The following is a 57,671-nucleotide window of genomic DNA, read 5'->3' as shown; positions in this document are numbered from 1 at the left end:
CGGCACGCGCACCGGTCCGCGCGCCCGACCCGGTCCACTGGCCGACCACCGACCCCGACCAGCCGCACCGACCGAACCCCGCGGGCACCGCCGGCCAGCTACGCCACGCCCTCGCCCACGGCCCCAGCCTCGCCGAACAAGACCTCGCCGCCCTGCTCGGCATCGACGCCCACCCCGACAGCTACGCCCCGGAGCCCGGATACATCGGCCGCCACCGCCTGAACAGCGCGTCGGGTCAGTTTGCTTGAGCGCCGAAAAGCGGCTCCGCCGCTTGGGACACCCCTTCCTGGCGGTACCGACCACTCAGGCGGTAGTTCCAGCGGCACCGATGGCCACACGCACCCGGCGCGGCCCGCGGGAACCGCGCCGGACACCACCTCACCGCGTGCCCGGCTGCTCACCCGTCGCGATGGGCGCGGTCAACCACTGGCGCGGAACGCCGAACGCCTCGACCAGCTCGACCGCGTGCGGGCGCAGCCGCGCGCACAGCGCGTTGACCGCCTCGGTCACCGACTTCGCCCTGCTCGCGCTGATCCGCTCGTGCTCCAGGAACCAGGCCCGGTCGTCCTCGATGTTGGACAGCACGTACAGATCGCACAGCCGCTCCAGCACCCCGGCCGAAGCCGGATCCGCGCAACGGTCGATCCCCGCGACGAAGGCCTCCAGCACCACCCGGTCGATGTGCACCCGCGCGGCACGCAGCACGTGGTCCTGCGCGTCGTTGAACACCTCGAACGGGTCGGCATCGCCCGAACCGGCCCTGCGCATCCTGCGGGTCAGCCCGTCGAGCACGTGCCGCTCGCGCTCCTCGAACATCCGCAGCTGCCAGCCCCGGTCGAACAGCACGTCCTCCTCGTCCCGGTTGGGAGCCGCGTCCACCAGCCGCTGGATCAGCGACCGCGCCGCGGTGCGCTCCACGACCGTGCCCACGAACTGGTCCGCCACGTAGCGGGCCATCCCGAGCGTGCCCAGCTCGTCGAACCGGTCGCGGTAGTTCGTCAGCAACCCCTTGGCCACCAGCTGGAGCAGCACCGTGTTGTCCCCCTCGAAAGTGGTGAACACGTCGGTGTCCGCCTTCAGAGTGGAGAGCTGGTTCTCCTCCAGGTAACCGGCCCCGCCGCAGGCCTCGCGGCACGCCTGAACGGTGCGGGTGGCGTGCCAGGTGGTCACCGCCTTCAACCCGGCCGCGCGGGACTCCAGCTCGCGCTGCGCCCGCCCGTCCGGATCGCTGTCCGGGTTCGTGTGCAGCTCGTGCAGCGTGCTCACCAGCTCCTCCTGCGCGAAGTGCAACGCGCAGGAGGTGGCCAGCGCGGGAAGCAGCTTGCGCTGGTGCCCGCGGTAGTCCAGCACCGGGGTCTCCACTCCGGTGCTCGGGTTCTCGAACTGGCGGCGCACGTCGCCGTAGCGCAGCGCGATCTCCAGAGCCAGCTTGGTGGCCACACCGGCCGTTCCCGCCACCGACACCCGGCCGGTGATCAGCGTGCCGAGCATGGTGAAGAAGCGCTTGTTCACCCCGTCGATCGGGCTGGTGTAGGTGCCGTCGGCGGAAACGTCGCCGTAGCGGTTCAACAGCGCCTCACGCGGAACCCGCACCCGGTCGAAGACGATCCGCCCGTTGTCCACCCCGTTGAGCCCGGCCTTGCGGCCGCAGTCCGAGATGTCCACCCCCGGCACGGGCGCGCCGTCCTCGTCGCGGATCGGAACCAGCAGCGCGTGCACCCCGTGGCCCTCCGCGGACCCCTCCGCGTCCGGAGTGCGCAGCTGGGCGAACACCACGGCCATGCGCCCGTCCCTGGCCGCGTTGCCGATGTAGTCCTTGCGCGCGGACTCGTCCGGGGTGTGCACCACGAACTCGCCCGTCTCCGGGTCGTAGGTCGCCGTGGTCCCCAGCCGCTGCACGTCCGAACCGTGGCCGGTCTCGGTCATCGCGAAGCATCCGGGCAGCGACAGGTCCATGATGGACCGCAGGTAGCGGTCGTGGTGCCGCTCGGTGCCGAGCGCGGTGACCGCACCACCGAACAGCCCCCACTGAACACCGGCCTTGACCATCAGCGAGAGGTTGCCCGCCAGCATCTCCATCGACACCACGGAACCGCCGCGATCACCCCCGCCGCCGTGCGAAGCGGGAAAACCGAGCGCGGTGATCTCGCTGCCCGCCAGCTTGCCCAGCTGCTCGAAAGTGCGGGCGCGGTGGGACTCGGTGTCCAGCCCGTCACCGGGCGGCAGCTGCTCGGCGTCCAACACCTCCCGAACCCGTTGCCGAACCTCGCCCCAGCGGCCGTCCAACAAGCCGCGCAACTCGATCGTGTCGAAATCACCGGGGACCTTCGGAACCCGCATACGTCCTCCATCGAAGTTTTCCGTCCGCCCTTGTCACAGGCGGTCACTCGGCGGAACCCCTCCCGGGCTCTCGCTGCGGGCGTCCCGACGTCGGGTAGCGGTTCCACACAACGCCGGGACCGTCCTCGCGAGAGCACCACGAGAGACCCCGCGGCGGCGCGAGTTGCTCGGCTGGTTGTCCCGGCGCTGCCGCGCCGCGAGCACCACGCCAGTCGTCAACACAGCAGGAAAGCATCAGTCCGGGCCACTCGACCGGCATCCGGCCGGCCCCCCGGACACCTCCACGGGGACCAGTCTGCCGCTCGAGCACGCTTCCCGCCGTCACGGGCGGCCGCCGGAGGGTCGCCACACCACTCCGGGACGGATCCCCCGAGACGAGGGTCACTTCCACTCGGCTCACGTACTCTCGGCCTAGATCTCCCCACACGAGCAGGAGCGGGAAACATGCGTTTCGGAGTGAACATCCTCAACTTCGGGGCGGAGACCGACCCCGGCTCCCTGCTGCGCTGGGCCCGGTTCGCCGAGGAGCGCGGACTGCACTCCGCGATGATCTCCGACCACCTGGCCGTGACCCCCGATGTGGCCGAGCACTACCCGGCGCCCTTCTACGACCCGTTCACCACCCTGGCCTGGCTGGCGGGACGCACCGAGCGGATCGAACTCGGCACCACCGTCGCGGTCCTGCCGTACCGGCACCCGCTGCACACCGCCCGAATCGCGGCCAACATCGACCGCTTCAGCGGCGGAAGGCTCGTGCTCGGCGTCGGAATCAGCTGGCCCCGCGCGGAGTTCGCCGCCCTCGGAGTGCCCTTCCACCGGCGCGGGGCGATGGCCGACGAATACCTGGAGGTCGTCCGGAGAGCCTGGGCCGAGGAGAAGTTCTCCTTCGAGGGCGAGTTCGTCTCCTTCACCGACGTGGCCACCGGCCCGCTGCCGACACGCCGCCCGCCGATCTGGGTGGGCGGGCTCAGCCAGGCCGCGTTGCGCCGCGCCGTGCGGGCCGGGGACGCGTGGCACCCCGTCAACCAGCGGATGGCGTGGCTGCGCGGGGAAGGAGTCCCCGCGCTGCACCGGATCGCCGCCGAGCAGCACCGCCCGGTCCCGGAGTTCGCCCCGCGCATCCAGCTGCGCACCAGCGAGACCCCGCTCGACGAGGAGAGCAGGCTCGCCGGACAGGGCACCCTCGACCAGATCCGGCGCGACCTCGACGGGCTGGCCGAGCTCGGCGCCACGCACGTGCTGCTCGACACCTACGGTGGCGCGCCGAGCGAGCACCGTCCGGTGGCGGAGGACCTGCGCATGCTCGACACGGTCGTCGAGAAGGCGCTGCCGGAACACCTCGAGCAGTGCTGGCGCCGCGTCCCACGATCCCCGGAGGAGCACACACCTTCGGGGAATCGACCCCGGACAGCGGACCGCGCCGATTGACCGGCGCACGCGGCGCGGACACGCTGGAAGGGCGGTTCCGCTGTTCCGGACCGCCCGCACGATCCGAAACCCGCCGAGCGCGACGGAAGGGAAGACCCCGTGGACCTCCAGCACGCCGCCGAAGCGCTGCGCCGGGCAGCCGAGGCCAGCCGCGAGGCGGGGGAGCGCTCGAAGAGCGAGCCCGAGCACGGGGGACTGGAACCGCTGCACGCCGCGGCGGGGGAACTGGCGGATCCGGTGGGCGCGGCGCTGGGGGAACTGCTGTCCAGAACCGAACGAACCCTCGGCGAGGAGCTCCACGACGATCCCGAGACCGCCGCGAACCTCTCGTGCCGCCTCGAAGCCGCCCGCGAGCGGGTCGACGAACTGACCGAGTGGATGCGGCAGGCGGGAAGGAGCGGGCGAGCCGAGAGCTGAGGCATGGGAACGCCGCATCGCTCGCCTGAGGGAGCGTAGGAGCTTTCCCGCACCGAAGTCGACGCGAGAAAGCTCCGGGTGCCTGAGTGCAGCTGGTGGGACCGTTCCGCGCGAGACGGTCACTCCGGACTCGTTCCGGAAAGCCCGTCTCACACGAAACATCAGCAATTCCCGGCCCAGTACCTCGGTTCGATGGGCCCCACACCGACCGGACTCACCGAACCATCAAGATCATTCGCCCTTGACGTCCTTCAGGTAGAGGTACTTCCCGGAGAGCTCGTCCAACCAGAGTCCCTCCCCCTCGACGTTGGGGTTGGCGAACTTCCTGCGCTCCCCGAAGCGGGACTCGACGGTCACCACGAAGCTCTCGACCAGCCACCCGTCGTCGCCCTCCAGCCGGACGTAGCTCGGGAAAACGTCCAGATCGGTCATCGCCAGCCGCGGCCTGCGCGGATCGTTCCACTTCGCGGAGTCGGTGTTGCCGGTCGGCCCGAAGACCACGTGCGCCGTGTCGTTGTTGCCGAAGACGTGCTGCTCGTCCATGCGGAACTCACGCCCGGCCATGCCGAGGAACAGCCTGTCCACGGTGACCGCCTCGTCCTCGCTGCCCGTCTTCGCCGCGACCTCGATGCTGTCGATCCAAGTCATTCTCGTTACCTCCGTTCTCGGAAACCCTCGAAAACCTCTCCGCGCGCCCCGCCGTCGAGCACCGGCGAGACGTAGCGGGTCCGGGCACCGCCGAACCCGTAGCCGGGGCACTGCTCGATCCGGAACCGGAATCCGTCCGGTGCCCCGATGTGCTCGGTCTCGGCGATCCTCCTGCGCACCCGGTCCGCCAGCAGCCGGAAAACCGGCGTCTCGGTCAACCGCTCGTCCCGGCCGTGTTCGACCGCCCCGAGCAGCTCCGAGCAGACGTCGAACAGCGCCTTGTCCTCCCGACGCCGCGGGAACCACACCGCGTGCCCCGCACTCCGTGCCCTCGCCGCGGGCTCCGGCATCCACGCGGACCACGCGCCGTCCCGGCCCGCGAAGCGGTAAGCGAGGCGGAAGTCGTGCCGAGCGGGTTCCGGGGCGAAGAACCGCCAGTCCGGGATCAACAACCCGGAGCGGTCCAGCGCCCGCAACCGGTCGAAAGCCCGGTACGGCAGCTGGCACAGCAGTGTGAGCAGCAACCACACCGACAGCGCGATCCCGAGCGGCCCCGCTCTCCGCCGCACGGAGGCTCCGGAAGCCCCCGTGCCGAACGGCAGGCGCCACCCGTCGTCGGAACGCGCCACCCACCACACGGCCGGATACGTGCCGACGAAAGCCCAGAAGAACCGCCCCAGACCCATCACTCTGGCCGTGACCAGGTGAAAAACCGTTCCAGCCGCCAACAGGGCCCCGGCGTGACGCCCCCGCCCGGCGAAGACCGCGCAGAAACCGCACTCGAGAGCCACCACACCGAGCTCGACCAGCCGCGTCAGCGAAGGAAGCAGCGTGGACCACGCGTAGGCCGTGGAGTCGCCGTAGGTGCGGGTGCGCAGGACTCCCGGCAGCGCCCCGCCGTTCCTCCAGGCCGGTCCGGACAGTTTCACCACCCCGGAAACCAGGTAGGCCAGACTCACCTGCGCGGCCAGCGAACGCAGGCAGCTGCGCACCGCACGCGGGTCCCGCTGTCCCGCGCGGGCCAGTCCGCAGGTGGTCTGCACCAGGAAAGCCAACTGGTCCGAACCGTCGGAACCGTACTGGTGCCTCGGGTGCAGCAACCGCGAGGAACCCGCGGTGAGCGCGGTGGCCACCAGCCGCACCCGGCGCCCGCGAACCGGGGACAACAGCACACCCGCCGCGAGGACCCGCAGCGCGTGCAACGCCCGCGTTCCCCGCTCACCGCCCACCGCGTCGTAGAGCCGGCGCAGCGCCTCGTGGTCGCGCGGGTCCCGCTCGCGCAGCACCTCCCAGTTGTTCAGCCCGCCCCGGGCGCGGTCCCGGCCGTTGCTCAGGTACTCCAGGCTGGAAACCAGGTGGTTGACCGCGGAGAGACGTTCCGACCAGGCCAACGCGCGGTGCTCACCGGAGGTGCTCTCCCGCGCTGCCGGAGGGGTTCCGCCCGTGCGGCCGGACTTCCACCCCGGCCGGCTCAGCCCGGACAGCGCGGCCCGCACCAGGTCCGAAGCGCCGGGGATCACCGGCTCCCCTCACCGCTGGCCGCCTTCTCCTTCTCGTTCCCCTTGCCGGGGTCGTTCTTCCCGCCCTGCTGGTCGTCCCCCGCGCAGGAACCGCACGAGCCCTGCTCCTTCCGGTGGCACTCGCAGGGCCCCTGGCCGATCGTGGACAGGATGTTGGCCAGCGCCTCCAGGATCCGGGCCAGGATGTTGCCCAACCGGCAACCGCCGATGGCCATCAGCGCCTGAGTGACCGTTCCGAGCAGGGATTCCAGGATCTCGTTGAGGTTGTTGAACGGAGGCTTCGGAGGGGGACCGCCCCCGGTGGTGGTCACCGACTTGCCGCCGGTGGTGGCGGTGTTCTTGTTCGGACCGCCGCCCTCGTCCTTCCCGCTGTCGTGGTCCTTCCCGCTGTCGTGCTCCTCGCCGTTTTCCTTCCCGTTTCCGTCGTTCTTCCCGTTCCCCCCGCCGTTCCCGGATTCCGCGTCCTTCTCGAACATCCGCACATCGGTGATTCCGGCCTGACAACTGTATTCGTCGTTTCCGTGAAACTCGACCGTGGTCCTGTCCGACACCGCCGCGAACTCGAGTTCCGCGTCCCTGTTCCACGCGGGCGAGGCATCCTTGGGAGTCTTCCCGGCGTCGAACTCGCGGGAAGCTATCACCTCTCCGGAATTCTTGTCCCGTATTTTCACCGTGAAATTGTTGGGGTACCCCACGCAGTTTCCCCAGGCATTCGGCCCGTGGTCGAACACGAGCCTGTACTTCCTTCCCTTCCCGGTGTCGACGGTCTGCTTGATCCCGCCGTTCGACTGAAACTCCTGCCCCAGGTCGACCGCCGGGCACTTGTCGTCGTGTTTGGCGAAGGCCGGGCTGAGGTAGTCGAAACCACCCCATTTCGGGTTCCCGTTCTTGGTGGTGTATATGGGTTCCCACGGATCGGGCCAGTACTGGTCCTGGACACCCCCGGAATTCCACCACCCGTTCTGGGGTGGCGACTTTTTCTCGAAAGTACCGTTTTTGACGAGGTTCTTCTCCACCGAGTTCTCGTTTCTCCCGATATCGTTCGCGGACAATCGCGCCCACAGAAGCTCAACGAACGCACGGAGAACCTGCCACCGGAAAGTGTCCGACACAAGCGAGCTACTACGATCGAGCAGTCGTCCTGCCACGCGTCCGCGCGGCCGGTTTCCCGGATTCCGTCACGCGAGACCGTCCTCCACCTGCGAAGAAGATCAACAACGCTGATGCGGAGCGGGAAGAAACCGTCCCGAAAAGTTCACACTGCCCGGGGAATCGGTACGACCGTCCCGGGGGAGGGCGCCACGCACGAACGTCGAACAGCGGCCACCGCCCGAAACGAGTCGTGCCGCCCCGGCACCCCGGAGCGGCACGACGAACCAACGACCTGCGTCAGCCCCTGCCGTCGTAGGGGATCTCGCAGTTGACGACCTCGTCCTCTGGATCGGCGTTGTACCGGTCGACGCCCGGGCCGCAGTCGATCAAGTCCGCCTCGTCGTCGGGACCGACCTCGTCGGCCATCACGATGTCGTCACCGGGGCCGGCGTAGAGGTAGTCCTCGCCCGGACCACCGTGCAGGAAGTCGTCCCCGGAGTTGCCCCGGATGACATCGTTGCCGGAGTTGCCGAACAGGCTGTCGTCGTTGGCCTTGCCGAAGATGACGTCGTAGCCGCCACGGCCCTTGATCACGTCCTGATACGCGGTGCCGTGCAGCCCCTCCGGCTGGTCGGTGCCTTCCTGGTGTTTCTCCTCCTCCGACATCGGCGGGGGAGTAGGCTGGTCCTGGGAAGGCGCGGCCGCGGCCAACGGCGCGCCGACCACCAGGGCAGCCGCGGCGATTCCGGTTCCCACCAGTCCGGACAGGCCGGTTCTCGTACGCGTAGTACGCAAAGCGGTTCGCTCCTCTCGCCGTGCGATCGGCTCTCCTGTGACCCCGGAGCCGATCGCACGGTTCGTTCTTCCGTGTTCCACCCCGGTGACGCGCGAGATCCGCAGCGGGTTGAGCGAAGATCGAAACTAAATACACAGTGGACATCAAAGGCCGCGTCCAGGATGGACCTCACCGGTTCGCCGAACGAGACGGAAGCGCAGGTGGACTGACGGCCACGACCTCGGACGGATCCGGGCAGTCGGGCTTCCGCGCCCGCTCAGCCGGAGTGGAGGCCCGAAAGCGCTCGGGGCCGGTGTGACCGCGACTCCCTCGCCCGCGGTGACGGCCCCGCTCGTCGTGTTCCACTGCGGTCTTCCCATCCCAGCTTCACAGGGAATCGCTAACGACACGCAGTGTACCCCGCCCCGATCGTTCCCAGGGAACGTTTTCGGGGCTTCGGTTCCTGCCCGCGAAACCGAAGCCCCGAAAAAGATGTGTGGCTACCGGGGAAGCCACGACGCGGACGCGGTCAGCCGACCACGTTGACCAGACGGCCGGGAACCACGACCACCTTGCGCGGCTCGGAACCGTCCAGCAGCTCCTGGATCCTGGAGTCGGCCAGCGCAGTGGCGCGGAGCTCGTCCTGCTCGGCCGAGGCGGGCACCGTCATCCTGGACCGCACCTTGCCGTTGAACTGGATCGGGTACTCCAGCGTGTCCTCGACGAGGTAGTCCTCGTCGGCCACCGGGAACGGACCGTGCACCAGGCTCTCCTCGTTGCCGAGCCTGGACCACAGCTCCTCGGCCAGGTGCGGGGTCAGCGGGGCCACCAGCAGCACCATCGGCTCCATCACCGAACGCGGCGGACCCACCGAGCCCGAGTACTCCTTGGTGACCCTGTTGTTCAGCTCGATCAGCTTGGCCACGGCCGTGTTGAACTGCAGGCTGTCGTAGTCGGAGCGCACGCTGTCGATGGTCTTGTGCAGCGCGCGCAGCAGGTCCTCGTCGGGCTCTGCGTCGGTGACCCGCGGCTGCCCGGTCCGCTCGTCGACGACGTTGCGCCACAACCGCTGCAGGAACCGGTGCGAACCGATCACGTCCTTGGTCGCCCACGGACGGGAGGAGTCCAGCGGGCCCATGGACATCTCGTAGAGCCGCAGCGTGTCCACGCCGTAGGAATCGGCCATCTCCTCCGGGGAGACCGAGTTCTTGAGGCTCTTGCCCATCTTCCCGTACTCGCGGCTGACCTCCTCGCCCGCGTGGAAGTACCTGCCGTCCTGCTCGACGACCTCCTCGGCCGGGACGTAGACCCCGCGCGAGTCGGTGAACGCGTAGGCCTGGATGTAGCCCTGGTTGTACAGCCTGCGGTACGGCTCCTCGGCCGAGACGTGCCCGAGGTCGTAGAGCACCTTCTGCCAGAACCGCGCGTACAGCAGGTGCAGCACCGCGTGCTCCACGCCGCCGACGTAGAGGTCCAGCCCGCCCGGGTCGTTCGCGCCGTGCCGGTCGGGACGCGGACCCATCCAGTATCGCTCGTTCTCCGCGTCCACGAACCGCTCGTGGTTCTCCGGATCGATGTAGCGCAGCTGATACCAGCACGAGCCGGCCCACTGCGGCATCACGTTGGTGTCGCGCTGGTAGTGCTTGAGCCCGTCACCGAGATCCAGCTCCACCTCGGCCCACTGCTCGGCCTTGGACAGCGGCGGTTCCGGCCTGCTGTCCGCGTCGTCGGGGTCGTAGGTGCGCGGGGAGTACTCGGCCACCTCGGGCAGCTCCACCGGCAGCTGGTCCTCGGGCATCCCCAGCGGGATGCCGTCCTCGTCGTAGACGACCGGGAACGGCTCGCCCCAGTAGCGCTGCCGCGCGAACAGCCAGTCGCGCAGCTTGTACTGCACGCTGCCCTTGCCGTGGCCGTGCTCCTCCAGCCAGGAGGTGATCTTCTTCTTCGCCTCGTCCACGTCCAGCCCGTCGAGGCTGAGCCCGGTCGCCCCGGACGAGGAGTTGATCGCGGGCCCGTCCCCGGTGTAGGCGCCGCCCTCGAAGTCCGCGGGCGGCTGCACCGTGCGCACGATCGGCAGCCCGAACTTCTCGGCGAACTCCCAGTCGCGCTGGTCCTGCCCCGGGACGGCCATGATCGCGCCTGTTCCGTAGCTCAGCAGCACGTAGTCGGCCACGAACACGGGAACGCGCTCGCCGTTGACCGGGTTGACCGCGTGCATCCCGGTGAACACGCCGGTCTTGTCCTTGTTCTCCTGGCGGTCCAGTTCGGACTTCGTCTCGGCGGCGCGCCGGTACTCGGCCACGGCCGCGGCCGGGCCCGAGTAACCGCCGGTCCAGCGCTGATCGGTGCCCTCCGGCCAGGAGCCGAACCTCTCCGGGGCGGACAGGATCTCGTCGGCGAGGGGGTGCTCCGGGGCGAGCACCATGTACGTCGCGCCGAACAGGGTGTCCGGCCTGGTGGTGAACACCTCGATCCGCTCGGCGCGGTCGTCCAGCCCGAAGTACACCTCGGCGCCCTGCGAACGGCCGATCCAGTTGCGCTGCATGGTCTTGACCTTGTCCGGCCACTCCAGCCGGTCCAGGTCGTCGACGAGCCGGTCGGCGTAGGCGGTGATCCGCATCATCCACTGCTTGAGGTTGCGGCGGAACACCGGGAAGTCGCCGCGCTCGCTGAGCCCCTCGGCGGTGACCTCCTCGTTGGCGACCACGGTCCCCAGACCGGGGCACCAGTTCACCGGCGCCTCCGAGAGGTAGGCCAGCCGGTACGAGTCGACGATGCGGCGTTGCTGCTCGCGGTCCAGCTCTTCCCAGGGCGTGCCATCCGGGGTGGACCGCTTGCCCGCGGCGAACTCGGCCTCCAGCTCACTGATCGGGCGGGCCCGGCCGCGCCCCTGGTCGGCCTCGGTGTCGTACCAGGCGTGGAAGATCTGCAGGAAGATCCACTGGGTCCACTTGTAGAACTCGATGTCGGTGGTGGCGACCCTGCGCCGCTCGTCGTGCCCGAGACCGAGCCTGCGGATCTGCGTCAGGTAGCGCTCGATGTTGTTCTCGGTCGTGGTGCGCGGATGCGTGCCGGTCTGCATCGCGTACTGCTCGGCGGGCAGCCCGAAGGCGTCGAAGCCCATCGTGTGCAGCACGTTGCGCCCCAGCATCCGGTGATAGCGCGCGTAGACGTCGGTGCCGATGAACCCGAGCGGGTGACCGACGTGCAGCCCGGCTCCCGAGGGGTAGGGGAACATGTCCTGGACGAACAGCTTCTCCGCGGCCGCGTCCTCGCCGCTCAACGGACCCACCGGGTTCGCGGCGTGATAGCTGCCGAGTTCCTCCCAGCGCCGCTGCCAGTTCCGCTCGATCTCCCCCGCGATCCGCGCGGTGTACCGGAAGGGGGGTGTCTCGTCGCCCGCACCTTCCGTGCCCTGCGAGTTCCGTTCCGCGCCACTCATCGTGTGCGTTTCCTTCCCTAGTTCGTCGCCCGGGCTCACCGGCCGGCGCTCCGGACGACCCATCGGTGTGCCGCCCCTGGAAAACCTAAAGAGTCCGCGGGCTGACCTGCTTGGCGGGTCGGCTGGGGGAACCTCACTCGGGGCCTCGCTGCGGGAGCCGGCACATCGAGCAACCACCTACGCTCCGTGCCGGCCGTCCTCGCGAGACCCGCGACTGAGAACCCCGGCGGCGCCGACCGCGTAGGTGGCGGAAAGCGGCTGCGCCGCTTGCCCGACGATCGCCCCGTCCGCACTCCTCGGCCCCCTCGTCCCGAGTCGGGCACGAGGGGTCGCCGCGCCGAGGGACACGTCGTCTCAGCGCGGCACGACAAGAAGTCGGGCGATGGCCACGGCAACAGCATAACCGGTGGGTAAAGCAGGTACGCGGGCCGGGACGGGCACGGGAGCCGAAGTCGCGCGCGCCCCCGGAACAGCCGCGGTGGTCGCGGACGCGGAGATGCCCCGAGCGGCGTGCGGATCGCCGAAGGAGCGGTCGCGGAGGCGGGCCCGGGACCCGCGGGACGACCGCAGCGCACGCGGGACCGCCCCGGTGTGCTCCGGGGCACGCCCGCACTGCGGTGTGCCCCGTCACCGCACGGGGAGGTCGTAGGCTGTCGGGGTGGCGCTTGCATTGCTGATCATCGTGTGTGCCGCCGTGATCCTGCTCGGCGCGGCCGCCCTGCCCCTCGGGCTGCGCGGACTGCGCGGCACGTTGCCGCGCAACCGCTACGCCGGGGTGCGGACCCCGGCCGCGCTGCGCGACGAGCAGACCTTCCGGATCGCCAACCGGGTGGCCGCGCCGCCGATCCTCGCCGGGGGAGCGGTGGCCGTGATCGCCGGTGGCTGCGCGGTCGCGCTGGGGGGAGCGGCGACGAGCTGGCTGATCGTGGGAATCGGCACCGTCGGCGCGGTGGCACTGATCCTCGCCGGGGGAGCGCTCGGGGCGCGTGCCGCGGCGGCGGTTCCGGCCGAATCCGGGTGCTCCGTCTGCGCGGCCCCCTCGGGAGGCGCGGAAGCACGGGCCGCCCCCGATTCGACGGGCGGCGGCTGCGCCGCCGCCGGACTCTGCTCCTCCGGAGGAAACTGCGCGGCCGCGATGCTCGGCCAGCAGGAGCCTTCCTCCAGGTCACCCGAGTAACCGGCACCGCCGCGAACGAATCGAGCTACCGAGAACCCGGACAGGAACTCCCAACCGAGGGGATCCACGCCAACGCAGGCGCTTACGGGCCTGCGCAGTCGGCACCGCGCGGGTCCCGAAGCCGCCGGGATTCCGCCAGGAACTTTCAGCAGAAAGGCTCCGTCCGACGCAGGTGCTCTGAGCCCGAGCAACCCGCACCGCCGCGGGGTCTCAGTCGAGTGCCCGGTGAGGACGGCCCCGACGTTGTGTAGGTGGCTACCCGATGTCGGGGCACCCGCAGCCGGGCGCCGACTGAGGTTCCGCCACGCAACCGCCTACGCAGGCCGAGCCGCCCGAGGCAAAAACGTCAGTTCAGCTGGACGTCTCCGGGGTGCGTGGCCAGGAAGGCCAGCGGCGGCCCCTGCCTGCGCAGCACCCGCCCCCACAGGTTCACCGAGGGGTCGGCGATCACGTCCTCCGGCAGCGCCGGGATCACGTGCCAGTCCCCGCGCTCGATCTCACCTTCCAGCTGCTGCTTGCCCCAGCCCGCGTAACCGGCGAAGAAGCGCATCCCCCTGGCCAGCCCGGCCAGCTCGTCCGGGTCCTGTTCGAGGTCGACCAGCCCGACCGGCCCGTTCACCCCGACGATCCCCTCCAGCTCTCCGGTCTCCACCCCGGTGCGCAGCGCGGCGAGGCAGATCGCGGTGCGCTGGTCCACCGGTCCGCCCACGAACAGGGACTGCGGCTCGCTGGAGTGCTCGGCCCACTTGGGCAGCACGTCGTGCACCGGTATCTCGCTCGGCCGGTTGAGCACCACGCCGAGGGTTCCTTCCTCGTGATGGTGGATGACGAACACCACCGCCCGGCGGAAGTTGTCGTCGTACAGGGTCGGCGCCGCCACGAGCAGCGTCCCCGGTTTCACGTCCGCGTCGGTTCCCACGCCCGGCATGATCTCACTCCGAAGCCACTTTGGGGATCGCCGTAACTGGACCGAGTGCCAGGAACCCCCGAACCTCAGCCGGGACCGCCCTCGGACGGCAGGACGCCCTCCGCGCGCGCCCAGCGGTACAGCTCGGCGACGGCGTCCTCCCGCCCCAGCGGCCCCTGGTCGAGCCGAACGTCCTTCAGGTGGCGCCAGGCGCGGCCCACGACGGGACCGGGGCTCACGCCGAGCAGCTCGATGATCTCGTTGCCGTCCAGATCCGGCCGCACCTTGGCGAGGTCCTCCTCCTCGGCGATGCGCTGGATCCGCGCTTCCAGATCGTCGTAGGCGCGCTGCAGGGCACGCGCCTTGCGCTTGTTGCGGGTGGTGCAGTCGGCCCGCACCAGCTTGTGCAACCGCTGCAGCAGGTGACCGGCGTCGTTGACGTAGCGCCGCACCGCGGAGTCGGTCCAGTTGCCCTCGCCGTAACCGTGGAACCGCAGGTGCAGGTAGACGAGGTTGGACACGTCGGCGATGGTGTCCTTCGAATAACGCAGGGCGCGCAGCCGCTTGCGGGTCATCTTGGCGCCGACCACCTCGTGGTGGTGGAAGCTGACCCCGCCGCCCGGTTCGAAGCGGCGCGTGGCGGGTTTGCCGATGTCGTGCAGCAGCGCCGCCAGCCGCAGCGTCAGGTCCGGCTCGCCCTCCGGGTCATCGGCCCGTTCCAGGTCGACGGCCTGGTCCAGCACCACGAGCGAGTGCAGGTAGACGTCCTTGTGCTGGTGGTGCTCGTCGATCTCCAGCCGCATCGCGGGCAGCTCGGGAAGCACGTGATCGGCCAGTCCCGTGTCGACCAGCAGTTCGATTCCCCTGCGCGGATGCCGCCCGCACAGCAGCTTGGACAGCTCGGCCTGTATCCGCTCCGGGGTGATCCGCTCGATCTCGTCGGCCATCCGGCGCATCGCCTCCAGCACCCGCTCGGCGGGCTCGAAGCCGAGCTGCGCCGCGAACCGCGCCGCGCGCATCATCCGCAGCGGATCGTCGGCGAAGGACTCCTCCGGGGTGGCCGGGGTGTCCAGCCGCTGCTGGATCACGTCGCGCAGCCCGTCGTGCGGGTCGACGAGCTCCCGTTCCGCGAGCTCGACGGCCATCGCGTTGACGGTGAAGTCCCTCCGGAACAGGTCCCCGTCGATCGAGTCCCCGAAAACCACCTCGGGGTTGCGGCTGGAGCGGTCGTAGGTGTCGGCGCGGAAGGTGGTGATCTCGACCGTCACCCCCCGCCGGTAGGCGCCCACCGTGCCGAACTCGATGCCGGTGTCCCAGACCGTCTCGGCCCACTCCTCCAGCAGTCCCTGCACCTGCTCGGGGCGCGCCTCGGTGGTGAAGTCCAGGTCGCCACCGAGCCTGCCGAGCAGCGCGTCGCGGACGCTGCCGCCCACGATGTAGAGCGTGAAGCCGGAAGCGGCGAAGCGGCGCGCCAGTTCCTCGGCGACCGGTGCCTGCCTCAGCAGCTCCTCGACCGCGTTGTGCCGCGCCGTTCGTGCCGGGTCCGCACCGGCACCCGGCGACTGCGCGGCGGAGGCTCGTGGACCGTAATCGGAGTCGGCGGCGTCGAACACGGAAGGGGACACGGCAGACCAGGGTATCGGCCATCCCGCGACGGCCCACGGCGGTCACCGCGAACGGTGTTCCGCGCCGGTGAGTCGTCACTCCGCGAGCTCCGGCCCGGGCGCGGCGGGAGGTTCCGCTCCGACCGCCCCGCGAGGAAGACCCCGGCCGGTTCGAGCTCACCTTTTCCGGTCCTGGGCAAACCACCCACGAACACGCACGGCGACGATGAAATGATCAACCGCGACCGGAGCTCTCCACCGAACGGGTCGGAGAGAAACCAGCCGCACGACACGTCGAACCACGGTGAGTTGTCAAGAACGACGATTAACCGCCGAATCGCATTACCATCGGCCCCATGCCTCCCCCGCCCGGTGGTTCCGGCGGATCCGGACCAAAGCGTCGGAGCCCGCGCCGGCGACGCAGGTTGCGGACCGTGGACGAGACGTCGGCGGGCGGACTGGTCGTCGACGCCTCGAAACGGCACGCGGCCGTCATCGGGAGACTGGACCGTCAACGGCGACTGCTGTGGTCCCTGCCCAAGGGCCACATCGAGCCGGGAGAGACTCCGGAGGAGACCGCCGTCCGCGAGGTGGCCGAGGAGACCGGCATCATCGGACGGGCGGTCCGCCCGATCGGGACGATCGACTACTGGTTCGTCGCCGACAACAGGAAGGTGCACAAGACCGTGCACCACTTCCTGCTCGTCGCCACGGGCGGCGAGCTTTCCGACGAGGACGTGGAGGTCACCGAGGTGGCATGGGTGCCGCTGGGTGAACTGGACGAGATCCTGGCCTATGCCGACGAGCGCAGGCTCGTGCGGCACGTGATCACGCTGTTCGGGAACGCTCCGGGCAGCGCGGAGTTCGGTAGCTGGACGGAGCACGGATGAGCCCGCAGCTGGGCGGCGCGCACACGCCGGAGAACCCCGTGCGCGTGCGAACGTGGACGAAGGCCGCACTGGTCGCCGTGATCGGAGTCCTGCTCACGGCGTTCGCCCCCGCAGCTCCCGAAGCGACCGCGCAGCCGGGTGAACAGGTCGGAATCGACGTGTCCTCGGTCACCCCCGAAGTGGTCCGCTCCGGCTCCGAACCCTTCCTCGAGATCGCCGGGACTCTGCGCAACAACGGCGACGAGGCGATCGACGAGCTCGAAATGCGCCTGGAACGCGGCGAACCGCGTGCGACGCGCCCCAGCCTGGTCGAGGCGATGCGCGGCGGAGCGAAGACCTCGACCCGCACCCGTTTCACAACGGTGGCCGACAACCTCGCACCGGGGCAGCGCACCTCGTTCGAGCTGCGCGTCGAGCTGAAGGGGACCGGTCCGCAGTCGCTGGGCCTGGAGCGCCCCGGGGTCTACCCCCTGCTGCTCAACGTCAACGGTGACCTGGCCCCGCAACGCAGGGCCAGGGTCGGCTCCGCGAACTTCATGCTCCCGGTGCTGTCCTTACCCGGTGGCTCCACCGAGCCGCCCTCGCAAAGCACCGGCATCACCACGCTGATACCGCTGGTCGACTACCCGCACATGGCGCAGGAGCAACTGCCGGGACGGCCGACCATCCTCACCGACGACCGCCTCGCGAAATCGCTGGCCCCGGGCGGCCGGCTCTCCGAGCTCGTCGACGCCGTCTCCGAGGAGGTTCCGGCCGACTCCGAACTCGGAAAGAGCGTCTGCTTCGCGATCGACCCCGACCTGATAGTCACGGCCAAGGCCATGGCCGAGGGGTACCAGGTGCGCGAGCAGAGCGGCGAGACCGTGCGCGGCACCGGCTCACGAGCCGCCGCGGACTGGCTGAACCGGCTGCGGGAAACCGTCGGGGGGCGCTGCGTGCTCTCCCTCCCGTACAGCGACGCCGACCTGGTCGCGCTGGCCCGGGCCGGGCTGCCGGACCTGATCCGGGGTTCGATGGACGGTTCCGGGCTGATAAGCAGCGAGCTCGGCGTCGCGGTCCGCGACGACGTCCTCTGGCCCGCCGACGGCGCCCTCGACCGCTCGACCGCCTCCCAGCTGGCCGACACCCCCGTGCGCAGCGTGCTGATGCACCCCGACTCGCTGGCCGGCACCAGCGGCACGCTGCGCCCCGTGCGGCTGAACACCGGAAACCCGGACTACGCCCCCACCGCCCGCAAGATCGACCCGCTGGTCGCCGACGCGCTGAACCCGGCACGGGGGCAGCAGGCGGGTGGCTCGACCGGACTGGCCCCCGCCGGGGACGGGATGCCCTCGGTGCTCGACGGGCTGGCCGCGCTGACCTTCCGGGCGAACACGGCCGCCGTGGAGGGCGGCACGATCATCGCCCCGCCACGCAGGTGGAACCCGGACGGAGCGGAACTGCGCGGGTTCCTCTCCGGACTGCGGAGCCTGGGGAAGGCCGGTTACGTGCGGCCGGAACCGCTTCCTTCGGCGGAATCGGGCGACACGGGCGGCGACTCCTCCGCGGACACGTCCACCTCGTCCACCGGCGAAGCCCCGCAGCGGGTCTCGCCCACGTACCCCGCCAGCAGCGAGCGAGCCGAGATCCCGCCGTCGGTGCTGGACGAACTCGCCGCGCAGAACTACAAGGTCGGCCAGCTGTACAGCGCCGCGGAGCGCGAGCCCGCGTTGAACGTGGACCCGGCAAGAGTTACCACCCCGCTGCGCAACGGGCTGTTGCACGGGGCGTCCAGCGCGTGGCGGGGCAACGGGGAAGCCGCGTCCCACTGGGTCGACGTGGCCAGCCGAACCCTCGAAGGGGTGCTGGACGGAGTGCACACGGCCAAGTTCGAGGGCCAGATAACGCTGACCTCCTCGCAGGGCAAGATCCTCGTCACGGTGCAGAACGACCTGCCGGTCAACGTCCGGTTCAAGCTGCACGTCGACAGCCCGCCGGGGGTCCAGGTCGACGACCTCGGGGTGCTCAAGGTGCCCGCCAACGGCAGTCGGCTCTTCCTGCCGGAAACCACCGTGGAACGTTCGGGCAAGTTCACCGTGGACGTGACCCTGCGCACCGAAGGAGGGGCCAAACTGGGCCAGACGCGCAGGCTGCGGGTCGACTCCAACGCCTACGGGACGGTGCCCCTGATCCTCACGATCACCGCGGCCGCGCTGCTCGTGCTGCTGTCGGCCCGCCGCATCGTGCGCAGGATCCGCTCCCGCGGCAACGGCTCGGGCGACGGCGGCTCGACCGGCGGGGACGGAACGGACCCGAACGGACCGGGGGACTCCCCGGACACCGGGGAGACCGAGGCCACACCCGAGGAGGACAACCCCGCTCCCTCCGAGACGTCCCCCGATGAGGAGGCTCCCCGTCCGGGGGGCGACGGCGGCCCGCCCGAGCGGGGGACCGGCGAACCGGCCACCGACAACGATCCGCGGCGAAGCTGATCGAAGTTCTCCGCTCGGGACGGCAGGGTGCCCGCTCGGCGGTGCCGGTGGGCAGCGTGCTCGTCTCGGCGCCGCCCGCGCGAAAGAACACCCCGACCGTCGACTCGGCCGGAGAACCTCAGTGAGAGCCTTTGCGGGGGCCTCCTGCCCGGAAACGATCTCCGGCACCCGTCGGGATCATCGTGCTTTCAGGTGAAGGCCCCGGCCTCTCGGCACCCGGACACTCGGCGAGAACGCTCGTCGGAGGGGTCACTTTCGCTAACATGGCCGGGTTGTACACGCACGGGTGCGCACACCGAGCGAAGGAATGAGTTGGTGAACGGAGACAACCGCGCCGGAGCCCTCGACTACCAGCAGCGGGGTCCCGGTGAGGAGGAAGCTCACCCGACCGAACCGATTCCGCGGGTGGCCGGTCCGCTGACCGGAACCGCGTTTCCGGAGCGGGACGGCATCTCCGGCAACGCCGACGAACTGACCCAGCCGATCCCGGCACTCGGGCGGACCCCGGGCAACGTGCGCTCCGAACAGCACACCGAGGTGATCCCCACAGTGGGCGAACCACACGGCAGCGGGACGTCCGAGCACCCCGGCACCGAGGACGAGGAGCACGAAGCGGCCGAGCAGGAGCCCGAGGGCAAGAAGTCCCTGCTCAAGGCCAGCGGCTCGATGGCCGTGGCCACGCTGATCAGCCGCATCACCGGCTTCGGCTGGAAACTGGTGCTGGCCTACACGGTCAGCTTCGGCGTGATCAACGACTCGTTCACGGTGGCCAACACACTCCCGACCAGCATCTTCGAGCTGCTCATCGGCGGTGTGCTCACCAGCGTGATCGTCCCCGTCCTCGTGCGGGCGCAGAAGACCGACGAGGACGGGGGGCAGGCCTACGTCCAGAAGCTGCTCGCCGCCTCCGGCCTGGTGCTGCTGGCGGGCACCCTGCTGTCGCTGCTGGCCGCCCCCGGGCTGGTGTGGCTGTACATGGGCGACTCGGAGAAGGCCAGTCCGGAACTGGCCACCGGCCTCGCCTACCTGCTGCTGCCGCAGATCCTGTTCTACGGGGCCAGCGCGCTGTTCGGCGCACTGCTGCAGTCCAAACGCGTCTTCGGGCCCCCGGCGTGGGCCCCCGTGCTGAACAACGTGGTCATCATCGCCACGCTGCTCGTCTACAGGGCGCTGCCGGGGGAGCTGACCCTGGACCCGGTGCGGATGAGCGACGCCCACCTGCTGACCCTCGGCATCGGGGTGAGCTGCGGTGTGCTCGCCCAGGCGTGCATCCAGCTGCCCGCGCTGCGCAAAACCGGGCTGAGCTTCGTGCCCCGGCTCGGCTGGGACTCCAGGCTCTCCGAGTTCGGCGGGATGACGCTGTGGATGCTCGGCTACGTGGGGGTCAGCCAGATCGGCCTGCTCGCGCTCTCCCGGGTGGCCACCTCCTCCGATCCGGGGTCCTGGGCCATCTACAACTACGTGTGGATGCTGCTGCAACTGCCCTACGGCGTGATCGGCTTCTCCGTGATGACCGCGATCCTGCCGCGCATGAGCGCCGCGGCCGCCGACAGGGACCACGCGCGGATGGTCGACGACCTGTCGCTGGGAAACAGGTTGTCCACGGTCGCGCTGCTGCCGATCAGCGGGATCATGACCGCGCTGGGAGTGCCGATCGCGGTGGCGCTGTTCTCCATCAAGGACGGCAGCGGTTCGACCGAGCAGCTCGGCCTCGCCCTCGCCGTCTCCTCCTTCGGCGTGCTGCCCTTCGCGATCACCATGATGCAGATGCGCGCCTTCTACGCGATGAAGGACGCGCGCACCCCGACGCTGATCATGGTCGTGATGACCGTGTTCAAGGTGCTCATGGCGATCGCGGTCGGAGCGCTCATCGCCCCGGAGAACGTGGTCCTCGGGCTGACCTTCACCAATTCGTTCACCTTCGTCGTCGGTGCGTTCGTGGGCGAGTTCTGGCTGCGCTCCCGGCTGGGGCCGCTCGGAAGCAGGCGCTTCCTGAGCACCCTGGGGCGTACGCTGCTGGCCTCGGTGGTCGGTGCGCTGGTCGCGTGGCTGATCAGCGTCGGCGTCGACGGCCTGGTTCCCGGTGACGGTCTCGCGAGCGGCTGGCTGCGGCTGGTTTCCGGCGGCGCCTGCGGAATGGTTGTCATCTTCGCCGTGATGTGGCTGCTGCGGGTTGCCGAACTGCAACCCGCGTTCAGCCGAATCACCGGTCTGCTGCGTCGCCGGTGACGGCAGCGTCACGTACTCTCGGACGGGGAGTCTCTACGGCGGGGCGTACGAGAGCGGCGGCCTTTTTCCGGCCGCGGAAACGCCCCTGGCACGAGCGGGGATCGCGTTCGGCGAATCTTCGCCGACGGGAAGAATCGGGAGACGGCAGGTGAGCGGAAAACCGACCGGACAGGCGGGTGCCGGACAGCAGGACGCCAACCAGTACGACAACACCGTGCACCAGGAGAGTCCCGCGAACGCGGGGCACTCCCAGGAGCCGCCGCTCGCACCGGGAGCCGTGCTCGACCACGGACGATATCGGCTGCTCGCCAAGGTCGGTTCGGACAGTCGCTGCAACGCCCAGCTCTGGCGCGCCAAGGACGGCGTGCTGGGCCGCGACGTGGCGCTGACCATCATCGTGGGGGACCGGGCCGACGCCGAACAGGCCGCCAACGCGCGGCGCACTCTCGAACGGGCGATGCACGCGAGCACCTTCAACCACGTCGGCGTGGCCAGAGTGCTCGACGTGGTACACAACTCACCGGGCGACCCGGACGGGGTGCTCGGCATCGTCATCGCGGAATGGACCCACGGCAGCGACCTGACCGAACTGATCTCGGACGGCCCGCTGGCCCCCGGAGGGGCGGCGCGGTTGCTGCAACCCCTGGCCGCCGCGGTGGAGGCCGCCCACCACGCGGGTCTGGTGCTGGGGATAGACCACCCCCAGCGGGTGCGGGTCACCGCCTCCGGCGAGATCAGGATGGCGTTTCCCGGACCGATGCCCCATGCGGGCTCGGGGGAGGACGTCCGCGGGCTCGGGGCCGTGCTGTACCTGCTGCTGACCGGACGATGGGCCCTGCCCGGCGCGCCGGAAGGGGTGTCCTCCGCCCCGGCCGACTCCGAGGGCAACGTCGTCCCCCCGCGCACGTTGCGGCCGGCCGTCCCGCTCGAACTGTCCACGGTGTCCACCCGCGCTCTCGGCAGTCCCGAGTCGCACGGCACCACGGGAGGAGTGCGCACCGGCGCCGCCGTCCTGCGGGTGCTGGAGCAGTACGCCCAGCAGGAGTCGGCCGACACCGTCATGCACTCCACCCCGGCCGGCGGCGGCGAGTCGCGCAGCAACGAGGTGTGGAACCGCGAGGACCCCAAGCCCGACCCGGCCAAGCGGCGCAAGCTCGTGCTCAGCGTCAGCGTGCTCGCCGTGGCCACCGTCGTGGTGCTCGGCTGGCTCGCGGCGAACCTGATCGGCCTGTTCGCCGGCTCGGGGTCCTCCGGTCCTCCGGTGGTGCTGAACCCCGACGAGGACGGCAGCACCCAGAGCGAGCAGTCCGACCAGGGCTCGCGGCAGCAGCCGAAACCCGTCTCGGTGTCCGACTCGAAGGTGTTCGTCACCGAGAAGGACCGCGACCACAAGGACGAGGTCGGCAACGTGCACGACGGGGACCCCGGCACGCACTGGCAGACCGACAGCTACAACGACCAGCTGGGGACCGGGTTCAAGAACGGCATCGGGGTCGTCCTGACGCTGGAGACCCCGTCGAAGCTCAGCGAAGTGAACATACAGTCCCCGAGCTCGGGGACCGAAGTGGAGGTCCGCAGCGCTTCGAGCGCCTCGCCGAGCCTTTCGAACGCCGACGTCATCGGCACCGGAGAGCTGGAGGACGGCACCACCGAGATACCGGTGAAAGCGGACGAACCGACCTCGCACGTGCTCGTGTGGATCACCGGGCTGTCCTCCGGGGACCGCTACAGCTCCCAGATCGACGAGATCGAGGTGATGGGAACCTCCGGACAGTCCTGAGCCGATGAGGCACTCCGGCGCGGCTGGCGCAGCCTGCCGGTCGGCCTGCACGTGAGTCGGCGCCTCGCTGCGTCGGAGGGCACCTCGAGCAGCGACACGCCACGGTGCCCTGCCGCCTCGCAATGCATCCGACTCACGCACCGGAGCTTCCCTTCCTGCATAGGCTGAAGCGCTCACCTCGAACGGAACCTTCTCCCGGGAATGCGCAGAGTTCCCCTTCGGAACGCAGCGCCGAACCCCCGGACAGGAACTCCCGATCAGGAGGCTCACTCCGACGCGGGCGCTCTGATCCTGCGCAACCCGACCGACCGCGGGTTCTCGGTCCCGGGGCTCGCGAGGACGGCCTCGACGTTGTGCAGGCCGCTACCCGATGTCGAGGATCCCGCAGCGAGACCCCGACCGAGGTTCCGCCAAGCGACCACCTACGCGAACCGAACCGCCGACTCTCTCCTACCTACATCTGGTGGATTCGCTCCGGCACGTGATCAGTAGGGTTCGAGACGTGTCAGAAACCGCCAGTTCGGATGCCGACCTCATAGCGGCCCACCTCTCCGGGGACCGGCAGGCCTTCTCCGAGCTCTTCCGGCGGCACCGCGATCGGCTGTGGTCCGTGGCACTGCGCACGATGCGGGATCCCGACGAAGCCGCCGACGCGCTGCAGGAGGCGATGATCTCCGCTTTCCGCAACGCGAGCTCCTTCCGCGCCGAGTCGAGAGTCACCACCTGGTTGCACCGGATAGTCGTGAACGCCTGCCTCGACCGGATGCGCAGACAGCGCACGAGAGCCACCGTCCCGCTGCCGGAAAGCGGCCCCGGAGAACCCGCGCACCCGCACGACAGGATCTCCGAGCACGACACGAGGATGGTCGTCGAGGACGCGCTCGCCCAGCTGCCCGAGGACCAGCGTGCCCCCATCGTGCTCGTGGACGTCGAGGGCTACCCGGTGTCCGAGGCCGCGCGGATGCTCGGGGTCGCCGAGGGAACGATCAAGAGCCGTTGCGCACGCGGCCGGATGAAGCTCGCACAACTTCTCGGGCACCTGCGGAACCCGGGTGTCAGTACAGACGTCCCAGATGGAGGCATGGCCGCACGTCGACGGGAGGGACGATGAGTGGCGAGGAACTGAGCGCCGGGACACCTCGGGACCCGGACTGGTCCCCGGACGTGTTGGCCGATCTGCACGCGGGAGCCCTCGACGAGGAAACGGCCGGGCGGATCGACCCGGCCGCCAGAACCGACCCGGAGGCCGTCGCCATACTGACGGCGCTGGAGGACACGCGAACGGAACTCGCGGGGCAACCCGCCTTCGAGATACCGGAGGAGGTCGCGGCCCGCATCGAGAACTCACTGGCGGCCGAACCGCTGCCCCCGCCCGCCGCGGACACGGGGCGGGCGGGACGGGCCGATCCCGCGGCCGAATCAGCGCGGGAGAACTCCGGCCCGGAGCCCGCGGAGCCCGAACACCCCCCTCCCGACAACGTCACCCCCATCGGCCGGGCCAGCGGGAGCGGCAGCCGCCGCCGGAGGGCCTTCGCACTGGGTTCCGGCCTGGTGGCCGCCGCGGCGGCCATGCTGGCCGTGGTGCTGATCATCCAACCGAACCAGTCGACGCGGGAGGACCCAAGAGCGGACGACACGGCCGCGGCCCCGCAGCCGGGAGGCGAAGAACCGTCCCCGCTGGCGTTGACCGGCGATCGGGTCGAGCTCGAGGGGCAACGGCTCCAGGAGGTGCTCTCCTCCGAGCAGTACGTCGACTCCCTGGTCGATCCGCAGCGACTGCTGGCGTGTTTACGGGCGAACGGGATCGAGGACGGTTCCCCCCTCGGATCCAGGGAGATCAGCTTCAACGGGCAGCGGGCCCAGCTGATGGTGCTGTCCACCGGGGAGATCGGCCGGTTCCGGCTGCTGGCCGTGGGACCGGGCTGCGGAGCGGGCAACCCGGCGACGCTCTCGGACACCGTCGTGGGCGGCTGACCCGCCGCCGGCGACCACCCGAGAACCACCGCGACGGGCGACGGCCCGTGGCGGGACCGCCCACCCGGCCGAGCCCCGTCCAACGAGCCCCCGTCCAACATGTGGGTGCGGGCACGTGTACGGAGGGGCCGGGAACAAGCGGGACCTAGTATCGCGTTGACGAACAAGCGCGGGGACACCTACCACCCGCGAACGACGTGACCGAGGGAAGGGGCGCGGTGACTGGCGACGTCCGGAACCTGATCATCGTTGGCTCCGGCCCTGCCGGCTACACCGCAGCGGTGTACGCGGCCAGGGCCGAGCTGCAACCACTGGTCTTCGAGGGAACCCAGTACGGGGGCGAACTCATGACCACTACCGATGTGGAGAACTATCCCGGCTTTCGGGACGGGATCATGGGCCCCGAGTTGATGGAGCAGTTCCGCGCGCAGGCGGACCGCTTCGGGGCAGAGCTCAAGACCGAGGACGTCGACGGGATCGACCTCGGTGGCGCGGTCAAGACCGTGACCGCGCACGGTGTCGAGTACCGCGCGAAAGCCGTGGTCCTGGCGATGGGCGCGGCCGCCCGCTACGTCGGGGTCCCCGGTGAGGAGCAGCTGCTCGGGCGCGGCGTGTCGGCGTGCGCGACCTGCGACGGATTCTTCTTCCGGGATCAGGACATCGCCGTGGTCGGCGGGGGCGACTCCGCCATGGAGGAAGCGACCTTCCTCACCCGGTTCGCCCGTTCGGTGACGATCCTGCACCGCCGCGAGGAGTTCCGCGCCTCCAAGATCATGCTCGAACGCGCGCAGGCGAACGAGAGGATCCACTGGCGCACCAACGCGGTCGTCACCGCGGTCAACGGCGAGAGCACCGTCTCGGGGCTGACCGTGCGCGACACCGTCACCGGCTCCGAGTCCGAACTCCCCGTCACCGGGATGTTCGTGGCGATCGGGCACGACCCGCGCAGCAAACTCGTCTCCGATCAGGTCGAGGTGGACGAGGAGGGGTACGTGCAGGTGCACCAGCCCTCCACGGCCACCAACATCCCGGGCGTGTTCGCGGCCGGTGACCTGGTGGACAAGACGTACCGGCAGGCCGTCACGGCCGCCGGATCGGGTTGCTCGGCGGCCATCGACGCGGAACGCTGGCTCGCCGAACAGGAAGCCTCCGAAAGCGCCGAGGTCGCCTCGGAACTCGTCGGAGGTGGATACGGTCCCGCCGCCGAGGCCGACGCGGCGGCAGCCCGCTGACAACCGCATCAGAGCAGAACACCGCAAAGGAGATGACATGTCCGCCAAACCGGTCACCGTCGACGCCGACTCGTTCAAGAACGACGTCCTGAACAACGACAAGCCCGTACTGGTCGACTTCTGGGCCACCTGGTGCGGCCCGTGCAAGATGGTCGCCCCCGTCCTGGAGGAGATCGCCTCCGAGCACGAGGGCAAGATCACCATCGCCAAGCTGGACATCGACCAGAACCCCGGCGTCGCCAGGGACTACCAGGTGATGTCGGTTCCGACGCTGCTGCTGTTCTCCAACGGGGAGCCGGTCAAGCAGATCGTCGGCGCCAAGCCGAAGGCCCAGCTGCTGGAGGACCTGGCCGACTACCTGTGAAACCACGGCGGCCGTCCCCGGAGAGCGCCCTCGCGCGAACCTGATCCCGCCCCGGAGTGCTTTCCGGAGCAACCGCACGACGTGATCCCACCGTCCACGCGAAAACGAGCGAGGACGGTGGGATCACGTGTTCGCGCGGATTTCGATCAGCACGCCACGCCCCGGTGAGCACCCTCCGATGTCGCGAGGGTCCGGCCCGTAACGTCGCGGTGAGGACGACAAGGCACAATGCATCGGAGCGGACCGCATCCACTTAAACTGATACTTGGGGGTAATGACACGTCCTTAGCGTCGGCTCCGTCCGGCGCCTGAATCGAGCGAGGAGTGCATGCAGCTGCTCCACCGCGGTGACGTCGGCCCGGCAGTTTCCGAGATCAGAAACGTTCTGGTCACGCTGGGCCTCTTACCACCGAACGGTCACGCGGGACCGATCATGTACGACGCGTCGGTGGAACACGCGGTACGGGCCTTCCAACAGCAACGGGGCCTGATCACCGACGGTGTCGTGGGTCCGGCCACCTACCGGGCACTCACCGACGCCAAATGGCGGCTCGGCGACCGCTCGCTCGCCTACTTCGTCTCCCGCCCGATCAGCGGCGACGACGTTTTCGCGTTGCAGGAACGACTGCTCGAACTCGGCTACGACGCCGGGCGCCCCGACGGCATCTTCGGCAGGCAGACCGAGCACGCGCTGCGCAGCTTCCAGCGGGAGTACGCCCTCAACTCGGACGGCATCTGCGGCCCGGCCACGCTGCGCTCGCTGAAACAGCTCGCACCGCAGGTCCGCGGCGGCAGGCCCGTCTACCTCCGCGAGCAGGAGAAGGTCCGGCGAGCGGGCCCCAAGCTGCGCGGCAAGCGCATAGTCATCGACCCCGGTCACGGCGGAAGCGATCGGGGGGCAGTGGTCAACGGCGTGGCCGAGGCCGATCTGGCCTGGGACTTCGCCCGGCGTCTCGAGGGACGCATGGTCGCGACCGGGATGGAGGCGCTGATCGCCCGCGGGCCCAACTCCTGCCCGCCCGACGCCGACCGGGCCGCCTTCGCCAACGAGGCCGGAGCCGACCTGTTCCTCTCGCTGCACGTGGACTCCAACCGCTCACCACAGGGCCAGGGAGTCGCGACCTTCCACTTCGGCACCGGCAACGGGACCACTTCGAACGTGGGGGAGGCCCTCGCCGGGTTCCTGCAACGCGAGATCGTGGCCCGCACCGGCATGCTGGACTGCCGCACCCACCCCAAGGGCTGGGAAGTGCTGCGCTGGACGAAGATGCCCGCGGTCCGGGTGGAGGCAGGCTACCTGAGCAACCCGGAGGACCACGCCCGACTGCTCGACCCCGGGTTCCGGGACATCGTCGCGGAGGCGGTGCTGGTGGCCGTGAAACGGCTGTACCTGCTCGGCGAGGACGACCAGCCCACCGGGACCTTCACCTTCGACGATCTGCTGCGCTACGAGCTCGCCCGCGCCGAAGGGGCGTGAACCCCGCGGTTCCACGCTGCCCGAAGCAGTGATATCGGTCACTGTGGGCGGGGATTGTTCGAGGCGCACGTTACACATCCGAGAGCCGCACACGATGTGACGGTTAGAATCGCCGGTTAACCCGATCAGGTCCTTCCGGCTTGATCGGGGACGACCACGCGGCGCACCACCGACCCCGGAGCGCGGAAATGTCCGATCACTCGAACCAGCCAGACTCGAACCAGTCCGAACAGCCGACGGAGCAGGAGCCGAACGAGTCGCAGGCTCCCGTCGCCCGGACGGGGAGCATGGGCAACCTCGACACCCACTCCGAACGGTATGCCGAGCGCACGGCGGGCATGACGGCTTCCGAGATCCGAGCGCTGTTCGCGGTGGCCAGCAGGCCCGAGGTGGTGTCCCTCGCCGGCGGGATGCCGAACCTGGCGGCCCTGCCGCTGGACTCGCTGTCCGAGGAGGTCGCCCGGCTGGTTTCCGAGCAGGGGCAGGCCGCGCTCCAGTACGGCTCCGCGCACGGGGTTCCCGAACTCAGGGAACAGATCTGCGAGGTCATGGCACTGGAGGGCATCTCGGCCCACCCGGACGACGTGATGGTGACCGTGGGGTCGCAGATGGCGCTGGACCTGGTCACCAGGATCTTCTGCGATCCGGGTGACGTGGTGCTGGCCGAGGGACCGTCCTACGTGGGCGCCATGGGGGCGTTCGCCACCTACCAGGCCGACGTGGTGCACGTGGCCATGGACGACGACGGGCTGCGCCCGGACGCGCTGCGCCATGCGATCGACGAGGTGCACCGTCAGGGCAAGAAGATCAAGCTCCTCTACACGATCCCCAACTTCCACAACCCGGCAGGCGTCACCCTCGCTCCCGAGCGACGCCCGGAGATCCTGGAGATCTGCGCGCGGAACGGCATCCTCGTGCTGGAGGACAACCCGTACGGGCTGCTCGGTTTCGAAGGACAGACCTACCCCTCGCTGCAGGCCCAGGACCCGGAGAACGTGGTCTACCTGGGGTCGTTCTCCAAGATCTTCGCCTCGGGGATGCGCGTCGGCTGGGTGCTCGCCCCGCACGCCGTGCGCGAGAAACTCGTGCTCGCCGCCGAATCCGCGACACTGTGCCCACCCACGTTGAACCAGATGATCGTCTCGCGGTACCTGAGCACCCACGACTGGCTCGGTCAGATCAAGGCCTTCCGCGAGCAGTACCGGGAACGCCGGGACGCCATGCTCGGAGCGCTCGAGCAGTACATGCCGGAAGGCTGCGAGTGGACCCACCCCGAAGGGGGTTTCTTCGTGTGGTTCACCGCACCGGAAGGTGTGGACGCCAAGGCGATGCTGCCGCGCGCTGTCACCCAGCGGGTCGCCTACGCCTCCGGCACCGGGTTCTACCGGGACCAGCTCGGAAGCAGGCAGATGCGGCTGTCCTTCTGCTACCCCACCCCGGAACGCATCCGGGAGGGCGTGCGCAGGCTCGCGAACACGCTCAACGAGGAGATGGACCTGCTGCGCACCTTCGGCTCGACCGGGCAGCGCGACATCTCGGGCCCGCAAGCCCCCTCGCCGGACACGGCCTGACAATTCACAGCGGAACTTTGCGTGAGTGGTCGGGTAGCCGTCACGTGAGTCGGCGCCTTGCTGCGTCGGAGGGCACCTCGAGTAGCGGCCCACGCCACGTGCCCTCCCCGCCTCGCGAAGCATCCGACTCACGCACCGGAGCTTCTCGTCCTGGCCAGGCTGAAGCACTCGCGTCGGAAGCGGTCTTTGGTCAGAAGTTCCAAGCAGGAGCATTGCTCCCTTACATACCGGATAATCGCGGCTCCGCCCGCGGGGCGGACGCATCGAAACGTCACGTCCACTGTGCCCGTCGTGATCACACGGGCGCGGTGGACTTCGTTGTTCAGGAGTGGAATTGACCGATCGCTGGGTCGCCGTTCTCTCCGGCGGACTGTCACACGAGCGCGACATCTCCCTGCGTTCCGGACGCAGGCTGTCCGCCGCGCTGCGCTCGGCCGGACTCACGGTGACCGAACAGGACGCCGACCACGATTTGCTGCACCGGCTGCGCAACGAACGTCCCGACGCCGTCCTCGTCGCCCTGCACGGCGGGGAAGGGGAGAACGGCGCCATCCAGTCGATTCTGGAACTGCTCGACATCCCCTACGTGGGCACCGACTCGCGGGCCTGCCGCCGCGCCTGGGACAAGCCGACGGCCAAAGCGGAGCTGGCCAGGGCCGGACTGAACACGCCGGACTGGATGGTGCTGCCGCAGTCCACATTCCGCGAGCTGGGAGCTCAGCCGGTGCTGGACGCCCTGGTGGACAAAATGGGGCTCCCGTTGATGCTCAAGCCCGTTCAGGGCGGTTCAGCACTGGGTGCGCGGGTGGTCCGGGACCGGGCGGAGCTTCCCTCCGCGATGATGGGGACCTTCGCCTACGGTGACACGGTGTTGGCCGAGAAGCTGGTGGAGGGCACCGAGATAGCCATCGGAGTCGTGGAGGACCCGGACGGGCCGCACGCGCTCCCACCGGTCCGCATCGAACCCGCCAACGGGATCTTCGACTACACGGCCCGCTACACCGCGGGACTCACCAGCTACCAGGCACCGGCTGAGCTCTCCGCCGAAGCAACCGCGGAAGCCTCCGAACTGGCCGTGTCAGCGCACCGCCTGCTCGGCCTGCGGCACGTCTCCCGCACGGACGCGATCGTGGACGCCGCGGGACGGGTGCACTTCCTCGAGGTGAACGTCTCACCGGGTCTCACGAAGACCTCCCTGCTGCCGATGACGATCGAGGCGGCCGAGCGGAGCGTCGGGGAAGTGTTCAGCAAGCTGGTGGAGCGCGCCATCCACTCTTGAGATGTCCGCGACACGGATCGGTTCGCGCAGGTGGTTGCGTGGCGGAACCTCTCGCGGTGGTGCGAATCGCTCGGGTCGTTCCGGCACCGGCGCGTCGAAGCAACCAACTCGGACCACGACGAGCTCACCTGACGCGAACTCCCTCCGGGGGTGGAGTTTCACGTGAAACTTCGCCCCCGGGGGAGTTCGCGCGTTTCGACTCCGCCGGGAATCGTCACCGTGACTGAATAACCCCGGGTGGAAGATCGGGATTTGCTCACGGCGTGTCACCGTTCACGGGCTGGTTCCGGAACCGGCTTTTCCGTCCGGCCGACCGGACCGAACACAATGAACCGCTCCGCGGTCACGCGGAACGCGTCACTGCGGAGCGGTCAGTGGGCGAGCGGGGGAGCCGCTCACGAGACAGCGGAAGGTTTCGTCCGGCGCGGGTGCTTCAGCCCGAGCAACAACGCAAAGCTCAGCTACGAGTTGTTGGCGTCCTCGGGGAGAAGCAGCGCACTCAATCGGCCGAGATCCTCGGGGGAGCCGAACTCGACGACGATACGGCCCTTACGCTGCCCGGACTCGACCTTCACCCTGGTGTCGAAGCGTTCGGCGAGCCGTTCTTCCAGCTCCTCCGCGCCCGCGAGCTCCATCTTGCCCCGTTGCTTGGGCTTCGGCTTCTCCGCCACCTCACCCTTCTTCAGGGTCACCTGCTCCTCGGCCGCACGTACCGAAAGCCCCTCCGCGACGATTCTCGTGGCTATCTCCTCCTGAGCCGCGGGATCCTCCAGGCTCATCAGCGCCCGTGCGTGGCCCGCGGAAAGCACACCGGCCGCCACTCGTCGCTGCACGGGCAGCGGCAGGCGCAGCAACCGGATCGTATTGGTGATGACCGGCCTGCTGCGTCCGATCCGATCGGCCAGCTCGTCATGGGTCACGCCGAACTCGTCGAGCAACTGCTGGTAGGCGGAAGCCTCCTCCAACGGGTTGAGCTGCACCCGGTGGATGTTCTCCAGCAGCGCGTCCCGCAGCAGCGCGTCGTCCTTGGTCCTGCGGACTATCGCGGGCAGTGTCGAAAGTTCGGCACGCTGAGCGGCGCGCCACCGCCGCTCACCCATGATGAGCTCGTACTGGTCCCCATCGAGTTCACGCACCACGATCGGCTGCATGAGACCGAACTCTTTGATGGAGTGTTCCAGCTCGGCCAGCGCGTCCTCGTCGAACACCTGACGCGGCTGCCGCGGATTCGGGGTTATGGCGGCTATCTCGACTTCGCGGTAAACAGCCCCGGCCACCTCCCCGCTCGTTTCACGTGAAACACCGGCGTGCTCCGTGCCCTGTTCCGACACCTCCGGAGCCGCGTTCGCCTCCGGACTCCTCACGGGGGAGGCGTCGACGGGAGTGCCCGCCTCCTGCTCCTCATCGGTGGGGCCGCTCGGGATGAGCGCGGCCAATCCACGTCCCAAACCGCCACGACGCTCGGTCATGCCGTCTCCCTCTCCGTCCCTCGCTCGGCTATCTCGCGAGCAGCGTCCAGATAGCTCATCGAACCGCGGGAGCGCGGATCGTAACCGAGTATGGTCTGCCCGTACCCCGGAGCTTCGGAAATCTTGACGCTTCGGGGGATGACCGTGCGCAGTGCCCGCTCACCGAAGTACCCGCGCACTTCCGCGGTGACCTGCTCGGCGAGCTTCGTGCGGCCGTCGTACATGGTCAGCAGCACGGTGGAGATCCCCAGGCTCGGGTTCAGGTGGGACTGCACCAGGTCGATGTTGTTCAGCAGCTGCCCGAGCCCCTCCAGGGCGTAGTACTCGCACTGGATCGGGATCACCACTTCGTGCGCGGCCACGAGTGCGTTCACCGTGAGCAGCCCCAGCGACGGGGGGCAGTCGATGAGGACGTAGTCATAGTCGAGCTCGTCGAGCACTTCCGGAGTGAGCGCCTCACGCAACCGCGCCTCCCGTGCCACCATCGTGACCAGCTCGACCTCGGCGCCGGCCAGGTCGATGGTGGCGGGGACGCAGGCCAGCCGTTCGGACTGGGCACTCGGCGCGGCGACGTCGGCCACCCCGACATTGCCGAGCAACAGCTCGTACACCGAAGGCACACCGGATTGGTGCTCCACTCCCAGCGCGGTGCTCGCGTTGCCCTGTGGGTCGAGGTCCACGACGAGCACGCTCAGTCCCTGGACCGCCAGCGCGGTCGCCAGGTTCACCGTGCTCGTCGTCTTTCCCACACCGCCCTTCTGGTTCGCGACGGTCATGATCCGGCGCCGGTCGGGGCGGGGGAGTCGGGCGGCATCGGAATGCAGCGCGTCGGTCGTCTTCCTGTCTTCCTGCACGACCGGGCTCCACCCGATCCCTTCGGAAGCCGTGGTCTCGGTCTGTGCTCCGTCGCCCGCTCCTCCGGGGAAACGCATACCACCCACGGAGCGCCGCTGTGTTTCACGTGAAACACCGGGCTGGTTCGATTCCGGGGTCACCGTCACCGTTCCTTTCTCTTCCGCCGATTGTCGGCCCGACGTGCCCTTGAGCCGTTCACCTTCCGACCCGCGGCACCCGGTTCCGGAGTTTCCGCACGCCGTATCGCGACGACATTGGCCGGAATCCGTAACACCGAAGCCCCGCACTCGCGAACCACTGCCCGCTCACCACCGCGCCGTTCGATCGAAGCGCGATCCCGCTCCAGCTCCTCGACAGCGCTCGCCCCCTTCTGCGCGAGCAACCATCCGCCGGGCCGAAGCAGCGGCAGACACCACTCGGCGAGCCGGTCCAACGAACTCACAGCACGTGCCACCACATAGTCGAAGTCGTACAACCGGGAACGAGTCGAGGTCTCCTCGGCACGACCGCGGACCACCGTCAACGGCAGCCCCAGCTCATCCGCGATCTCCTCCAACCAAGTGACCCTGCGTGCCATCGGTTCCAGCAAGGTGATCTCCAGGTCCGGACGAGCGATGCCGAGCGGAACACCCGGCAATCCCGCGCCGGATCCCACATCCACCACAGTGGCGCCCTCCGGAAGCAGTTCCGCGAGCACCGCGGAGTTGTACAGATGGCGTTCCCAGAGACGCTCTCCCTCTCTGGGGCCGATCAAACCACGCTGAACCCCGTCTGTCAGGAGACGTTCCGCGAATTTCTCCGCCAACTCCCTCCGGTCGCCGAACAGCTCCCGCTCCGGGAGTCCCTCCGACACGTGCGGGTCGTTCCCTTCCGCGCCGGGCGGCCGAACCCCTTCGACAGGCTCCGCCTCACTCGCCGACTCGTCCGACGTCGCCCCGGGCCCCTGCTCTCCGGTCACACTCATCCCCTCGTCACTTCTTGTTTCACGTGAAACCACATAGCCCCATCAGGAACTGTAGCCCGCCCGGACACGCACGGGAACGAAAAACCGAGAGGCCCGCTCTGTTTCACGTGAAACGAGGCCATACGAACAAGGCTGCCCCCGTGACTTCCGATCACGGGGGCAGCCTCTCACCAAAAGATCCACTCTTGCTTTGTACGCGCCGAGCGATCACTCGACCCGGTAAACAACCACCCGCCTGTTGGGAGGTTCACCCTCGCCTTCGCTCGTGACTCCGGAAACGGCGGCAACCGCATCGTGCACCACCTTGCGCTCGAAAGGAGTCATCGGGCGCAAACGCTGCGTCTTGCCGTTGTCGGCCACCTTCTCCGCGGTACGACGCCCGAGATCGGTGAGCTCGTCCCGCCTGTTCGCACGCCAGCCCGCTATGTCCAGCATCAGCCTGCTGCGGACACCGGTTTCCTGTTGCACGGCCAGCCGGGTCAGTTCCTGCATGGCCTCGAGCACCTCGCCCTGGGAACCGACGAGCTTCTCGAGGTCCTTGCCGCCTTCCACGCTCACCACGGCACGACCCGACTCCACGTCCAGATCGATGTCCCCGTCGTAATCGAGCAGGTCCAGCAGCCGTTCCAGGTAGTCACCGGCTATATCGCCTTCCCGCACCAGATCGGCCTCGCCCTTGCTCCCCGACCCGGCATCAGCGGCCTGTTCGGCACCACCACCGGCCACGGACTGCTCGTCCTGGCCGGCTTCCTGCACGGTCTCGGACACTGCCTGTCTCCTCTCTGGAGGTGCGACGGACTCACCGGCGCTCGTCCGGAGCATCCGTCTCGCTGGAACGATCTTCCGGTATTCCGGGCAATTCGGCTTGTTCGTCACTGCGGGAGCGCTCCGACGGGTCTTCCTCGGAGACCACGGTCGAATCGACCACCGTGGTTGTCGCCTCGGAGTCCTCGGACGGAGCGCGCTGCGCTTCCTCCCTGTCGATGCGCCGATACACGACGTACTGCTGCCCCAATGTCCAGAAGTTGTTCGCCAACCAGTACAGCAGGATCGCCAGGGGGAGGAACGGTCCGCCGATTATCGCGAACATCGGGAAGACCCACAGCACCATCCGGTTCATCATCGCCTGCTGACCGGGGACTCCGGCGCCGGACGGACGCTGCTCCGTACGCTGTCGCTCAACCGAGTGACGGGAAGTGAAATGGGTCGCGACGGCAGCCGCGATCATCAGTGGAACACCGACCAGCAACATCGAGGTCCGGTCGGTTCCGAAGGACGCGAGCTTCTCGGCGGGCGCGCTGATCACTGTGGACAGACTCGCGCCGAACAGGTGCGCGTCGAGGAACGAGTTCACCCCGGCCTCGCCGAAGACGAAGTTGCTGCTCTCGCCGGGGCGGAAGCCGTTGAGCACCTGGAACAGGCCGATGAACACCGGAACCTGCACCAGTATCGGCAGACAACCGCTCACGGGGTTGAAGCCCTGCTCGGACTGCAACTTCTGCATCTCGCTCGCGAGACGCTGACGATCGTGGGCGTACTCCTTCTGCAGCTCCTGTATCCGAGGAGCGACCTCCTGCATCTTGCGCATGGAACGCACCTGGTGCACGAACGGCTTGAACAGCAGCGCCCGCAACGTGAAGACCAGGAAGATCACGGCCAGGGCCCAGGCATAGCCGCTGTCCGGATCGAGCAGCGCTCCGAAAACCGAGTGCCAGAACCACAGGATGGCCGACACCGGATAGTTTATGAAGTCCAGCACTTTGGGCTACTCCTCGCAGGGGGCTCGGTCCGCTTCGCTGTCACGCTGCTTCGGCGGTGGCACCGGATCGAGACCCCCTGGATGCCAGGGGCCACAGCGCAGCAGTCTCCACACGCTCAACCAGCCGCCCCGCAGCGCCCCGTGCGTTCGCAACGCCTCCACCGCGTAAACGCTGCAACTCGGATAGAACCGACACATGGGCGGAAGTAGTGGAGAGATCACCTTGCGGTAGACGTGAACCGGTAGCAGCAACAGCCGTGCCGCCGGGCTCGGCCGGGGCGCGGGCGCTACCGACTCGTCGAGCGCGCCGGGCTCTTGCTCTGCCATTACGCGGGATCCGTGGATAGGTGATTACCACCACCTGCTGAATCACGGAGATTCGGCAGGCGCAGCTTGCGCATGGCCTTGTCGAGATCCCGTGCGAGCTCCTCGCTGGTGGAGGCCGCCGCAGGCGGCAGTGCTCTTACCACCACCAGTGTGCCAGCAGGCAACACCGCGATGCGCTCGCGCATCAAATGACGCAACTGCCGTGCCACCCGGTGTCTGCGCACCGCGTTTCCCACGGCCTTGCTGACGACGAAGCCCACCCTGGGGCGCTCGTGGTCGCCCAGGGTGGGCGAACTGTTCGAAGTATCGCTCTCGTGCGTGCCCTCGTCGCCCGCCCTGGACACGTCCGTGGCCGCGGCGACCGGATGGTCGGCCGCTCCGGACGCGGACAGGTCGCGTTGCAGGACATGCATCACGAGACGTGGCCTGCCGGCTCGACGTCCCCGACGCACGACCAGGCCGAAGTCCTGGCTGCGCCTGAGCCGCGCTGCCGCTGGAAGCACGGCCCGCCTCCTATCAGGCGGTGAGTTGCTTACGACCCCTGCGGCGACGAGCGGCCACGATGGCGCGACCGGCCCTCGTGTGCATCCGCTTCCGGAAGCCGTGGATCTTGGCCCGCTTACGGTTGTTCGGCTGGTAGGTGCGCTTGCCCTTGCTCACGGTCGGCTCTCCCGGTTACTACAGGCCAACCATGCGCCTTAACAAGGCACAAGATGGCCGGTGTGGCTCGGTCAAGTGTCCCCGCGCTTGGTAGCGGAAGCGGCTGCGAGCACCATCCGCGCCGGGACCGGACACGACTCAGCGCGTAAGGCCCCGTGCGGACGAACCAGGCTCCGTGCCGCGAGGAAGTGTCGCCGACACGCACCAGGAGAACGCCCGCTTTACGGCGGGGGACCTTACGAGGGTACTTATCCGCGCCACCGGACACACAGCCGGGGGCCCGGTGCCCGGGTCCGACGCCCCGGAAGCACCCCGGGCGCGGGGCCTCGTCGTCCCGGTTCACCCGAGTGCTCGACGAGCGAGGACTCCCACCGGACGGCGGGAGCTGATGCCCCCTCACTCGAACGAAGTCCCGATGCCACTCGATCGGGCCCCAGCAGGGGAGACGAGACGCTCGAAAACCGTTCACCTCCCACTCGCGGCAACCCCGAGCACCGAGAGTCACCCGCTCTGTCGTACCTTCGGCAGCGCTGTGGACAACCATGTGGATATTTCGCCCGTCCCCGCGTTGTACACAGCCGAATCGATCCGTCTCCACGGAACACGCGCGGCCCGAGAACCGCATCACGAACCAACCGGCCCGGCACTACCGGCCACACACCAACGAGGGGAGGGGGCTCAGCGGTGTCCGACCACCAAGCCGATCTCGGCAGAGTCTGGGACGAGGTGGTGCACGAGCTGTCTTCTGGAACGCTCTCACCCCAGCAACGCGCGTGGATGCGCGTCACGCGCCCCATCGGTCTGCTCGACGGCACCGCGCTGCTCGCAGCGCCCAGCGACTTCGCCAAGGAGGCGATCGAACGCGCCCTGCGCGACCCGATCACCGAGGCGCTCTCGCGCAGGCTCGGCAGGGACGTCTCCCTCGCCGTGAAGGTGGACACCGCCGTACCGGCGCCGACACGTCCGGTCACCCCCCAGTCGATGGAGGAGGAGCCGGAGGAGGAACTTCCCCAGAGCGAGCCCGCGGCCGAACCCGCGCAGTGGGAGGAACGCCCCCTCGGGCAGGCCGAGCTGCCCTACGAGACCGGCTACGGCGCCCCGCCCGCCCATCCACAGGCGATCCCGGGGCACGCGCCCGCGGGCGAGCCGGAAGGATGGCACGGCAGGCCGAGCGAGACCCGGCCGCGCCCGCACTCGCCCCACGAGACGGAGGACTACGGCAACACCGCCCACACGGGGTCGATCAGTGGCGCATTACCGGCGAGCCCTCCCGAACAGCAGCGTCTCCCGCTGCCCCCGCAGGAGCACACCCGGCACCCCACGGCATCGACCTCCTCGGGGACGAGCCCCCTCACCGGGGACGCGGAGGGCGACTCCGAGGCGGAGGAGGACGAGGAGGGCGAAGCGCTCCAGGCCGCCAACGAGATCTGGCCCACCTTCGGCGGGGAGAACAAGCCCGAGCAGCAGCAGGGCCAGCCGTACACGGCGCCGAAGAACGGACCACCGACCTCGCAGACGCGGCTCAACGCCAAGTACACCTTCGACACCTTCGTCATAGGCTCCTCCAACCGCTTCGCGCACGCCGCGGCCGTGGCCGGGGCGGAGGCACCGGCCCGGGCCTACAACCCGCTGTTCATCTGGGGCGAGTCCGGACTGGGCAAGACACACCTGTTGCACGCGGTCGGGCACTACACCCAGCGGCTCTTCCCCGGGATGCGGGTGCGTTACGTCTCCACCGAGGAGTTCACCAACGACTTCATCAACTCGCTGCGCGACGACAGGCAGGTGGCCTTCCAGCGCCGCTACCGCGACGTCGACGTGCTGCTCGTCGACGACGTGCAGTTCCTGGAGGGCAAGGAGGGCACCCAGGAGGAGTTCTTCCACACCTTCAACACGCTGCACAACTCGAACAAGCAGATCGTGGTCTCCTCGGACCGCCCCCCGAAGAGCCTGCACACCCTGGAGGACCGGCTCCGCACCAGGTTCGAGTGGGGGTTGATCACCGATATCCAGCCACCCGAGCTGGAGACGCGCATCGCGATCCTGCGCAAGAAGGCGGCCCAGGACCGGCTGGCCGCCCCGGCCGAGGTGCTGGAGTTCATCGCGGCGCGCATCGAGCGCAACATCCGCGAGCTCGAAGGGGCGTTGATCAGGGTCACGGCGTTCGCCTCGCTGAACCAGCAGCCCGTGGACGTCCAGCTGGCCGAGATCGTGCTGCGCGACCTCATCCCGGACGACGCGCAGCCCCCGGAGATCAGCACGCAGACCATCATGTCCATGACCGCCGAGTTCTTCGGCGTGACCGTGGACGACCTGTGCGGGCCGGGCAAGACCAAGGCGCTGGCCCAGGCGCGTCAGATCGCCATGTACCTGTGCAGGGAGCTGACCGACTCGTCACTGCCCAAGATCGGTCAGAGCTTCGGCGGTCGGGACCACACGACGGTGATGCACGCGGACAAGAAGATCCGCAAGGCCATGGCCGAGCGTCGCCGCGTCTACGACCACGTGCAGGAGCTGACCGCGCGTATCAAGCAGCAGGCCTCGTTCCTGTGAGCGCCGTTCGTAGCTCACAGCTGAGCTCTGCGTGGGTGACCGGTTAGCCGGTCTCGTGAGTCGCTGCTCGGGAGCGTTGGGACGCTCCCGAGCAGCGACCTGCGCGGCGAGCGGCCCGGCCTCGCGACGCATCCGGTTCGCGCACCGGGGCCCCGGTGCGCCGCTCGGGCCGAAGCACCCTGCGCCGGACGGGCCCCTCTCGCCGGAAGTTCCCGGCTTCTCCGGTCGGGCCGCCGCCCGGCGGCTCGGGTTCCTGCCGCCGCACTGCCCGTGTGACCGCTCAGAACGCCCCACAGCACTTCCGGGGAGCCGACTCGTCCAGGGGTGTCGCCGAACCGGCCCGTAGGTGGCCGACGGGCACTCGCGGATCTTCGGCGGACACGCCGACGATCAGTGCTCGCGGAGAGGTCGATCACCACGTAGCTTCGATCAAGAGCTCGTGATCTCGGGACGACCACCGCGGAAGCGGACGAAACGGGCGGAGCGGCCTTGTGCACAGTCGGGGGAACACTCTCCGTGAACAGCTCGCGCAAAGATCACCCGTATGTGAATTTCCACATTCACGCCCATCTGAAAATCACTCGAAGGTGGGCTTGTGCACAGTCTCAACGCTCCCCAGGGCTGACCAGCGACAGGGCTCGAACCGCCCACATGCTGTACACAAACTTCCCCGAGTTGCCCACAAGAGATCCCCAAGTTGCCCACAAGATATCCACAGATTTATCCACAACCTGATCGAGCTAAGCAGCCTTGTCCACAGGACATGGGGACAACTTGGGTAAAACCTGGGGACCGAATGTGGACCAAACCCCCTCAACTGTGGACAGCTCAGCTTGTGGACAAATCAGTCCACAGCGGCGTTGATTCATCCCCAGATTGCCCACAGGAGCATCCACAGCGGTGTACAGCCAGTCAGCTGCGAAAACCCCGCTTGTCCCCAACATCCACAAGCCCTACTACGGCAACTGTTCTTCTAATTCTTTTCATAGGGAAGAAGAGAAGAAGAAGAGCGCGTACGGACGTGGACGAGCCGCTCCCGCCGCCCTCCGACACGCCCGACGAGCCCCGGACCCGCGTAGTGAGCGCGCAACGAACGCTCTACCGTGGAAGGCCCATCGAGCTTTTGAGAGCCGCCGGCGGAGTACCCACCCCGGTTGGGGCCCTCGGTACGACTCGGCCACGAACCCGCTTCGGTCCGCGGTACGCACATCCGCATCCCGTTCGATCAGGCTCGCCTCGGCGGAATCGCCGGGGGAGCGGAACCGAAAGGACACTCATGAAGATCCGTCTGGAACGTGACGGTCTCGCCGATGCTGTCGCCTGGGTCGCCCGCAGCCTGCCTTCGCGCCCACCGGTTCCCGTGCTGGGCGGGATGTTGCTGGACGCCGAGACCGAGGGCAGGTTGACGATCTCGGGGTTCGACTACGAGGTCTCCGCCCAGGTCGGTGTGGACGCCGAGGTGGAATCGACCGGACGCACGCTGGTCTCCGGACGGTTGCTGGCCGACATCACCAAGGCGCTGCCCCAGCGCCCGGTGGAGATCACCGTCGACGGATCCAGGGTGAGCATCTCCTGCGGCAGCTCCCGCTTCAGCCTTCCCACGATGCCCGTCGAGGACTACCCCCAGCTTCCGCAGATGCCCGAGCTGGCCGGTTCCGTGGCCGGGGACGCTTTCAGCTCGGCCGTCGCCCAGGTCGCGGTGGCCGCGGGCAAGGACGAGACGCTGCCCATGCTCACCGGGGTGCGCGTCGAGATCAACGAGGACCAGCTGACCCTCGTGGCCACCGACCGCTTCCGGCTGGCCATGCGCGAGCTGAACTGGCAACCCGCCGGCTCGGCCGAGGACACGGCCGTGCTGGTACCTGCCCGCACGCTCTCCGAGTCCGCCAAGACCCTCGGTGGCTCCGGCACGACGGTCGAGCTCTCCCTGGCTTCCTCCGACGGGCTGCTCGGCCTGTCCGGCACGACCCGTCGAAGCACGACCCGGTTGCTCGACGCGGAGTTCCCCCCTTACCGCAAGCTGCTGCCCGACGAGCACGCGGCCTCGGCCGTGGTCGAGGTCGGCGCGCTGGTCGACGCCATCAAACGTGTTTCGCTCGTCGCCGAGCGCGGTACCCAGGTACGGCTGGAGTTCTCCGAGACGAGCCTGCGGTTGACCGCGGGAGGCGACGACGAGGGCAGCGCCGAGGAGGAGCTGCCGATCGAGTTCGACGGTGAACCGCTCACGATCGCGTTCAACCCGGCGTACCTGCAGGACGGGTTGGCCGCGCTGAAGACCGATCGCGCGCGGATGCTGTTCACGACCTCGAGCCGGCCCGCGGTCATCAAGCCGGTCGACGACGAGGGGGAGACCGTGCCCGGCTATCTGTACCTGCTCATGCCGGTTCGGATGCCGAGCTGAGGCGTCGGGAGTGCTCGCGGGGCGCCACGGCACGACCGCGAGCACCCCGGTTCGGCGCCTTCCCGGGAAAAGCGGAGTGTGAAAGGGAGTTCTTGGTGCAACTGGGTCTGGTCGGCCTCGGCAAGATGGGTTTCAACATGCGCGAGCGGTTGCGCGCCGGGGGCCACGAGGTCGTCGGTTACGACCGTGATCCGCAGGTCACCGACGTGTCCTCGATAGCGGGGATGGTGGAGAAGCTCACGCCGCCGCGCACCGTGTGGGTGATGGTTCCGCACGGGGAGCCGACCAAGAGCACCATCCGGGAGCTGTCCGGCCTGCTCGAGTCCGGCGACCTCGTCGTCGAGGGCGGCAACTCCCCCTACAGCGACGACCAGGAGAACTCCGCCCTGCTGGCCGAGTACGGGATCTCCTACGTCGACGTCGGCGTTTCCGGTGGGGTCTGGGGCGCGAGCAACGGGTACGGCCTGATGGCGGGCGGGGACGCCGCCGACGTCGAACGGGTGCTTCCCGTGTTCGACACCCTGCGTCCGGAGGGCGAGCGGTCCAGGGGATTCGCGCACGCGGGCCCGGTCGGTGCGGGGCACTACGCCAAGATGGTGCACAACGGCATCGAGTACGGGCTCATGCAGGCCTACGCGGAAGGCTTCGAGCTGCTGGCCGCCTCGGACGTGGTCACCGACGTGGCGGGGACGATCAAGGCGTGGAGCCACGGGACCGTGGTGCGTTCCTGGCTGCTCGACCTGCTGGTCCGGGCCATGGAGGAGGACCCGGAGCTGGAGCAGCTGCAGGGGTATGTCACCGATTCCGGCGAGGGCAGGTGGACCGTGGAGGAATCCATCAACAACGCCGTCCCCACCCCCGCCATCACCGCCGCGCTGTTCGCCCGGTTCGCCTCCAGGCAGGACGACTCGCCCGCGATGAAGGCTGTCGCCGCGCTGCGCAACCAGTTCGGCGGGCACTCGGTCAAATCCAACGACGACTGACCCGGGGCCGTTTCCGAATTTCCGGTCGAGTTGACGGTTGGGGCCGGGGCTCCCTCCGGCGCGGCCTGCGCCGAAACGTCCCGGTCGTCGGGCCGATAGCCCGCGAGAGGCCCCGCCAACCGAGCACCTACGCCAGCCGCCCCGGAAAAGCTCCATAGGACCGCCGTGTACGTACGTCATCTCCAGCTCACCGACTTCAGGTCCTGGCAGCAAGTGGACCTGCCGCTGCTTCGGGGGGCCACTGCCCTGGTCGGGGCCAACGGTCAGGGCAAGACGAACCTCGTGGAGGGGCTGGCCTACATCGCCAACCTCGGCTCCCACCGGGTTTCCACGGACGCGCCGCTGATTCGGCACGGCGCGCAGCGCGCGGTCGCCAGGGCGGCCGTGGTCAACGAGGACCGCGAGCTGCTGGTCGAGTTGGAGATAGCGCAGGGGAAGGCGAACCGGGCGCGGATCAACCGCGGCTCGCCGACCCGCCCCCGCGACGCGCTCGGAGTCCTGCGCACGGTTCTGTTCGCCCCGGAGGACCTGACGCTGGTGCGCGGCGACCCGACGCAGCGGCGTGCCTTCCTCGACGAGCTGCTGGTCGCCAGGGCACCGCGCTACGCCGGGGTGCGTTCCGACTACGAGAAGGTGCTTCGGCAGCGCGGTGCCCTGCTGAAGTCGGCCGGACGGGGTGCGGGACCGGATGACCTGCGCACCCTCGAGGTCTGGGACGGGCACCTGGCCAGGTGCGGAGCCGAGCTGCTCGCGGGCAGGCTGGACCTGGTCGCCGATCTGGACCCGTACGTGACGCGTTCCTACGCGGAGGTGGCCACCGGGGATCCCGGTGCCGCGGAGGGGCCTTCCGCCAGTGCGGCGCGGTTGGTCTACCGGAGCAGCGTGGAGGAGCTTCCCGAGGACGGCGGGACTCCCGGGGGGGAGCGGGTGGATCCGGCCGCTGTCGAATCGGCGCTGCTCGAGCAGCTCCGGCGGTTGCGCAAGCAGGAGCTGGAGCGCGGTGTCTGCCTGGTCGGCCCGCATCGTGACGACCTGGAACTCGTTCTGGGGCGGACACCGGCCAAGGGCTATGCCAGTCACGGTGAGTCGTGGTCGTTCGCCCTGGCGTTGCGCCTGGCTTCGTACCACCTGTTGTCCGAGGATGGTGCCGAGCCGGTGCTGATCCTCGACGACGTGTTCGCCGAGCTCGACTCCCGGCGCCGGGCGCGGTTGGCGCGGTCGGTGTCCGGGGCCGAGCAGGTTCTGGTCACGGCCGCGGTCCCCGAGGACGTGCCGGTCGAGCTTTCCGGCGTTCGTTTCGACGTGCGCGACGGGGAGGTGTGCCATGTCGAGTGAATTCCCCGAAGGAACACCCGGCCGGGGGAGTGGTCCCGCGGAGGGACCCTCCGGCGGGGACGCTTCGACGGCAGGTTCCGGCGGGGCGCGCGCGCAGGCCTCGGAAGCGTTCGGAGACTCCGCGAACGCTTCCGGTGAGCGGGCGAACCGGGGCGGGGACTCCGCTCGCGAGGACGGAACGAGCGGGCAGGACCTGGCCCGTGCCGCGCTGCGCGCCGCACGGGAGCGTTCCGGCAGGAGCGGGCGTCCCCAGGCCGGTCGGAAGAAGGCTCCTTCCCGGCGGAGGCGCGGTTGGTCCGGCGCCGGGGACGACGAGCAGCGTGATCCGCAGGCCTTCGGCAACCTGGCTTCCCGGCTGGCCAGCGACCGCGGCTGGTCGGACCGGCTGGCCGGGGGGCACCTCTTCGGCAGGTGGACCGAGCTCGTCGGGGAGGAGATAGCCGCGCACAGCAAGCCCGTGGAGCTGCGCGAAGGGGTGCTGACCCTGCAGGCCGAGTCCACGGCGTGGGCCACCCAGTTGCGCCTGCTGCAGCGTCAGATCGTGCAACGCATCTCCGACGGACTCGGGCAGCGGCTGGTGCGCAGCATCAGGGTGCAGGGACCGGCGGCTCCGAGCTGGCGTTATGGTCCACGACACGTTCAGGGGAGAGGCCCGCGCGACACCTACGGGTGAGTGCTCGTGCTCGTGGAGCCGCACTCTTCCCCCGTTCGGGGGGCGGAGTCGGGCGAAGCTGGTCGGTGCGGTCAGAATCTTCGTGTCGCAGCCGCCGCCCTGTAAAGGTGTCCTGATCCGTTTCGGGAGCTCTGTGAGCAATTCAGGGGTGTCCTTGGCGGGTTCCTGACATGGCCGACCAGTAGAATGGTGACGGGTCCGGCCCGGCGGCCTCGTGCGAGGCGGTCGCGTCGGGCATTGGCAGGGGTCGTGTCCGACCCGAGCCCGCGCCGGCGGCTTCGCCGATCCCGTCCGCGCAGGCTCCAGACTCAAGCAATTCGGCTCTAGGAGACTCCGAGGCCCGTGACAGCGAAGAAGAACGAATACAGCGCTTCATCCATCACCGTTCTCGAGGGCCTTGAGGCAGTCCGCAAGCGTCCCGGCATGTACATCGGTTCGACCGGGGAACGGGGCCTGCACCACCTGGTGCAGGAGGTTGTGGACAACTCGGTGGACGAAGCGATGGCGGGGCACGCCAGCGAGGTCACCGTCACCCTCCTCGCGGACGGCGGTGTGCAGGTCACCGACGACGGCCGCGGCATCCCGGTGGACGAGCACCCCGTGGAGAAGAAACCGACGCTGGAAGTCGTGCTGACGATGCTGCACGCGGGCGGCAAGTTCGGCGGCGACAGCTACGCGGTTTCCGGCGGTCTGCACGGTGTCGGTGTTTCCGTGGTCAACGCCCTGTCCACGGCGCTGGAGGCCGAGGTCTTCCGGGACGGCTACGTGTGGCGGCAGCACTACCAGGACTCCAAGCCGGTCTCGGCCCCGGAGCGCGGGGAGAGCACCGACAGGACGGGCACCAGGATCACCTTCTGGGCGGACCCGGCGACGTTCGAGACCACGCGCTACGACGCCGAGACCATCGCGCGCAGGCTGCAGGAGATGGCCTTCCTGAACAAGGGGCTGCGCATCGTGCTGCGTGACGAGCGCGCCGCGGCCGAGGACACCGCGGGCGAGGACGCCACGGGAGAAGCGGCCGTGGCCTCCGAACGCGTCTTCCACTACCCCGGTGGGCTCGAGGACTTCGTCGCGCACATCAACCACACGAAGGACCCCATCCACAAGAAGATCGTGAGCTTCAGCTCCGCGGGCGATGGCCACGAGGTCGAGATCGCGTTGCAGTGGAACGGCGGTTTCCAGCAGTCGGTCTACACCTTCGCCAACACGATCAACACCCACGAGGGCGGGACCCACGAGGAGGGCTTCCGCGCGGCGCTGACCAGGGTTGTCAACGCCTACGCCAAGGACAAGAAGCTGCTCAAGGACAAGGACGGCAGCCTGACCGGCGACGACGTCCGCGAGGGCCTCGCGGCGATCATCTCGGTCAAGGTCTCCGAACCGCAGTTCGAGGGGCAGACCAAGACCAAGCTCGGCAACACCGAGGTCAAGTCCTTCGTGCAGACCACGGCCTTCGAGTGGCTCAGCGACTGGTTCGAGCGCAACCCGGCCGACGCCAAGGCCATCATCAACAAGGCCGTCTCCTCGGCGCAGGCCAGGGTGGCCGCGCGCAAGGCCAAGGACCTGGTGCGGCGCAAGTCCGCGATGGACATCGGTGGTCTCCCCGGCAAGCTCAAGGACTGCCAGTCCAACAGCCCGGACGAGTGCGAGCTCTACATCGTGGAGGGCGACTCGGCCGGTGGCTCGGCCAAGGAGGGCAGGGAGTCCCGCTACCAGGCGATCCTGCCCATCCGCGGGAAGATCATCAACGTGGAGAAGTCCCGGATCGACAAGGTCCTCAAGAACAACGAGGTGCAGTCGATCATCACCGCGTTGGGGACCGGTATCCACGACGAGTTCGACCTGTCCAAGCTGCGCTACAACAAGGTCGTGCTCATGGCCGACGCCGATGTGGACGGCCAGCACATCCGCACCCTGCTGCTGACGCTGCTGTTCAGGTTCATGCGCCCGCTGATCGAGAACGGTCACGTCTACCTGGCGAGCCCGCCGCTGTACAAGATCAAGTGGCCGCGTTCCCAGCCGCAGTACGTCTACAGCGAGCGCGAGCGCGACGCGGCGATGGAGCAGGGCGCCAACGAGGGCCGCAAGCTCCCCAAGGAGGAGGGCATCCAGCGGTACAAGGGGCTCGGCGAGATGAACGCCAACGAGCTCTGGGAAACCACGATGGATCCCGACCACCGGGTGCTGATGCAGGTGACCCTGGACGACGCGGCCACGGCCGACGAGCTGTTCAGCGTGTTGATGGGTGAGGACGTCGAGGCGCGGCGTTCGTTCATCACCCGCAACGCCAGGGGAGTCCGCCTGCTCGACGTCTGATGGACGCCCGGGGCCCGGCCCGTGCTCCGGAGCGGGATCCCCCGTTCGGCCCGGGCGCCGGGCCACCGCCGCCGCTCCGGCTCCGAACGAAGCCTGACGAACTCGTGCGACCGCTCGAAACGATCCCGGATCGTCCGGGCGAGCCGCCACAGCCAATCCACTGAATAGAAGGACGGGTATGACCGAGACCTTGCCCCCCGAGGGCGGCCGCGTCGAGCCGGTCGATCTCCAGCAGGAGATGCAGAACTCCTACATCGACTACGCCATGAGCGTGATCGTGGCCCGGGCGCTTCCGGACGTGCGCGACGGCCTGAAACCGGTGCACCGCCGGGTGCTGTACTCCATGTACGACTCGGGGCACCGGCCCGACCGCTCCTACGTGAAGTGCTCGCGCGTGGTCGGTGACGTGATGGGTAACTATCACCCGCACGGCGACTCGGCGATCTACGACACCCTGGTCCGGCTGGCCCAGCCGTGGTCGATGCGCAACGTGCTCATCGACGGCCAGGGCAACTTCGGTTCGCCCGGCAACGATCCCGCCGCCGCCATGCGCTACACCGAGTCCCGGCTGGCGCCGCTGGCGATGAGCATGCTGTCCGAGATCGAAGAGGACACGGTCGAGTTCTCGGACAACTACGACGGCCGCACGCAGGAACCGGACGTGCTGCCCGCGCGCATCCCCAATCTGCTGGTCAACGGCGGTGGCGGTATCGCGGTCGGGATGGCGACCAACATTCCGCCGCACAACCTGCGCGAGGTCGCGGACGGAGTCGTCTGGGCGCTGGACAATCCGGAGGCCGCCGACGACGAGCTGCTCGAGGCGCTGATCGAGCGGATCAAGGGCCCCGATTTCCCCACCGACGGGCTGATCATGGGCACCAACGCGATCGCCGAGGCCTACCGCACCGGCCGCGGCTCGATCAGGATGCGTGCCGTGGTCGACATCGAGGAGGACGCCAAGGGGCGTGCCGCCCTGGTGGTCACCGAGCTTCCCTATCAGGTGAACCCGGACAACCTGATCGAGAACATCGCCACGATGCACCGCGACGGCAAGCTCTCGGGCATCAGCGATATCGCGGACGAGTCGAACAACCGCCGCGGCATGCGCATCGTGATCACGCTCAAGCGGGACGCGATCCCGAAGGTCGTGCTCAACAACCTGTACAAGCACACCCAGTTGCAGACGACCTTCGGCGTGAACATGCTCGCCCTGGTCGACGGCGTGCCGCGTACGTTGCGTCTGGACCAGGTGGTCCGCCACTACGTGCGGCACCAGATCGACGTGATCGTCCGGCGGACGAAGTACCGGCTGCGCAAGGCCGAGCAGCGCGCGCACATCCTGCGCGGGCTCGCCGTGGCGCTGGACCAGCTGGACGAGGTGATCAACCTGATCCGGAGCTCGCCGACCGTGGACGAGGCGCGCACCGGTCTGATCGAGCTGCTCGGGATCGACGAGGACCAGGCCACGGCGATCCTGGAGATGCAGCTGCGCAAGCTGGCCGCCATGGAGCGGCAGAAGATCGTCGACGAGCTCGCCGAGATCGAGACGAGGATCGCCGATCTCAACGACATCCTGGCCAAGCCGGAGCGGCAGCGTGCGATCGTCCGCGCCGAGCTGATGGAGATCGTCGACAAGCACGGCAAGGAGCGGCGCACCAGGATCGTCCCGTACGAGGGCGAGGTCTCCATGGAGGACCTCATCGCCGATGAGGACGTGGTGGTGACCATCACTCGTACGGGTTATGCCAAGCGCACCCGCACGGACCTGTACCGGGCGCAGAAGCGCGGCGGCAAGGGCGTGCAGGGCGCCGCGTTGAAGCAGGACGACATCGTCTCGCACTTCTTCGTCTGCTCCACGCACGACTGGATCCTCTTCTTCACCAACAAGGGGCGGGTCTACCGTGCGAAGGCCTACGAGCTGCCGGAGGCGAACCGCACCGCGCGCGGTCAGCACGTGGCGAACCTGCTCGCCTTCCAGCCGGACGAGCACATCGCCCAGGTGATGCAGATCAAGGACTACACGGTCTCCCCGTACCTGGTGCTGGCCACCAAGAAGGGGCTGGTCAAGAAGTCCAAGCTCACCGATTTCGACTCCAACCGCTCCGGTGGCCTGATCGGGGTCAACCTCAAGGACGGCGACGAGCTGGTCGGGGCGGTGCTGTGCTCGCCGGAGGACGACCTGCTGCTGGTCTCGGCCGAGGGGCAGTCCATCCGGTTCAACGCCAGCGACGAGGTGCTGCGTCCCATGGGGCGGGCGACCTCGGGTGTCCTCGGCATGCGGTTCAACTCCGGCGACGAGCTGCTGGCCATGGGGGTGGTCCGCGAGAACCGGTACGTGCTGGTCGCGACCCAGGGTGGCTACGCCAAACGCACCCCGATCGACGAGTACCCCGTGCAGGGACGCGGCGGTAAGGGTGTGTTGACCATTCAGCACGACAGAAAACGTGGCAGGCTTGTGGCAGCGCTCATCGCCGAACTCGACGACGAGCTCTACGCGATCACCTCCACGGGCGGGGTTATTCGCACCACTGCCAAGGAGGTGCGGAAAGCCGGCAGGCAGACGAAGGGGGTCCGCTTGATGGATCTCGGTGAGGGCAACTCGCTGGTGGCCATCGCTCGTAACGCGGACGAGGCCGTCGATCCGGATGCCGCCGGGCCGGAGCAACGGAAGTAAGCCACGCGGAAGGCCCGGGTGGCAGACAGCCGACGATCAGTGAAGGATCGCTCGTGACATCTTCGGACAAGCCGCAGGAATCGGAGTCTCGTTCAACTGGCGAGCAGGACACGACCTCGACCACGACTACGGCGGAGGCGACGGCAACCTCGGTTTCCGGGGGGATGTCCACGGACACTGCCGACAGCGGCGTGGACGCGGGCGGTCGCAGCGACTCCGGCAGCGAGGTCGACGGTTCCGAGCCCGCACCGCCGTGGCAGCGCGTCACGAGCTCGTCGAGCTCGGCCGCTGCCCCGGGCGGCGAGAGCGGGCAGGAAACCACGACGCGGGGGACGGCCGAGCCTTCCGACGCCGCCTCCGAGACGGGGTCGGACTCCGAGGAAACCCACAAGATTCCGCATCCGTTGCGGGGGAGTTCCGAGCCGGAGGAGGGTGCTTCGGCGGCGGAGTCGGCGCGCTCGAGCGTCTCGTTCGCCGCGATGGGGGGCGTGCGCGGTTCGGGCACGTCCACCCAGGGGAGCAGCTCCCGGAGGCCGAACCGCGGTCCACGGCGCGCCAGTCTCCAGGTGCGCCGGGTGGATCCGTGGTCGGTGCTCAAGCTGGCTCTCGTGCTGAGCGTCACCCTGTTCTTCGTGTGGATGATCGCGGTCGCGGTGCTCTACGGGGTGCTCGGCGGCATGGGCGTGTGGGAGCAGCTCAACGGCACGTTCAGTGATCTGACCCAGCCGGAGAACTCGTTGGCCGAACCCTTGATCAGCCCCGGAAGGATCTTCGGCGTGGCCATGATCATCGGTGCGGTGAACATCGTGCTGATCACCGCGCTGGCCACGGTCGCCGGGTTCATCTACAACGTGGCGGCCGATTTCGTGGGCGGAGTCGAGCTGACACTGTCCGAACGCGAGTGACGGGTGGGTGCCCGGATGTTCGTCGGTGGAGGAATCCCAGCTCAGCGCCCTTTGTGTGCTGTCGCTGCGGTCCGGGGCGCGCACTGGGCACCCCCCTTTGAACGCGATCGTGAGCACGTGTAATGTGTGCAGTGCACGCAGGGCCTATAGCTCAGTCGGTTAGAGCGCTTTGCTGATAACGAAGAGGTCGGAGGTTCAAGTCCTCCTAGGCCCACGTGGCACGTGCCGCCGCTGCGAGTATCGCGGCGGCGGCACACGTTCGTAGTAGGAGGCATCCGAAGTGAAGAAGCTGCTCATCCTTGCTGCTGTTGCAGGTGCGGTCCTGTTCGTCGTTCGGCGCAAGAGTGCGGCCAAGGCGGAGGCCGACCTGTGGCGCGAGGCCACGGCCGAGGCCTGAGTGCCCGGACCGGCCCATGGTTCGCCCCTGCTTCGGAGCTGATCCTTCGGATGGTCACCGATTCGGGCGTCGTTTTCGCACGTCGGCCGATGAGGGTCCGACGTGGCGAACGGGGACGTAGCTCAATCGGCAGAGCACCGCTTTTGCAAGGCGGGGGTTAGGGGTTCGATTCCCCTCGTCTCCACATCGAGGCCCGGTGGACGCTACAGCGTCCGCCGGGCCTTTTCGCGTTCGTGGGACTTCACGTTCCGGATGTTTCCGAGGCACCGCCTCACGTGCCGGGACGAGTCCCGCGCAGCCGTTCCGCGCGGTCCTCACAGCGCGGGGTTCGGAGTGGGGCTGGTGTCGAGGTACTCGCGGAACCGCTCGGCGGGCAGCGGGGCGGAGAACAGGTAGCCCTGGTACGCGTCGACGCCGATCGCGCGGAGCAGGTGGTGCTGGGTGGCGTTCTCGACGCCCTCGGCGATGCAGGTGAGCCCCATGGTCCGGGTCAGCTCGGTCACGGCCCGAGCGATCCCCAGGTCGGTGATCTCGGTGCCCAGCCCGGAGACGAACTTCCGGTCGAGTTTGATGATCTGGGTGGGCAGGTCCCGGAGCCTGGCCAGCGAGGAGTAGCCGCTGCCGAAGTCGTCCATGGCGAACCGCACGCCGGTGTCCACGAGTTCGCGCATGGCCTGGAGCGGTTGTGCCTCCAGCTCCGCGATGACGGTTTCGACCATCTCCAGCACCAGGTTCTCGGGTGAGGTCCCGGCGTCGCCGATCGCCGCGGAGATCTCCTCGGCGAAGCCCGGTTGTCCGGGGCGCAGACCGGCGAGGTTCACCGCGACGCTCACCTGGCGGCCGTCGGGACGCCGCCAGCCCGCGGATTCGCGCAGCGCGGTGCGCAGCACGCAGCGGTCCAGCTCGGCCAGCAGCCCTCCGCGTTCGGCGACGGTGAGCACGACGTCCGGGGTGAGCGGTCCGTGCTCGGGGTGGTTCCACCGCAGCAGCGCCTCGGCCAGGGCCACGGATCCGTCGTTGGTGAGGATGGGCTGGTAGTGCACCCCCAGCCGGTCGTTGTCGATCGCCTCCCGGAGCTGCTGCTCCATGGCGAGCTGGTCGATTCCGGCCTGGCTGGGCACTACACGGCCGAGGGCTATGTTCGTCTGGCCCTGGCCACGTATCCGGGCCTGGAACATCGCGGCCTCGGCCGACCGCATGAGCTCGGTCAGGGTCGTCTCGGGGTGCACGACCGCCGTGGAGCCGACCGAGGCCGACACGTGCACCACTCGACCGTGCAGCCGCACGTCCATCCGGAAGAGCTCGCCCACCTCGCGGGTGAAGTCCTCCAGGCCGCCGAAGGAGTCGACGTCGGAGCAGAAGACCACGAACTCGTCCCCGTAGAAGCGGGCCGGGGTGCACTCCGGCGGGAGTTCGCTGGTCAGGTGCTCGGCCACCTCCGCGAGCAGCTCGTCGCCGGCCGTGTGCCCGAGCGAGTCGTTCACGCGTTTGAAGTTGTTCAGGTCGCAGAACAGCACGGCGACCTTCTCGGCCGTGTTCCGGGAGAGCAGCGTGGACAGCAGCTCCTCGGAGCCCCTGCGGTTGAGCAGCCCGGTCGTGGCGTCGTGGGTGGCCTGGTAGCGCAGGGCCTCGGTGTGGCTCACCTGGGCGGTCACGTCGTGGAAGACCAGCAGCCACGAGCGGCTCCCGTCGTCGCTCACCGAGGCCGCGCTGCGCAGTTGGCACAGCACCGGCTGGCCGTCGGAGCGGGCCAGCACCCGGTGCGGAACCGGCCCGCCCACGTTCTCGCCTCCGGGGCTGTTCGGGCTGGGGAACAGCACTCCGCCCTCGTCGCTGGGGTGCAGGAAGTCGTGTTCGGCCATCTCGAAGAAGTCCCGCAGCTGATAGCCGAGCAGTTCCGCCAGTGCGCCGTTGGCGTCGAGCAGGTGGCCCGCCTGGTCGAACAGCGCGATCCCGACCGGGGCGAGTTCGAACAGGTCGGTGAAGCGGCGCATCGATCGTTGTTGACGCGCTCCGGCCTCGCTCTCGTCGCGGGTGATCTTGATGAACCCGTCCAGCTTGCCCGCGGGGGACCGCTGGGCGGTGATCACCACGTGGGCCCAGAACCGGCTGCCGTCCTTGCGCACCCGCCAGCCCCGGTCGATGAAGAAGCCGTGCGCCTCGGCCTGCTCCAGCTCCCACTGCGGGTATCCGGAGGTGATCGCCTCCTCGGAGTAGAACAGGGAGAAGTGCCTGCCGATGACTTCCGCGCTGCTGTACCCCTTCATCCGCGCCGCACCGGCGTTCCAGCTGGCCACGTGGCCGCTCGCGTCGAGCGAGAAGATCGCGTACTCGCGCATGTCCTCGGCGGCGAGAACCTTGGCCGCGTCGGCCCGCACCGCCGGGGCTTCGGCGGGGCCGTCGAACGTCTCGGACTCCTGCTGATCCATGTCGGTTCCCTCAACGTGGCGGAGCGGTCGCTGGAGGCTGCGGTTCCGCCCGGATGAGGGACTCCCCGGGAAGGGCCCCGGCTCGCGCCCGGCCGAACTCGTCCGCCCGCTGCGGGGACCGGGCGTTCGTCGGGGCGGCTGCGTGGCCTTTCGGCCGTTCCGGGGAAGTCCCACACGGTCGTTACCGCTTTCCTGCGAAACTTCGCGTCACCATACATACCCACCGATGGGGGTGTGTCATGTCGCGCGCCCGCGGAGACGGATTCGCGTGCCCGGCAGCGTCGTCGTCCCTCCGGAGCGGATCAGCGCTCGTTCGTTCCGTTGGTCGAGCGCAGCAGGGACACCGTGCGGCTGACGTGTTCGGTGACCTGTTGCTCGTCGAACGGTTGGTGCAGCACGAGCCGGTGGTAGTAGATCGGCCCGGCCAGCAGGCTGACGGCCCACTCGGGGTCGAGCGAGTCCGCGAGCTCACCGCTCCGCTGCGCCCGGTGCAGTGCGGAGAGCACCTCCCGGCGTCGGCTGTGAACGTATTCGCGGTACACCTCGGCCAGCGCCTCGTCGTGCTCGGCGGCCACGGCGAGACTGCCCGCGATCGCTCCCCAGCGGGAGGAGCGGAGTCCCGTGCCGAGCTGCCCGATCACTCGTTGCAACTCCTGCTCCAGCCCTTCTCCGGGGGCCGGGTCCCCCGGGGCGGTGTCACGCAGTTGGACGCCGAGGTGTTCCACGGCGTCGATGAGCAGTCGAAGGCGTTCCGGCCAGTGCCGGTACAGCGTGCTGCGCGAGATTCCGGCCGTCGAGGCGACGGCGTCCATGGTCATCGCTTCGACGCCGCGTTCGGCGAGCAGTCGCACTGTCGAATCGAGTACGCGTTGGCGGGTGCGGACCGCCCGCGGGTCTTCGGGATTCATGCGCACCACTGTAGTACAAGTCTGTTGCACAGATCGGCTTCGCCATCTACAGTACAGGACTGTACTAGAAATGCGTGTTTCCGGGCGAGAGGTGCCGAACAGCCGTCGGCGGAACGCGCTTCCGGCGGATGCCGGCCCCGTCCGCGGGAACGACCGAAGGGGTGGGCGATGAGAACGAGGACCACGCGGGGAAGCGAGCGGCGTCGCCTCCCCGGGCAGGAGCGGGGGAAACGGGGCGCGTTCTGGGCGATGATGATCGTGGTCTTCCTGGCCGCGATGGACTCCACGGTCGTGGCCACGGTGCTCCCCGCGATACCGGCCGAACTGGGCAGCTCCGGACTGCTCGCCTGGGTGGTCACCAGCTACCTGCTCACCACTGCCGTGTCCATCCCGCTGTGGGGCAAGGCGGCCGACCTGACGAGCAGGCGACGGCTGTACCTCGTGGCCACCGCGGTGTTCCTCCTCGGCTCCCTGGGCGTCGCCTCCGCACCGAACATGACGGTCCTGCTGGCGGCGCGCGCGGTGCAGGGGACGGGCACCGGAGGTCTCATGGCCCTGACCCCGACGATCATCGGCCAGATGTTCGCCTCCCGCATCAGGGGGCGCTTTCACGGGATACAGGGCGCCGTGCTCGCCGGAGCCAGCATCGTGGGACCGCTGGTGGGCGGTTTCCTGGAAGCGGCCCTCGGCTGGCGCTGGGCCTTCTGGATCAACCTGCCGCTCGTGCTGCCCGCCCTGCTGATCGCGGGGCGCTTCCTGCCCGCCCCGGAGGCCCGGGCGGGGAAACGCCGGATCGATCTCGTCGGGGCGGCGCTGCTGGCGATCGGCGCTTCCGCGTTCCTGCTGGCGCTCAGCGAGGGCACCCCGTTCGCCTCGGCGGGCTCCCGAGCGGTGCTGCTGGCCGCCGCAGCCGTGACCGTGCCGGTGTACCTGCTCCGGCAGGCCCGCCACGACGACCCCGTGCTGCCGCTGCGCGTGCTGCGCTCCCCGGTGGTGGCCGCCGCGGTCGGCCTTTCCTTCATCTCCGGTGCCGTGATGATCGCCGCCGTGGTCCACGCGCCGCTGTACGCGCAGACCGTCCAGGAGCGGTCCGCGGCCTCGGCCGGACTGCTGTTGCTTCCGCTCACCGGAGGTGTGCTGGTGGCCAACCTCGCCGGAGGGAACCTCATCACCTGGGTGGGCAGGTACCGCCCGTTCCTCATCGGTGGCACGGCGGCCACGACGACCGGTTTCGGGGTGCTGGCCACCGCCGGTGCCGCCACCGGGATCGGACCGTTCACGGCCGCGCTGGCGCTCGTGGGGATCGGCATCGGACTGACCATGCAGCCCTCCGTGCTCGCGCTGCAGAACGCCGTCTCCGCCGCGGACCTCGGTTCGGCCACGGCGGCGAGCACCTTCTTCCGGCAGCTCGGCTCCACGTTGTCCATCGGTGCTCTCGGAGGGCTGCTCACCGGTCGGGTGGGACCGCAGCTGTCCGCGATCACCGAGGGGGCCGGTGAGGTCACCGCGGCGGCCCGCTCCCAGGTCGCCACCGCTTTCGGGGACCTGTTCCTGATTCTGACGATGGTCGCGGTGGTGGCGTTCCTGCTCGCGCTGCTCCTTCCGGAGAAGCCGTTGGCCGAGAGCACATCCGCTGAGGAAACCGCTGAGGAAACACCCGGGGAAGCCGCGGTCGAAGCCGCTGCGGAAGCCACCGGGGAGGGGCGGGCCGTGGACCGCCCCCGGAACGCGCGCTGCTGAGCCGGTGTGCGCACGGGAGGACAGGAAAATGAGCGGCACCGTCGAACGGGAGGGAACGTCCGCCATGTCCCGACCGGGGGCCCGGACCGGTTCGGGAACGCCGCGCCTCGAGTTCGTCCCGGACATCGCCAGCGTCTGGTCGTCCCTCGGATGCGCGGGTTCGCACGGGGGGCGCCGAGCACCGGCGAGCCGGTGAGCCGCTGGAGGTGGTTTTCCGCCCGTTCCGGGTGGTGCCGCACGCCCCCGAGCCGGGGAGAGCTTGTTCGACCGCCACCAGCGGGACTCCGGTGCGGACGCGGAGCGGGAGGAGGAGCTGAGCGCGGAGCTCGTGCGGGTTCGGGAGTCGGGATCGGTTCGGTGCCCACGCTCACCGTGAACGGCGGGCGGGTGCCAACCGGGGCGTGATCGGAAAACGACCTGCGTGCCGCGCCGGAGGCGGTGCGGGGTCCTGACGCCCCTGCCGGGGGAACACCCTCGCTCGAGTATTAATGGTGACTGGTACACGGGAGGGTTTCGCCCGGCTGTTGCCGAGGCGAAACCCGTTCCGTGATCTTCCGGAGGTCTGCTCAGCCGGCCCTGTGGCGGGGCGTGATGATCAGATCAGGCCGAGCGCGAGCATGGCGTCGGCGACCCTGGTGAAGCCCGCGATGTTGGCCCCGGCCGTGTAGTCGCCGGGCATCCCGTACTCCTCGGCCGTCGCGTAGCAGCGGTCGTGCACGGAGACCATGATCTCCTCCAGCCGCTGCTCGGTGAACTCCCTGGACCAGGAGTCGCGCGAGGCGTTCTGCTGCATCTCCAGCGCGGAGGTGGCCACTCCGCCCGCGTTGGCAGCCTTGCCCGGGCCGAAGGCCACTCCGGCCTCCCGGAAGACGCGGACTCCTTCCGGGGTGGTCGGCATGTTGGCACCCTCACCGACCGCGATGCACCCGTTGTTCACCAGGGTTCCGGCCTCCTTGCCGGTGATCTCGTTCTGCGTGGCCGAGGGCAGTGCCACCTCGCAGGGGATCTCCCAGACCTGCCGGTTCGGCACGTACTTCGCGGCCTGGCGCCGTTCGGCGTACTCCGCGAGCTTGCCGCGCTCCTGCTCCTTGATCTGCTTGACGAGCTCCACGTCGATGCCGTTCTCGTCGAGCACGTACCCCTCGGAGTCGGAGCAGGCCACCACGTTGCCGCCGAGCTCCTGCACCTTCTGCATCGTGTAGATCGCCACGTTGCCGGAGCCGGAAACGACCGTGCGCTTCCCGTCGAAGGAGTTCCCGCGGGCGCTCAGCATCTCCTTGACGAAGAAGGTGTTGCCGTAGCCGGTGGCCTCGGTGCGGATGTGCGAACCGCCGAACACTCCGCTCTTGCCCGTCAGCACACCGGACTCGTAGCGGTTGGTGAGCCGCTTGTACTGCCCGAACAGGTAGCCGATCTCGCGTCCGCCGACCCCGATGTCACCGGCGGGCACGTCGGTGTACTCGCCGAGGTGCCGGTGCAGCTCGGTCATGAAGCTCTGGCAGAAGGACATGATCTCCTGGTCCGAGCGCCCCTTGGGGTCGAAGTCGGCGCCGCCCTTGCCCCCTCCGATCGGCAGTCCCGTCAGCGCGTTCTTGAAGACCTGCTCGAAACCGAGGAACTTGATGATCCCCTGGTAGACGGAGGGGTGGAAGCGGAGCCCTCCCTTGTAGGGACCCAACGCGCTGTTGAACTCCACCCGGAAACCG

At 69.0% G+C, this 57,671-nt stretch carries 44 protein-coding genes and 2 tRNA genes (2 of these 46 cut by a window edge); 27 read left to right on the top strand and 19 right to left on the bottom strand.

Going from position 1 to position 57,671, the window contains the following annotated elements; genetic code table 11:
• Window positions 1-248 carry the 3' portion of a hypothetical protein gene (locus FHR84_RS20275; RefSeq protein WP_179537125.1) on the top strand. Its footprint begins 202 nt before the window's first position, so 248 of the gene's 450 nt are visible here — the last part of the coding sequence; its start codon lies beyond the left edge, outside the window; the stop codon is at window positions 246-248.
• A gap of 130 nt (window positions 249-378) precedes the next feature.
• Here the strand turns inward: FHR84_RS20275 and FHR84_RS20270 are convergent, their stop codons facing one another.
• The gene (locus tag FHR84_RS20270; RefSeq protein ID WP_179537124.1) at window positions 379-2,340 is read right to left on the bottom strand and encodes an acyl-CoA dehydrogenase family protein; all 1,962 of its coding nucleotides are present in this window, start codon (window positions 2,338-2,340) and stop codon (window positions 379-381) included.
• A 444-nt stretch (window positions 2,341-2,784) separates the two neighbouring features.
• On the opposite strand from FHR84_RS20270, the gene FHR84_RS20265 reads away from it, so the two are divergent.
• Both FHR84_RS20265 and FHR84_RS20260 read left to right on the top strand, forming a co-directional pair.
• Window positions 2,785-3,768, top strand: a complete 984-nt coding sequence (locus FHR84_RS20265; RefSeq protein WP_246300846.1) for a TIGR03619 family F420-dependent LLM class oxidoreductase — start codon at window positions 2,785-2,787, stop codon at window positions 3,766-3,768.
• A 99-nt stretch (window positions 3,769-3,867) separates the two neighbouring features.
• Window positions 3,868-4,185, top strand: coding sequence for a hypothetical protein (locus FHR84_RS20260; protein ID WP_179537123.1), 318 nt, complete (start codon window positions 3,868-3,870; stop codon window positions 4,183-4,185).
• A gap of 231 nt (window positions 4,186-4,416) precedes the next feature.
• On the opposite strand, the gene FHR84_RS20255 is transcribed toward FHR84_RS20260, so the two are convergent.
• The 5 genes from FHR84_RS20255 to leuS form a co-directional block, all read right to left on the bottom strand.
• Window positions 4,417-4,833, bottom strand: a complete 417-nt coding sequence (locus FHR84_RS20255) for a hypothetical protein (protein ID WP_179537122.1) — start codon at window positions 4,831-4,833, stop codon at window positions 4,417-4,419.
• Between the two features lie 5 nt (window positions 4,834-4,838).
• Window positions 4,839-6,353, bottom strand: a complete 1,515-nt coding sequence (locus FHR84_RS20250; protein WP_179537121.1) for a hypothetical protein — start codon at window positions 6,351-6,353, stop codon at window positions 4,839-4,841.
• Window positions 6,350-7,405: a carbohydrate binding domain-containing protein gene (locus FHR84_RS20245; protein WP_179537120.1), complete on the bottom strand. Its 1,056-nt coding sequence runs from the start codon at window positions 7,403-7,405 to the stop codon at window positions 6,350-6,352. The genes FHR84_RS20250 and FHR84_RS20245 overlap by 4 nt, the downstream gene beginning before the upstream one ends.
• 337 nt (window positions 7,406-7,742) lie before the next feature.
• Window positions 7,743-8,240 carry a hypothetical protein gene (locus FHR84_RS20240; RefSeq protein WP_179537119.1) on the bottom strand — a complete coding sequence of 166 codons (498 nt, stop codon included), beginning with the start codon at window positions 8,238-8,240 and terminating at the stop codon, window positions 7,743-7,745.
• Between the two features lie 509 nt (window positions 8,241-8,749).
• Window positions 8,750-11,662, bottom strand: a complete 2,913-nt coding sequence (gene leuS / locus FHR84_RS20235; RefSeq protein ID WP_179537118.1) for a leucine--tRNA ligase — start codon at window positions 11,660-11,662, stop codon at window positions 8,750-8,752.
• Window positions 11,663-12,320: 658 nt separating this feature from the next.
• On the opposite strand from leuS, the gene FHR84_RS20230 reads away from it, so the two are divergent.
• Complete coding sequence (locus FHR84_RS20230) at window positions 12,321-12,839, top strand: SdpI family protein (RefSeq protein ID WP_343075357.1); 519 nt, start codon at window positions 12,321-12,323, stop codon at window positions 12,837-12,839.
• 346 nt (window positions 12,840-13,185) lie between these two features.
• Here the strand turns inward: FHR84_RS20230 and FHR84_RS20225 are convergent, their stop codons facing one another.
• Together FHR84_RS20225 and FHR84_RS20220 are read right to left on the bottom strand one after the other, a co-directional pair.
• Window positions 13,186-13,767, bottom strand: a complete 582-nt coding sequence (locus FHR84_RS20225) for a YqgE/AlgH family protein (protein WP_179537117.1) — start codon at window positions 13,765-13,767, stop codon at window positions 13,186-13,188.
• A gap of 65 nt (window positions 13,768-13,832) precedes the next feature.
• The gene (locus FHR84_RS20220) at window positions 13,833-15,371 is read right to left on the bottom strand and encodes a CCA tRNA nucleotidyltransferase (protein WP_179537116.1); all 1,539 of its coding nucleotides are present in this window, start codon (window positions 15,369-15,371) and stop codon (window positions 13,833-13,835) included.
• 335 nt (window positions 15,372-15,706) lie between these two features.
• Here FHR84_RS20220 and FHR84_RS20215 point away from each other — a divergent pair, with 335 nt between their 5' ends.
• The 11 genes from FHR84_RS20215 (at window position 15,707) to FHR84_RS20165 (ending at window position 30,617) form a co-directional block, all read left to right on the top strand.
• Window positions 15,707-16,240 (top strand): NUDIX hydrolase, encoded by a 534-nt coding sequence (locus tag FHR84_RS20215; RefSeq protein ID WP_179537115.1) that lies wholly within the window; start codon window positions 15,707-15,709, stop codon window positions 16,238-16,240.
• Complete coding sequence (locus FHR84_RS20210) at window positions 16,237-18,711, top strand: DUF6049 family protein (RefSeq protein WP_179537114.1); 2,475 nt, start codon at window positions 16,237-16,239, stop codon at window positions 18,709-18,711. The genes FHR84_RS20215 and FHR84_RS20210 overlap by 4 nt, the downstream gene beginning before the upstream one ends.
• Before the next feature lie 315 nt (window positions 18,712-19,026).
• Window positions 19,027-20,940, top strand: a complete 1,914-nt coding sequence (gene murJ / locus FHR84_RS20205; RefSeq protein ID WP_343075356.1) for a murein biosynthesis integral membrane protein MurJ — start codon at window positions 19,027-19,029, stop codon at window positions 20,938-20,940.
• A gap of 148 nt (window positions 20,941-21,088) precedes the next feature.
• The gene (locus FHR84_RS20200; RefSeq protein WP_179537112.1) at window positions 21,089-22,720 is read left to right on the top strand and encodes a protein kinase family protein; all 1,632 of its coding nucleotides are present in this window, start codon (window positions 21,089-21,091) and stop codon (window positions 22,718-22,720) included.
• A gap of 502 nt (window positions 22,721-23,222) precedes the next feature.
• Complete coding sequence (gene sigM / locus FHR84_RS20195; RefSeq protein WP_179537111.1) at window positions 23,223-23,831, top strand: RNA polymerase sigma factor SigM; 609 nt, start codon at window positions 23,223-23,225, stop codon at window positions 23,829-23,831.
• Window positions 23,828-24,694 (top strand): hypothetical protein, encoded by an 867-nt coding sequence (locus FHR84_RS20190; RefSeq protein ID WP_179537110.1) that lies wholly within the window; start codon window positions 23,828-23,830, stop codon window positions 24,692-24,694. Before sigM ends, FHR84_RS20190 begins: the two co-directional genes overlap by 4 nt.
• 218 nt (window positions 24,695-24,912) lie before the next feature.
• Complete coding sequence (gene trxB / locus FHR84_RS20185; RefSeq protein ID WP_179537109.1) at window positions 24,913-25,926, top strand: thioredoxin-disulfide reductase; 1,014 nt, start codon at window positions 24,913-24,915, stop codon at window positions 25,924-25,926.
• Window positions 25,927-25,963: 37 nt separating this feature from the next.
• Window positions 25,964-26,290, top strand: coding sequence for a thioredoxin (gene trxA / locus FHR84_RS20180; RefSeq protein WP_017972635.1), 327 nt, complete (start codon window positions 25,964-25,966; stop codon window positions 26,288-26,290).
• A gap of 328 nt (window positions 26,291-26,618) precedes the next feature.
• The gene (locus FHR84_RS20175) at window positions 26,619-27,767 is read left to right on the top strand and encodes an N-acetylmuramoyl-L-alanine amidase (RefSeq protein ID WP_179537108.1); all 1,149 of its coding nucleotides are present in this window, start codon (window positions 26,619-26,621) and stop codon (window positions 27,765-27,767) included.
• Between the two features lie 287 nt (window positions 27,768-28,054).
• Window positions 28,055-29,338, top strand: a complete 1,284-nt coding sequence (locus FHR84_RS20170) for an aminotransferase class I/II-fold pyridoxal phosphate-dependent enzyme (protein ID WP_179537180.1) — start codon at window positions 28,055-28,057, stop codon at window positions 29,336-29,338.
• 334 nt (window positions 29,339-29,672) lie between these two features.
• Window positions 29,673-30,617 carry a D-alanine--D-alanine ligase family protein gene (locus FHR84_RS20165; RefSeq protein ID WP_179537107.1) on the top strand — a complete coding sequence of 315 codons (945 nt, stop codon included), beginning with the start codon at window positions 29,673-29,675 and terminating at the stop codon, window positions 30,615-30,617.
• 461 nt (window positions 30,618-31,078) lie between these two features.
• On the opposite strand, the gene FHR84_RS20160 is transcribed toward FHR84_RS20165, so the two are convergent.
• The 8 genes from FHR84_RS20160 to rpmH form a co-directional block, all read right to left on the bottom strand.
• Window positions 31,079-32,086: a ParB/RepB/Spo0J family partition protein gene (locus FHR84_RS20160; protein ID WP_179537106.1), complete on the bottom strand. Its 1,008-nt coding sequence runs from the start codon at window positions 32,084-32,086 to the stop codon at window positions 31,079-31,081.
• Window positions 32,083-33,018 (bottom strand): ParA family protein, encoded by a 936-nt coding sequence (locus FHR84_RS20155; protein WP_425489971.1) that lies wholly within the window; start codon window positions 33,016-33,018, stop codon window positions 32,083-32,085. The genes FHR84_RS20160 and FHR84_RS20155 overlap by 4 nt, the downstream gene beginning before the upstream one ends.
• Before the next feature lie 65 nt (window positions 33,019-33,083).
• Entirely contained in the window at window positions 33,084-33,905 is an 822-nt protein-coding gene (gene rsmG / locus FHR84_RS20150) for a 16S rRNA (guanine(527)-N(7))-methyltransferase RsmG (protein WP_179537105.1), read from the bottom strand.
• A gap of 207 nt (window positions 33,906-34,112) precedes the next feature.
• Window positions 34,113-34,673, bottom strand: a complete 561-nt coding sequence (locus FHR84_RS20145) for a R3H domain-containing nucleic acid-binding protein (RefSeq protein WP_179537104.1) — start codon at window positions 34,671-34,673, stop codon at window positions 34,113-34,115.
• 31 nt (window positions 34,674-34,704) lie between these two features.
• On the bottom strand, window positions 34,705-35,664 hold the full coding sequence (gene yidC / locus FHR84_RS20140; protein WP_179537103.1) for a membrane protein insertase YidC: 960 nt from the start codon (window positions 35,662-35,664) through the stop codon (window positions 34,705-34,707).
• Between the two features lie 6 nt (window positions 35,665-35,670).
• Window positions 35,671-35,991: a membrane protein insertion efficiency factor YidD gene (gene yidD, locus FHR84_RS20135; protein WP_179537102.1), complete on the bottom strand. Its 321-nt coding sequence runs from the start codon at window positions 35,989-35,991 to the stop codon at window positions 35,671-35,673.
• Window positions 35,991-36,494, bottom strand: a complete 504-nt coding sequence (gene rnpA, locus FHR84_RS20130; RefSeq protein ID WP_179537101.1) for a ribonuclease P protein component — start codon at window positions 36,492-36,494, stop codon at window positions 35,991-35,993. Before rnpA ends, yidD begins: the two co-directional genes overlap by 1 nt.
• Window positions 36,495-36,507: 13 nt before the next feature.
• Window positions 36,508-36,651: a 50S ribosomal protein L34 gene (gene rpmH / locus FHR84_RS20125; protein ID WP_083921486.1), complete on the bottom strand. Its 144-nt coding sequence runs from the start codon at window positions 36,649-36,651 to the stop codon at window positions 36,508-36,510.
• 684 nt (window positions 36,652-37,335) lie between these two features.
• Here rpmH and dnaA point away from each other — a divergent pair.
• From dnaA to FHR84_RS20075, 11 genes are all read left to right on the top strand, one after another.
• Window positions 37,336-39,204, top strand: coding sequence for a chromosomal replication initiator protein DnaA (gene dnaA, locus FHR84_RS20120; RefSeq protein WP_179537100.1), 1,869 nt, complete (start codon window positions 37,336-37,338; stop codon window positions 39,202-39,204).
• 1,276 nt (window positions 39,205-40,480) lie between these two features.
• Window positions 40,481-41,605: a DNA polymerase III subunit beta gene (dnaN, locus tag FHR84_RS20115; protein WP_179537099.1), complete on the top strand. Its 1,125-nt coding sequence runs from the start codon at window positions 40,481-40,483 to the stop codon at window positions 41,603-41,605.
• A 92-nt stretch (window positions 41,606-41,697) separates the two neighbouring features.
• On the top strand, window positions 41,698-42,588 hold the full coding sequence (gnd, locus tag FHR84_RS20110; protein WP_179537098.1) for a phosphogluconate dehydrogenase (NAD(+)-dependent, decarboxylating): 891 nt from the start codon (window positions 41,698-41,700) through the stop codon (window positions 42,586-42,588).
• Window positions 42,589-42,753: 165 nt separating this feature from the next.
• Entirely contained in the window at window positions 42,754-43,923 is a 1,170-nt protein-coding gene (gene recF / locus FHR84_RS20105; RefSeq protein WP_179537097.1) for a DNA replication/repair protein RecF, read from the top strand.
• Window positions 43,913-44,596, top strand: coding sequence for a DciA family protein (locus tag FHR84_RS20100; RefSeq protein WP_179537096.1), 684 nt, complete (start codon window positions 43,913-43,915; stop codon window positions 44,594-44,596). The genes recF and FHR84_RS20100 overlap by 11 nt, the downstream gene beginning before the upstream one ends.
• Before the next feature lie 342 nt (window positions 44,597-44,938).
• Window positions 44,939-46,912: a DNA topoisomerase (ATP-hydrolyzing) subunit B gene (gyrB, locus tag FHR84_RS20095; RefSeq protein ID WP_179537095.1), complete on the top strand. Its 1,974-nt coding sequence runs from the start codon at window positions 44,939-44,941 to the stop codon at window positions 46,910-46,912.
• A gap of 178 nt (window positions 46,913-47,090) precedes the next feature.
• Complete coding sequence (gyrA, locus tag FHR84_RS20090) at window positions 47,091-49,586, top strand: DNA gyrase subunit A (protein WP_179537094.1); 2,496 nt, start codon at window positions 47,091-47,093, stop codon at window positions 49,584-49,586.
• Between the two features lie 53 nt (window positions 49,587-49,639).
• Window positions 49,640-50,491, top strand: a complete 852-nt coding sequence (locus tag FHR84_RS20085) for a DUF3566 domain-containing protein (RefSeq protein WP_343075354.1) — start codon at window positions 49,640-49,642, stop codon at window positions 50,489-50,491.
• A 140-nt stretch (window positions 50,492-50,631) separates the two neighbouring features.
• Window positions 50,632-50,705 (top strand) — tRNA-Ile (locus FHR84_RS20080).
• A gap of 66 nt (window positions 50,706-50,771) precedes the next feature.
• Complete coding sequence (locus FHR84_RS22120) at window positions 50,772-50,888, top strand: DLW-39 family protein (protein ID WP_017972653.1); 117 nt, start codon at window positions 50,772-50,774, stop codon at window positions 50,886-50,888.
• A 111-nt stretch (window positions 50,889-50,999) separates the two neighbouring features.
• Window positions 51,000-51,072 (top strand) — tRNA-Ala (locus tag FHR84_RS20075).
• A gap of 130 nt (window positions 51,073-51,202) precedes the next feature.
• Here FHR84_RS20075 and FHR84_RS20070 read toward each other — a convergent pair.
• Both FHR84_RS20070 and FHR84_RS20065 read right to left on the bottom strand, forming a co-directional pair.
• Window positions 51,203-53,317, bottom strand: coding sequence for a putative bifunctional diguanylate cyclase/phosphodiesterase (locus FHR84_RS20070; RefSeq protein ID WP_179537093.1), 2,115 nt, complete (start codon window positions 53,315-53,317; stop codon window positions 51,203-51,205).
• 302 nt (window positions 53,318-53,619) lie between these two features.
• Window positions 53,620-54,225 (bottom strand): TetR/AcrR family transcriptional regulator, encoded by a 606-nt coding sequence (locus FHR84_RS20065; RefSeq protein WP_179537092.1) that lies wholly within the window; start codon window positions 54,223-54,225, stop codon window positions 53,620-53,622.
• Between the two features lie 168 nt (window positions 54,226-54,393).
• Here FHR84_RS20065 and FHR84_RS20060 point away from each other — a divergent pair, with 168 nt between their 5' ends.
• Window positions 54,394-55,965 (top strand): MDR family MFS transporter, encoded by a 1,572-nt coding sequence (locus FHR84_RS20060; RefSeq protein WP_179537091.1) that lies wholly within the window; start codon window positions 54,394-54,396, stop codon window positions 55,963-55,965.
• Window positions 55,966-56,560: 595 nt separating this feature from the next.
• Here FHR84_RS20060 and gdhA read toward each other — a convergent pair.
• Window positions 56,561-57,671, bottom strand: partial view of an NADP-specific glutamate dehydrogenase gene (gene gdhA, locus FHR84_RS20055; RefSeq protein ID WP_179537090.1) — the 3' portion only. Its footprint extends 233 nt past the window's final position; 1,111 of the gene's 1,344 nt are visible here — the last part of the coding sequence; its start codon lies beyond the right edge, outside the window; it ends in the stop codon at window positions 56,561-56,563.

The sequence above is a fragment of the Actinopolyspora biskrensis genome (assembly GCF_013408175.1).
GTDB lineage: Bacteria > Actinomycetota > Actinomycetes > Mycobacteriales > Pseudonocardiaceae > Actinopolyspora > Actinopolyspora biskrensis.
This window is presented reverse-complemented; position numbering and strand designations above follow the sequence as displayed.

What these genes read in the sequence shown, in the direction of transcription:
- FHR84_RS20270 (WP_179537124.1), bottom strand. Translation starts at nt 2,340, where the DNA reads ATGCGGGTTCCGAAGGTCCCCGGTGATTTCGACACGATCGAGTTGCGC.
- FHR84_RS20265 (WP_246300846.1), top strand. Translation starts at nt 2,785, where the DNA reads ATGCGTTTCGGAGTGAACATCCTCAACTTCGGGGCGGAGACCGACCCC.
- FHR84_RS20255 (WP_179537122.1), bottom strand. Translation starts at nt 4,833, where the DNA reads ATGACTTGGATCGACAGCATCGAGGTCGCGGCGAAGACGGGCAGCGAG.
- leuS (WP_179537118.1), bottom strand. Translation starts at nt 11,662, where the DNA reads ATGAGTGGCGCGGAACGGAACTCGCAGGGCACGGAAGGTGCGGGCGAC.
- FHR84_RS20225 (WP_179537117.1), bottom strand. Translation starts at nt 13,767, where the DNA reads ATGCCGGGCGTGGGAACCGACGCGGACGTGAAACCGGGGACGCTGCTC.
- FHR84_RS20215 (WP_179537115.1), top strand. Translation starts at nt 15,707, where the DNA reads ATGCCTCCCCCGCCCGGTGGTTCCGGCGGATCCGGACCAAAGCGTCGG.
- FHR84_RS20210 (WP_179537114.1), top strand. Translation starts at nt 16,237, where the DNA reads ATGAGCCCGCAGCTGGGCGGCGCGCACACGCCGGAGAACCCCGTGCGC.
- FHR84_RS20190 (WP_179537110.1), top strand. Translation starts at nt 23,828, where the DNA reads ATGAGTGGCGAGGAACTGAGCGCCGGGACACCTCGGGACCCGGACTGG.
- trxA (WP_017972635.1), top strand. Translation starts at nt 25,964, where the DNA reads ATGTCCGCCAAACCGGTCACCGTCGACGCCGACTCGTTCAAGAACGAC.
- FHR84_RS20175 (WP_179537108.1), top strand. Translation starts at nt 26,619, where the DNA reads ATGCAGCTGCTCCACCGCGGTGACGTCGGCCCGGCAGTTTCCGAGATC.
- FHR84_RS20170 (WP_179537180.1), top strand. Translation starts at nt 28,055, where the DNA reads ATGGGCAACCTCGACACCCACTCCGAACGGTATGCCGAGCGCACGGCG.
- FHR84_RS20160 (WP_179537106.1), bottom strand. Translation starts at nt 32,086, where the DNA reads ATGACCGAGCGTCGTGGCGGTTTGGGACGTGGATTGGCCGCGCTCATC.
- FHR84_RS20155 (WP_425489971.1), bottom strand. Translation starts at nt 33,018, where the DNA reads ATGCGTTTCCCCGGAGGAGCGGGCGACGGAGCACAGACCGAGACCACG.
- rsmG (WP_179537105.1), bottom strand. Translation starts at nt 33,905, where the DNA reads ATGAGTGTGACCGGAGAGCAGGGGCCCGGGGCGACGTCGGACGAGTCG.
- yidD (WP_179537102.1), bottom strand. Translation starts at nt 35,991, where the DNA reads ATGGCAGAGCAAGAGCCCGGCGCGCTCGACGAGTCGGTAGCGCCCGCG.
- dnaN (WP_179537099.1), top strand. Translation starts at nt 40,481, where the DNA reads ATGAAGATCCGTCTGGAACGTGACGGTCTCGCCGATGCTGTCGCCTGG.
- FHR84_RS20100 (WP_179537096.1), top strand. Translation starts at nt 43,913, where the DNA reads ATGTCGAGTGAATTCCCCGAAGGAACACCCGGCCGGGGGAGTGGTCCC.
- gyrA (WP_179537094.1), top strand. Translation starts at nt 47,091, where the DNA reads ATGACCGAGACCTTGCCCCCCGAGGGCGGCCGCGTCGAGCCGGTCGAT.
- FHR84_RS20070 (WP_179537093.1), bottom strand. Translation starts at nt 53,317, where the DNA reads ATGGATCAGCAGGAGTCCGAGACGTTCGACGGCCCCGCCGAAGCCCCG.
- FHR84_RS20065 (WP_179537092.1), bottom strand. Translation starts at nt 54,225, where the DNA reads ATGAATCCCGAAGACCCGCGGGCGGTCCGCACCCGCCAACGCGTACTC.
- FHR84_RS20060 (WP_179537091.1), top strand. Translation starts at nt 54,394, where the DNA reads ATGAGAACGAGGACCACGCGGGGAAGCGAGCGGCGTCGCCTCCCCGGG.